At 72.9% G+C, this 56,056-nt stretch carries 58 protein-coding genes and 1 pseudogene (1 of these 59 running past the window's edge); 32 read left to right on the top strand and 27 right to left on the bottom strand.

Annotation, left to right across the window (positions count from 1 at the left end):
- From ACFWXO_RS22145 to ACFWXO_RS22135, 3 genes are all read left to right on the top strand, one after another.
- Positions 1-2,574: the 3' portion of a DNA polymerase III subunit alpha gene (locus ACFWXO_RS22145; RefSeq protein WP_380525493.1), read on the top strand. Its footprint begins 831 nt before the window's first position; 2,574 of the gene's 3,405 nt are visible here — the last part of the coding sequence; its start codon lies beyond the left edge, outside the window; it ends in the stop codon at positions 2,572-2,574.
- Positions 2,575-2,631: 57 nt separating this feature from the next.
- Positions 2,632-3,642: a hypothetical protein gene (locus ACFWXO_RS22140; RefSeq protein ID WP_380525492.1), complete on the top strand. Its 1,011-nt coding sequence runs from the start codon at positions 2,632-2,634 to the stop codon at positions 3,640-3,642.
- A 163-nt stretch (positions 3,643-3,805) separates the two neighbouring features.
- Positions 3,806-4,327 carry a hypothetical protein gene (locus ACFWXO_RS22135; protein ID WP_380525491.1) on the top strand — a complete coding sequence of 174 codons (522 nt, stop codon included), beginning with the start codon at positions 3,806-3,808 and terminating at the stop codon, positions 4,325-4,327.
- Between the two features lie 57 nt (positions 4,328-4,384).
- Here ACFWXO_RS22135 and ACFWXO_RS22130 read toward each other — a convergent pair whose 3' ends face one another.
- Positions 4,385-5,380 (bottom strand): hypothetical protein, encoded by a 996-nt coding sequence (locus ACFWXO_RS22130; RefSeq protein ID WP_380525490.1) that lies wholly within the window; start codon positions 5,378-5,380, stop codon positions 4,385-4,387.
- Complete coding sequence (locus ACFWXO_RS22125; RefSeq protein ID WP_380525489.1) at positions 5,377-5,502, bottom strand: hypothetical protein; 126 nt, start codon at positions 5,500-5,502, stop codon at positions 5,377-5,379. Before ACFWXO_RS22125 ends, ACFWXO_RS22130 begins: the two co-directional genes overlap by 4 nt.
- 203 nt (positions 5,503-5,705) lie before the next feature.
- Between ACFWXO_RS22125 and ACFWXO_RS22120 the strand changes: the two genes are divergently transcribed.
- From ACFWXO_RS22120 to ACFWXO_RS22110, 3 genes are all read left to right on the top strand, one after another.
- Positions 5,706-5,894 (top strand): hypothetical protein, encoded by a 189-nt coding sequence (locus ACFWXO_RS22120; RefSeq protein WP_380525488.1) that lies wholly within the window; start codon positions 5,706-5,708, stop codon positions 5,892-5,894.
- 179 nt (positions 5,895-6,073) lie between these two features.
- Positions 6,074-7,315, top strand: coding sequence for an endonuclease domain-containing protein (locus ACFWXO_RS22115; protein ID WP_380525487.1), 1,242 nt, complete (start codon positions 6,074-6,076; stop codon positions 7,313-7,315).
- A 167-nt stretch (positions 7,316-7,482) separates the two neighbouring features.
- Positions 7,483-9,711, top strand: coding sequence for a hypothetical protein (locus ACFWXO_RS22110; protein WP_380525486.1), 2,229 nt, complete (start codon positions 7,483-7,485; stop codon positions 9,709-9,711).
- A gap of 397 nt (positions 9,712-10,108) precedes the next feature.
- Here ACFWXO_RS22110 and ACFWXO_RS22105 read toward each other — a convergent pair whose 3' ends face one another.
- A complete protein-coding gene (locus ACFWXO_RS22105; RefSeq protein ID WP_380525485.1) occupies positions 10,109-10,762 on the bottom strand; it encodes a hypothetical protein in 654 nt (217 codons plus the stop codon).
- A gap of 130 nt (positions 10,763-10,892) precedes the next feature.
- On the opposite strand from ACFWXO_RS22105, the gene ACFWXO_RS22100 reads away from it, so the two are divergent.
- Together ACFWXO_RS22100 and ACFWXO_RS22095 are read left to right on the top strand one after the other, a co-directional pair.
- Entirely contained in the window at positions 10,893-11,543 is a 651-nt protein-coding gene (locus ACFWXO_RS22100) for a hypothetical protein (protein WP_380525484.1), read from the top strand.
- 194 nt (positions 11,544-11,737) lie between these two features.
- Positions 11,738-12,058, top strand: a complete 321-nt coding sequence (locus ACFWXO_RS22095; RefSeq protein ID WP_380525483.1) for a hypothetical protein — start codon at positions 11,738-11,740, stop codon at positions 12,056-12,058.
- 7 nt (positions 12,059-12,065) lie between these two features.
- Here ACFWXO_RS22095 and ACFWXO_RS22090 read toward each other — a convergent pair whose 3' ends face one another.
- The 3 genes from ACFWXO_RS22090 to ACFWXO_RS22080 all read right to left on the bottom strand — a co-directional run bounded on the left by ACFWXO_RS22090 (position 12,066) and on the right by ACFWXO_RS22080 (position 15,357).
- Positions 12,066-12,599, bottom strand: a complete 534-nt coding sequence (locus ACFWXO_RS22090) for a hypothetical protein (protein WP_380525482.1) — start codon at positions 12,597-12,599, stop codon at positions 12,066-12,068.
- A 144-nt stretch (positions 12,600-12,743) separates the two neighbouring features.
- Positions 12,744-13,532, bottom strand: a complete 789-nt coding sequence (locus ACFWXO_RS22085) for a hypothetical protein (RefSeq protein ID WP_380525481.1) — start codon at positions 13,530-13,532, stop codon at positions 12,744-12,746.
- Positions 13,533-13,869: 337 nt separating this feature from the next.
- Positions 13,870-15,357 (bottom strand): hypothetical protein, encoded by a 1,488-nt coding sequence (locus ACFWXO_RS22080; RefSeq protein ID WP_380525480.1) that lies wholly within the window; start codon positions 15,355-15,357, stop codon positions 13,870-13,872.
- A gap of 416 nt (positions 15,358-15,773) precedes the next feature.
- Here ACFWXO_RS22080 and ACFWXO_RS22075 point away from each other — a divergent pair, with 416 nt between their 5' ends.
- Complete coding sequence (locus ACFWXO_RS22075) at positions 15,774-16,790, top strand: type II CAAX prenyl endopeptidase Rce1 family protein (protein WP_380525479.1); 1,017 nt, start codon at positions 15,774-15,776, stop codon at positions 16,788-16,790.
- A gap of 168 nt (positions 16,791-16,958) precedes the next feature.
- Here ACFWXO_RS22075 and ACFWXO_RS22070 read toward each other — a convergent pair whose 3' ends face one another.
- Both ACFWXO_RS22070 and ACFWXO_RS22065 read right to left on the bottom strand, forming a co-directional pair.
- Complete coding sequence (locus ACFWXO_RS22070) at positions 16,959-17,165, bottom strand: hypothetical protein (RefSeq protein WP_380525478.1); 207 nt, start codon at positions 17,163-17,165, stop codon at positions 16,959-16,961.
- Positions 17,166-17,464: 299 nt separating this feature from the next.
- Complete coding sequence (locus ACFWXO_RS22065; protein WP_380525477.1) at positions 17,465-17,812, bottom strand: hypothetical protein; 348 nt, start codon at positions 17,810-17,812, stop codon at positions 17,465-17,467.
- 285 nt (positions 17,813-18,097) lie between these two features.
- Here ACFWXO_RS22065 and ACFWXO_RS22060 point away from each other — a divergent pair, with 285 nt between their 5' ends.
- On the top strand, positions 18,098-18,682 hold the full coding sequence (locus tag ACFWXO_RS22060; RefSeq protein ID WP_380525476.1) for a hypothetical protein: 585 nt from the start codon (positions 18,098-18,100) through the stop codon (positions 18,680-18,682).
- Between the two features lie 297 nt (positions 18,683-18,979).
- On the opposite strand, the gene ACFWXO_RS22055 is transcribed toward ACFWXO_RS22060, so the two are convergent.
- Both ACFWXO_RS22055 and ACFWXO_RS22050 read right to left on the bottom strand, forming a co-directional pair.
- On the bottom strand, positions 18,980-19,321 hold the full coding sequence (locus ACFWXO_RS22055; RefSeq protein ID WP_380525475.1) for a hypothetical protein: 342 nt from the start codon (positions 19,319-19,321) through the stop codon (positions 18,980-18,982).
- A 207-nt stretch (positions 19,322-19,528) separates the two neighbouring features.
- On the bottom strand, positions 19,529-21,139 hold the full coding sequence (locus ACFWXO_RS22050) for a hypothetical protein (protein ID WP_380525474.1): 1,611 nt from the start codon (positions 21,137-21,139) through the stop codon (positions 19,529-19,531).
- A gap of 488 nt (positions 21,140-21,627) precedes the next feature.
- On the opposite strand from ACFWXO_RS22050, the pseudogene ACFWXO_RS22045 reads away from it, so the two are divergent.
- Positions 21,628-22,158: pseudogene (locus ACFWXO_RS22045) on the top strand (glycosyltransferase family 2 protein); the annotation flags it as partial.
- Between the two features lie 13 nt (positions 22,159-22,171).
- On the opposite strand, the gene ACFWXO_RS22040 reads toward ACFWXO_RS22045, so the two are convergent.
- The 9 genes from ACFWXO_RS22040 to ACFWXO_RS22000 form a co-directional block, all read right to left on the bottom strand.
- A complete protein-coding gene (locus ACFWXO_RS22040; RefSeq protein WP_380525473.1) occupies positions 22,172-22,303 on the bottom strand; it encodes a hypothetical protein in 132 nt (43 codons plus the stop codon).
- Between the two features lie 586 nt (positions 22,304-22,889).
- Positions 22,890-23,819 carry a non-homologous end-joining DNA ligase gene (gene ligD / locus ACFWXO_RS22035; RefSeq protein ID WP_380525472.1) on the bottom strand — a complete coding sequence of 310 codons (930 nt, stop codon included), beginning with the start codon at positions 23,817-23,819 and terminating at the stop codon, positions 22,890-22,892.
- Positions 23,820-23,915: 96 nt separating this feature from the next.
- Positions 23,916-24,116 carry a hypothetical protein gene (locus tag ACFWXO_RS22030; protein ID WP_380525471.1) on the bottom strand — a complete coding sequence of 67 codons (201 nt, stop codon included), beginning with the start codon at positions 24,114-24,116 and terminating at the stop codon, positions 23,916-23,918.
- Between the two features lie 504 nt (positions 24,117-24,620).
- Positions 24,621-24,905, bottom strand: a complete 285-nt coding sequence (locus tag ACFWXO_RS22025) for a helix-turn-helix domain-containing protein (RefSeq protein ID WP_380525470.1) — start codon at positions 24,903-24,905, stop codon at positions 24,621-24,623.
- Positions 24,906-24,935: 30 nt separating this feature from the next.
- Complete coding sequence (locus ACFWXO_RS22020; RefSeq protein ID WP_380525469.1) at positions 24,936-25,442, bottom strand: NUDIX hydrolase; 507 nt, start codon at positions 25,440-25,442, stop codon at positions 24,936-24,938.
- Positions 25,439-26,296, bottom strand: a complete 858-nt coding sequence (locus tag ACFWXO_RS22015) for a sugar phosphate nucleotidyltransferase (protein WP_380525468.1) — start codon at positions 26,294-26,296, stop codon at positions 25,439-25,441. Before ACFWXO_RS22015 ends, ACFWXO_RS22020 begins: the two co-directional genes overlap by 4 nt.
- Before the next feature lie 588 nt (positions 26,297-26,884).
- Positions 26,885-27,220, bottom strand: coding sequence for a helix-turn-helix domain-containing protein (locus ACFWXO_RS22010; RefSeq protein WP_380525467.1), 336 nt, complete (start codon positions 27,218-27,220; stop codon positions 26,885-26,887).
- 119 nt (positions 27,221-27,339) lie between these two features.
- On the bottom strand, positions 27,340-28,179 hold the full coding sequence (locus ACFWXO_RS22005; RefSeq protein WP_380525466.1) for a sugar phosphate nucleotidyltransferase: 840 nt from the start codon (positions 28,177-28,179) through the stop codon (positions 27,340-27,342).
- A 67-nt stretch (positions 28,180-28,246) separates the two neighbouring features.
- A complete protein-coding gene (locus tag ACFWXO_RS22000; protein ID WP_380525465.1) occupies positions 28,247-28,948 on the bottom strand; it encodes a PIG-L deacetylase family protein in 702 nt (233 codons plus the stop codon).
- A gap of 312 nt (positions 28,949-29,260) precedes the next feature.
- Here ACFWXO_RS22000 and ACFWXO_RS21995 point away from each other — a divergent pair, with 312 nt between their 5' ends.
- The 4 genes from ACFWXO_RS21995 to ACFWXO_RS21980 all read left to right on the top strand — a co-directional run bounded on the left by ACFWXO_RS21995 (position 29,261) and on the right by ACFWXO_RS21980 (position 32,088).
- Positions 29,261-29,995, top strand: coding sequence for an NUDIX domain-containing protein (locus tag ACFWXO_RS21995; RefSeq protein WP_380525464.1), 735 nt, complete (start codon positions 29,261-29,263; stop codon positions 29,993-29,995).
- 243 nt (positions 29,996-30,238) lie between these two features.
- The gene (locus ACFWXO_RS21990) at positions 30,239-30,754 is read left to right on the top strand and encodes a hypothetical protein (protein ID WP_380525463.1); all 516 of its coding nucleotides are present in this window, start codon (positions 30,239-30,241) and stop codon (positions 30,752-30,754) included.
- Between the two features lie 522 nt (positions 30,755-31,276).
- Positions 31,277-31,774 carry a hypothetical protein gene (locus ACFWXO_RS21985; protein ID WP_380525462.1) on the top strand — a complete coding sequence of 166 codons (498 nt, stop codon included), beginning with the start codon at positions 31,277-31,279 and terminating at the stop codon, positions 31,772-31,774.
- 179 nt (positions 31,775-31,953) lie between these two features.
- Positions 31,954-32,088: a hypothetical protein gene (locus ACFWXO_RS21980; protein WP_380525461.1), complete on the top strand. Its 135-nt coding sequence runs from the start codon at positions 31,954-31,956 to the stop codon at positions 32,086-32,088.
- Positions 32,089-32,649: 561 nt separating this feature from the next.
- Here the strand turns inward: ACFWXO_RS21980 and ACFWXO_RS21975 are convergent.
- From ACFWXO_RS21975 to ACFWXO_RS21965, 3 genes are all read right to left on the bottom strand, one after another.
- A complete protein-coding gene (locus ACFWXO_RS21975) occupies positions 32,650-33,531 on the bottom strand; it encodes a glycosyltransferase family 2 protein (protein ID WP_380525460.1) in 882 nt (293 codons plus the stop codon).
- A gap of 158 nt (positions 33,532-33,689) precedes the next feature.
- Positions 33,690-34,508 (bottom strand): phosphotransferase family protein, encoded by an 819-nt coding sequence (locus tag ACFWXO_RS21970; protein ID WP_380525459.1) that lies wholly within the window; start codon positions 34,506-34,508, stop codon positions 33,690-33,692.
- Positions 34,509-34,578: 70 nt separating this feature from the next.
- Entirely contained in the window at positions 34,579-35,922 is a 1,344-nt protein-coding gene (locus ACFWXO_RS21965) for an XRE family transcriptional regulator (RefSeq protein ID WP_380525458.1), read from the bottom strand.
- Positions 35,923-36,190: 268 nt separating this feature from the next.
- On the opposite strand from ACFWXO_RS21965, the gene ACFWXO_RS21960 reads away from it, so the two are divergent.
- The 17 genes from ACFWXO_RS21960 to ACFWXO_RS21880 all read left to right on the top strand — a co-directional run bounded on the left by ACFWXO_RS21960 (position 36,191) and on the right by ACFWXO_RS21880 (position 50,808).
- Complete coding sequence (locus ACFWXO_RS21960) at positions 36,191-36,745, top strand: hypothetical protein (protein WP_380525457.1); 555 nt, start codon at positions 36,191-36,193, stop codon at positions 36,743-36,745.
- Complete coding sequence (locus tag ACFWXO_RS21955) at positions 36,742-37,269, top strand: deoxycytidine deaminase (protein ID WP_380525456.1); 528 nt, start codon at positions 36,742-36,744, stop codon at positions 37,267-37,269. Before ACFWXO_RS21960 ends, ACFWXO_RS21955 begins: the two co-directional genes overlap by 4 nt.
- Positions 37,270-37,301: 32 nt before the next feature.
- A complete protein-coding gene (locus tag ACFWXO_RS21950) occupies positions 37,302-37,847 on the top strand; it encodes a dCTP deaminase (protein WP_380525455.1) in 546 nt (181 codons plus the stop codon).
- Positions 37,844-38,308: a hypothetical protein gene (locus ACFWXO_RS21945; RefSeq protein ID WP_380525454.1), complete on the top strand. Its 465-nt coding sequence runs from the start codon at positions 37,844-37,846 to the stop codon at positions 38,306-38,308. The genes ACFWXO_RS21950 and ACFWXO_RS21945 overlap by 4 nt, the downstream gene beginning before the upstream one ends.
- Positions 38,309-38,350: 42 nt before the next feature.
- Positions 38,351-39,250 (top strand): class I SAM-dependent methyltransferase, encoded by a 900-nt coding sequence (locus tag ACFWXO_RS21940; protein WP_380525453.1) that lies wholly within the window; start codon positions 38,351-38,353, stop codon positions 39,248-39,250.
- Positions 39,251-39,283: 33 nt separating this feature from the next.
- Positions 39,284-40,366, top strand: coding sequence for an NAD-dependent epimerase/dehydratase family protein (locus tag ACFWXO_RS21935; protein WP_380525452.1), 1,083 nt, complete (start codon positions 39,284-39,286; stop codon positions 40,364-40,366).
- A 37-nt stretch (positions 40,367-40,403) separates the two neighbouring features.
- Positions 40,404-41,450: a Gfo/Idh/MocA family protein gene (locus ACFWXO_RS21930; RefSeq protein WP_380525451.1), complete on the top strand. Its 1,047-nt coding sequence runs from the start codon at positions 40,404-40,406 to the stop codon at positions 41,448-41,450.
- On the top strand, positions 41,432-43,039 hold the full coding sequence (locus ACFWXO_RS21925) for a glycosyltransferase family 4 protein (RefSeq protein ID WP_380525450.1): 1,608 nt from the start codon (positions 41,432-41,434) through the stop codon (positions 43,037-43,039). The genes ACFWXO_RS21930 and ACFWXO_RS21925 overlap by 19 nt, the downstream gene beginning before the upstream one ends.
- Positions 43,036-43,647: an HAD family hydrolase gene (locus tag ACFWXO_RS21920; protein WP_380525449.1), complete on the top strand. Its 612-nt coding sequence runs from the start codon at positions 43,036-43,038 to the stop codon at positions 43,645-43,647. The genes ACFWXO_RS21925 and ACFWXO_RS21920 overlap by 4 nt, the downstream gene beginning before the upstream one ends.
- A 90-nt stretch (positions 43,648-43,737) precedes the next feature.
- The gene (locus ACFWXO_RS21915; protein WP_380525448.1) at positions 43,738-44,196 is read left to right on the top strand and encodes an RpiB/LacA/LacB family sugar-phosphate isomerase; all 459 of its coding nucleotides are present in this window, start codon (positions 43,738-43,740) and stop codon (positions 44,194-44,196) included.
- 47 nt (positions 44,197-44,243) lie between these two features.
- Positions 44,244-45,446 carry a DegT/DnrJ/EryC1/StrS family aminotransferase gene (locus ACFWXO_RS21910; RefSeq protein ID WP_380525447.1) on the top strand — a complete coding sequence of 401 codons (1,203 nt, stop codon included), beginning with the start codon at positions 44,244-44,246 and terminating at the stop codon, positions 45,444-45,446.
- An 83-nt stretch (positions 45,447-45,529) separates the two neighbouring features.
- Entirely contained in the window at positions 45,530-47,314 is a 1,785-nt protein-coding gene (locus tag ACFWXO_RS21905) for a B12-binding domain-containing radical SAM protein (RefSeq protein ID WP_380525446.1), read from the top strand.
- Entirely contained in the window at positions 47,311-48,162 is an 852-nt protein-coding gene (locus ACFWXO_RS21900; RefSeq protein ID WP_380525445.1) for a nucleoside phosphorylase, read from the top strand. The genes ACFWXO_RS21905 and ACFWXO_RS21900 overlap by 4 nt, the downstream gene beginning before the upstream one ends.
- 47 nt (positions 48,163-48,209) lie before the next feature.
- Positions 48,210-48,947, top strand: coding sequence for a hypothetical protein (locus tag ACFWXO_RS21895; RefSeq protein ID WP_380525444.1), 738 nt, complete (start codon positions 48,210-48,212; stop codon positions 48,945-48,947).
- 139 nt (positions 48,948-49,086) lie between these two features.
- Entirely contained in the window at positions 49,087-49,404 is a 318-nt protein-coding gene (locus ACFWXO_RS21890; RefSeq protein WP_380525443.1) for a hypothetical protein, read from the top strand.
- A gap of 222 nt (positions 49,405-49,626) precedes the next feature.
- Entirely contained in the window at positions 49,627-50,130 is a 504-nt protein-coding gene (locus ACFWXO_RS21885; protein ID WP_380525442.1) for a hypothetical protein, read from the top strand.
- 162 nt (positions 50,131-50,292) lie between these two features.
- A complete protein-coding gene (locus ACFWXO_RS21880) occupies positions 50,293-50,808 on the top strand; it encodes a hypothetical protein (protein ID WP_380525441.1) in 516 nt (171 codons plus the stop codon).
- Between the two features lie 300 nt (positions 50,809-51,108).
- On the opposite strand, the gene ACFWXO_RS21875 is transcribed toward ACFWXO_RS21880, so the two are convergent.
- Genes ACFWXO_RS21875 through ACFWXO_RS21855 form a run of 5 tightly spaced genes read right to left on the bottom strand, consistent with a single transcriptional unit; the run spans position 51,109 to position 55,934 of the window.
- On the bottom strand, positions 51,109-52,047 hold the full coding sequence (locus tag ACFWXO_RS21875; protein WP_380525440.1) for a hypothetical protein: 939 nt from the start codon (positions 52,045-52,047) through the stop codon (positions 51,109-51,111).
- 38 nt (positions 52,048-52,085) lie between these two features.
- Positions 52,086-53,321, bottom strand: a complete 1,236-nt coding sequence (locus ACFWXO_RS21870) for a hypothetical protein (protein ID WP_380525439.1) — start codon at positions 53,319-53,321, stop codon at positions 52,086-52,088.
- Between the two features lie 17 nt (positions 53,322-53,338).
- A complete protein-coding gene (locus tag ACFWXO_RS21865; protein ID WP_380525438.1) occupies positions 53,339-54,379 on the bottom strand; it encodes a hypothetical protein in 1,041 nt (346 codons plus the stop codon).
- Positions 54,376-54,990 (bottom strand): helix-turn-helix transcriptional regulator, encoded by a 615-nt coding sequence (locus ACFWXO_RS21860; protein WP_380525437.1) that lies wholly within the window; start codon positions 54,988-54,990, stop codon positions 54,376-54,378. Before ACFWXO_RS21860 ends, ACFWXO_RS21865 begins: the two co-directional genes overlap by 4 nt.
- A complete protein-coding gene (locus tag ACFWXO_RS21855; protein WP_380525436.1) occupies positions 54,987-55,934 on the bottom strand; it encodes a hypothetical protein in 948 nt (315 codons plus the stop codon). Before ACFWXO_RS21855 ends, ACFWXO_RS21860 begins: the two co-directional genes overlap by 4 nt.
- Positions 55,935-56,056 lie beyond the last annotated feature (122 nt).

The following is a 56,056-nucleotide window of genomic DNA, read 5'->3' as shown; positions in this document are numbered from 1 at the left end:
CGCGGGGGTGCGGCGCACCTGCTGGCGTCGACGGAGCGGACGGCGGCGGAGCTGCGGGTCGACCCGGGCAGTGACCTGGGGATCGGGCGGGTCCACTTCCCGGAGGAGGACCGGATCGGGATCGGGCCGGGGACGGCCGGGCGGGTGTTGCGGGAGCGGGCCGGCGCCGCGATGGTTCGGCTCGGCTACGACCGCGACCGGGCGGCGGTCGAGCGGCTGGAGGACGAGCTGCGGGTGTTCTCCACCCTGGGCTGGTCGAGCTACGTGTTGACCGTGGCGCAGGTGGTCGAGGACATCAAGGGGCTGGGGATCCGGGTGGCGGCGCGCGGCTCCGGCGCCGGGTCGCTGGTGGTGCACCTGCTGGGGATCGCGGTGGCAAACCCGCTGGAGCACGGTCTGATCATGGAGCGCTTCCTGAACCTGCGGCGCAAGAGCCTGCCGGACATCGACATCGACGTGGAGTCCGCGCGCCGGATCGAGTGCTACCGGGCCGTGCTGTCCAGGTTCGGGCCGGAGCGGGTGGCGACGGTCAGCATGCCGGAGACCTACCGTGCCCGGTGGGCTCTGAGGGACACTGCGCTCGCTCTCGGGGTCGAACCGGCGGAGGCGGACCAGCTGGCCAAGTCGTTCCCGCACGTCGCGGCGCGGAACATCCGCTCCGCGCTGGCCGAGCTTCCGGAGCTGCGCTCGGTGGCGGCCGACGCTGAGCGGTACGGGCAGCTCTTCGACCTGGCTGAGCAGCTCGACGGGCTCCCGCGCGGGATCGCCATGCACCCGTGCGGAGTGCTGCTGTCCGACTCCAGCCTGCTGGCCCGCACGCCGGTGATGCCGACCGCCGGGGAGCAGCTGCCGATGTCGGTGTTCGACAAGCACGATGTGGAGGATCTTGGGCTTCTAAAATTGGACATCTTGGGCGTAAGAGCACAAAGTGCCATGGCGTACGCGATCGGGGAGATCGAGCGCACCACCGGCAGGAAGCTGGACCTGGACGACCGCGAGCAGGTGCCGCTGGACGACCCGGACTCGTACGCCATGCTCCGCAACGGCGACGGCCTGTCGGTCTTCCAGCTCGAAAGCGGAGGGCAGCGGGATCTGGCAGGCAGGCTCCAACCGGCCACCTTCCACGACCTGATCTGCCAGATCAGCCTGTTCCGGCCCGGCCCGGTGCAGGCCGACATGATCAAACCGTTCATCCTCGCCCGGCACGGCAAGCGGCCCCCGCAGTACCCGCACCCGGACCTGGTCCCCGTGCTCAAGGACACCTACGGCGTGGTGATCTTCAACGAGCAGGTGGCCGGCATCGTCGCCGTCATGACGCGTACCGACCTGTCGATGGGCGAGGAGGCCCGGCGCGCCCTCGGCAACCCGGAGCGGCTGCCCGCGCTGGAGGCCTGGTTCCGCGCCCGCGCCGCCGAGGCCGGCTACGACCGCGACGTGATCGAGCGCGTCCTCGACATCCTCCGCGCCATGGGCGCCTACGGCTTCGCGAAATCGCACGCCTGCGCGTTTGCGCTGGCCACGCTGCAATCGGCCTACTTGAAGGCCCACCATCCGGCTGAGTACGCCTGCGGCGTTCTTGAAGCGGACCCCGGCATGTACCCCAAGCGCCTGGTGCTGGCCGACGCCCGCCGCCGCGGCGTCGCCGTGCTGCCGCTCGACGTGCAGCGCTCCGACACCGTCTACCGCACCGAGCTCCTGCCGGACGGGCGCACCGGCATCCGGATCTCCCTCGCCGACATCCACGGCATCACCGCCGAGCAGGCCCGCCGGATCGCCGACGGCCGCCCCTTCACCGACCTGGCCGACTTCTGGGACCGCGCCCGCCCCTCCCAGCCGATCGCCCAGAACCTCGCCCGGACCGGCGCCCTCGACGCGCTCGCCCCCGGCGCCACCCGCCGCGAGCTCCTGCTCCTGGTCGACGAGCTCCACCGCACCCACCGCGCCAGTGCGATGCCCACCCAGCTCGCCCTCGCCGCCGCCGACCCCGGGCAGGCACCGGCCACCGGCCTCGGCGAGATGGACCCGGCCCAGCAGCTCCAGGCCGAGCTGGACGTCCTCGGCATGGACACCAGCCGCCACCTGATGAGCGACCTCCACCCCCTGCTGGCCGAGCTCGGCGCCACCCCCTCCACCGGCCTCGACCAGTTCCGCACCGGCCAGACCGTCCTCGTGGCCGGCGCCAAGGTCGCCAACCAAACACCCCCCACCCGCTCCGGCCGCCGCACGATTTTCGCGACCCTCGACGACGGCACCGGCATCGTCGACCTCGCCTTCTTCGACGACACCCACGAGCGGTGCGCCCACACGGTGTTCCACAGCTGGCTGCTCCTCGTCCGCGGCACCGTCCAGCGCAGAGGCCGCTCGGTGAGCATCGTCGGCACCCACGCCTGGAACCTGCGCGACGTCGCCGAGGCCCACCGCGACGGCGGCACCCCCGCCGTCCGCACCCTGCTCGCCGACCCCGCCGCAACCGACGAAGAGGAGGGCAGGCACGGCGACGCCCGCCGGCCCGGGCGCAGCGGTCCGGGCGGCGCCGGGCGGATGTGGCACGCCTCGGCCGGATCGGCGGGCTGAGCCATGCCCGTACCCAGCTCAACCGCAGGCGACGCGTACCGCCCGGCCGGGGGCCGGATGAACGAGCGGCAGATCCTCCACCTGCGCCTCGCCCAGCCGACCTTCGAGGTGTACACCGAGCTGTTCGACGTCCTCGCCCAGATCACGCCGGTCGTGCAGGCCCTGCCGCCCAACGCCGCCGTCCTCGACATCACCGGCGCGCTGCGCTACTTCGGGCGTAGCCCGGCGGGGCTCGCGGACCTGGTGCAGACCCGGCTCGCCGCGACCCTCGGCCTGCTGGCCGCCGTCGGCGGAGCTCGTACGCGGATGCTCGCCCAGCTGCTCGCCGACACCACCGAGCTCGGCGGGGTCCGAATTGTTGACGACCCCGGCGAGGCTCTGGTCTTCCTGCACGCCCAGCCGGTGCGGGGGCTGCCGGGAGTGGGCCCGGTGCTGGAGCGCGCGCTGGTGCGCTACGGCGTGGAGACCGTCGGGCAGCTCGCCGACCTGCCGGTGGCCACCGTCCAGCGGGTGGCCGGAGCCAGCACCGGGCGCCTGCTGCACGAACGGGCCCACGGCGTCGACCACCGCACGATCGCCGCCGGCGGACCGCCCGCCGCGATCGCCGCGACCCGCCGGTTCGAGCGCGACGTCCTGGAACCGGACCTGATCCGCCGGGCCCTGCTCGACCTGGCGGGCGAGCTCGGTGCCCGCCTGCGCGCTTCCCGCCAGACCTGCCGCCAGGTCGAGCTCCAGGTCACCTACGCCGACCGCTCCCACACCGTCCGCCGCCGGACCCTGCGCGAGCCCACCCAGCACACCCCGGACGTACAGGCCGCCCTGTACGGGCTGTTCACCGCGCTCGGACTGGAACGGGCACGGGTGCGGGCCGTGACCGCCCGGGTCGCCGAACTCGCCCCGGCGGCGGCGGGCTGGACCCAGCTCACCCTCGACCCGCAGACGGAGAGCAGCCGCGCCCTGGAGCCGGTGCTCGACAAGGCGGCCAACCGGTTCGGCCACGCCGCGATCCAGCCTGCGGCGCTGTGGCGTCCGAGGTCAGAACCGCGCGGCCGCTCGGCCAGGCGCTGACAGCGCGCCGAAAGGCGAGTCGGCCCGACGGTGCCAGCCGTCCCGATATCCTGCTGGCGGGCCGCTCGGTGTGTCGGTCCCGGACCGCTGACGGCCGCGACCGGCAGCACCAACGTCCTGACGGTGCCCCGCATCAACGCCCGCCTCGCAGCAGACTGTCCCGGTGCCGTCCAGTGGCCCGGATCGCGGGCCGGCCACCAGCAAGGACACCCGATGGTCAAGAACCACGCCCGGAAGAACGCCGCCCGGGCTCGCGCGGCCGAGACCGGCGAGAGCCACCAGGCCGCCGTCGCCGCCGCCGTCCGCGAGCGGCCCTCCCCCCCTGCCACTGCCCCCGCCCCCCGAGGAGATCCTCGCCGAAGGACGGGCAACGATCGTCGCCGCGCTCGGCGACCTCGCCGACCAGACCACCCACCCGCAGCGGCGCCGCCTGTACCTGGAACTCCAGCGGGAGGTCGAGGCGTCCACGACGTTCGCCGACATGCGCAAAGCCCGCGGAACCTTCGCCTACCGCCAGGCCGACAGGCACTGGATGGAGCGCTGGAACGCGCTGTCGGAGAACCCGCCCGAGTCCTACGAGGAGCACCACCGCGGCATCAACCGGTGCTACTGGGCGCGGCGGGTGATGTACGAGTGGGTCTGGCCCGGCGAGTGGGACAAGCACCTCTACGGGAGCGGGTACTGACGGCACGCACAGTGCGAGGCGCCGGCCCCGTGATGGTGGCTGGCGCCTCGCGACTTGTCAGAACCGGCTGCGCCGTACGACGGGCCGCACGGGCGGGCCCGCCTCGGTGCCCCGCAGTGCGAAGGCGGCGGTGCGGGTGCGTTCCAGCCAGCTCGCGACCTGGCGCAGCGTGGCGGGGTCGAGGTGGCGGGTGAGGTCGCGGACGGCCTGGTGGTCGTCGTCGGTGAGCGCGTGGAGGCCAGCGCGGTCGAGGGCGGTGTAGAGAGGCTGGGCCGCGGTGCCCGCGAGGCGGCGGTGGGCGGTGTCGGTGGTCTGGCGGGACTGGTGGGCTGCCTCGCGGGCGCAGGCGGCGACGTCCTGGCGGTGGCGCTCACGGCGCAGCGCGTGCTGGAGAGCGGTGTCGTGGTCGGGGTCGTAGCGCTCGGCCCCGGTCTCGGCGGTGTGGTCGCGCACGCGCTGCCACTCGGCGCAGACGGTGGCCGCGGCGGCGTAGGCGGCCTCGTCTCCGACGTCGGCGTACCGGTCGGCGGCGCGCTCGTCCTCCCGGGCCCGGTGCAGGGCCTGCTGGAGGTTCTCCAGGGGCATCCCGGCCGCTCGGCGGCGGACCCGGCTACGGGCGTCGCCGAACAACCCGTCCTCCTGATCGTCGTCCTCGTCCGTGGCACGGTCGGGGTGGTGGGGGTGCTGGGCGAGGGCAGCGTGCAGCGTGGCGCCTGCCTCCCACGCCTCGGCGTGGACGACGGGCTCCGGCAGGCCACCGCCGGGGCGGGTGCCGAGGACGATCCGGCCCTCGACCAGGGCAACCCATCCGTCCATGCCGTCGACGTCGCGCTCGGTCCAGCCGCGGGCCAGGTCGGCGCCCTGGTGGAGGGTGCGGATGCCGTCGTGGCCGCTCCAGCGCAGCCACATCGCGCCGCGCACCAACGGGGAGTCCAGGATCGGGCGGCCCAGGTCCCGGTCGGCGGGCGCGGGCCGGCTGCTGTACGGGGCCAGCTCCAGCCGTCCAGGGGCGGCGGGGTCGGTGTCGGTGGTGTAGGTGGTGCCGGTGGTCACGGCCGTTCCTCCTCGACGCGCACGATCCGGTACAGGCCGTCGCCGTAGAGGCGGTCGTGGCCGCTCTCCAGCTTTGCTTCGCTCTGCACTATCGAGAAGAACGTGAGGTTGTCCGATGCCATGTCCGTTCCCCCTACCGTGAGCCCGATACGGGCACCACTGTAGGTGCTCTCAGGACCTGACAACCGCCACTCCCCGCGCTACACAACTCCGATGGTGTGTCGCGGTATCTGACACATTTGTCGCGGTATCTCACACTCGGGCCAGTTACTCCGTACAGGTGGTGCCAGGTTCGGGGCCAGTGTCCGGTGGCACAGCCCCTGAAATGACGACTCCCACCCGGCACCGCCGTCGCGGCCCATCCGGACCTCCCGCCACTGCTCCAGGCCGGGAGGTCCGGCCGCTCGGCAACCCGTGCTGCCGGGCCTGGTCGAACGAGCACATCTCCCCCGGCGGCCTGGTGGTGCGCACCACCTGGCACGAGCCGGCCTGCGCGACCTGGGGCCGACGGTGACCCTGCGGGACGTGGCCCCCGTGCGCCACGGGGACCAGGGTGGTGCGCCGCGACGTCCACCTCGGCAGGGTGTGGTGACTGGAGGAGCGGTCCGCACCGGCGGCCGCCGCGCGGGAGATCTTCCCGTTGGCTCCGGCCACCCCGCAGGGTGTGTCAGAAGGTGCTGGCACCCTGCCACCGTGCTGATACCCCTCGCCGCCGCCCAGGCGACTGCTGCGTCCGTCCTCACCGCGCCCCCGCTGCACTTCGCCGCCGCGGGGCTCCACTCCGCCTTCGTCCGTGACACCGGCCACCTGTACCTGGGCGCCACGGCGCTGCCCGGCGTGAAGCGCAGCGGGGTGTGGCACGTCGACCAGGCCCTCCTCGATGAGGCCCTGCGGCAGCTCGCAGCAGTGGCGGCGGAACCTGGCCGGCTCGTCCCGTTGGGACTGCCCTGGACGGACCTCAACCGGAACTCCCGCTTCGACAACAACTGGCGCCTGGCCGTCCAGGGTGAACTCGTCGACCGCGCCGCACGTGCCCCCCGCCGCCCGTCCGCAGCCGACCTCCTCGACACCGGACTCGACCCCGCGGTGCACCGCCTGGCAGTCAAGGAGCTCAGCCGACTGCTCGGAGGTGTCCGGGAGCCCGACAGCCGTGACCCGCTTGTGGTGGCCGGAGTGGTCGTGATGGACGTGGTGCGCCGCCGGGCCGGCCGGTGGAGCATCCCTGAGGGGTGGGCGGACGTCCTTGACCGGTGGCGCACCGAGCACCTGGCGCTGCTCGCCCGTGCGCAGCGGTGCGCTGGGTGCGGCGCGGTGGAAGACCTGTCCTGGCCGACCGCGGCGGCCCGGGCCCGGCAGAACCGCGACTGGCGGTCGTCCGGCGCGGACGGCTGGATCACCCAGTGCCCGGCCTGCGCGGAGGGCGAGCACCGCTTGTACGGCGGTTCGATGCGGGGCGTGCGCTACACCAGCGAGCGGCGGCGGGCGACGCGCGCCGACAACTACCTCTGCGTGGTGTGCGGCCTGCGGCAGGCCGCCGTCTGGGACCACTGCCACGAACCGGCCCACGACTATGTGCGCGGGCCAGCGTGCGCGAGCTGCAACCAGGACGAACGCTCACAGAAGGGCATCTGGCGGACCTTCTGGAACCACGGCCCCGCGGTGCGGCACCTGCTGGAGTGCAACGGCTGCCGCAGCTCCGCCACCCTTCCTCCCCGGCACCTGGCCGCGCTGGCCGCCGCGCGGCTGCGGACCACCGCGCGGCACACCCGGTGCTCTGCCGAGCCCTCGGCTGTGATCGAGCAACTGCCGGAGGACGGCCTCCTTGCCCGGTTGCACTGCGCCGCCCACCCCGGCCGAGAAGTCCGCTGGGAGACAACCGTCGACGCGGCGACCGTCGCCGGGTGGGTCGCTGACCTGGCAGCCGAGCACTCCTGATCAAAGATCGTTGTACGGGGCGGGTACTGACAGGCCGTCGCCGGCCGGCTCTTCTACGGGCTCCCTCACGCCGCCCCACAGCTGGCTGCGCTTCCGTGCGCGGTGTGGGGGCATCCCCCAGGCCGGGATACTGGTCACCTTGCCACCCTGTCGCGAGCGAGGCCTTGATGTCAGCCCAGCACGACCCCTACAGCGCACTCACCGACGAGGCCGAGTTCTACGACCTCCCCGGCGAGAGCCTGGAGAAGATCCTGCCGCCGTTCGAGGCCGGCCTGCTGATGGCCGCCGGGCGCGCCCTGGCCGTCCTCACCTACCGCGACGCAGCCGCGCACGGAGACACCCCGTTCGACCGCCACGCACCCGGCGCGGACGGCACCGTCCTCGCTCTGCTGCCCCCGGCATGCGACACCCAAGGGCGCGCCTTCCGAGCGGGTGCAGCACGGGCGCTGTGGGACCTGGCCGACGACATCGCCGGAGGCCTTGCGCCGGTACCGCGCTGCGGGGCCGAGAGCTGGGCGCTGGAGGTCATGCTGGAAGCCGCCCCGGCACTCTTCGCGGCCAGCGACGACGAACTCGGCGCGCTGGGGGTCGCCGTGCCGCAGGCAGCCGAAGAGCGCTCCTACCGGCAGCCGTACTGGGAGGAGGCGTGGCAGCTGGTCGTCGACGACGCCAAGTACAGCATCCCCGAGGCCCGGTGCCCTGCCGACGGCGAGGACGCGGAGGAGGAAGAAGTTCCCGAGCCCGAGGGCGGCTGGGACGCACCGATCTACTGGTTCTCCCCGTACGGCATCGCCCACCCGCGCGGTGCCGACCGCGGGCACCCGGCCTGGGCGCAGGACCACCTGGACGGCGGCCTGCTTCTGGCCCCCGCGCCGCTGACCGTGAAGCGCGCGGCCGAACTGCTGCGGCTGGGCGAGGCCAAGCTGCGCCCGGAGGAGTCGGAGAAGGAGGACGAGCGGAGGCGGTACTTCGACCCGGAGGCGGACTGCGTGCTCACCCCGCTCGGCGCCCGGCTCCTGGCGGCCGCGGCCGACCAGCTCGCCGAGATGGGCTGGGAGGACCTGTTCGAGCACGGCGACCGCGTCTACGAGCGCTCCGAGGACGAGGACGACTGGCTGACCAACGAGTCGTTCCTGGCCTGCCTGCCGGCGGTGTGCGACGGCCACGGCGCAGCGTGGCGCATGGCCATGGTCCAGGCGGTCGAGAACCTGCGGGACGATCTGCGGGCCGGACGGGCGCCATCCGCGACGTGCACGGCGGAGGAGCTAGCGTTCCACCTGATCGTCGGTCAGGCGAGGGAACTGTTCGACTACCTCGACGACGAGGACTACGCCGCCGACTACGGCCTGCCCACCGCGGACCAGATCAGCATCCGGCACCGCGCGTTCGACCTGTACCTGGAGACCTACCTCCAGGACTGGGACGTGCTGATGCACTTCGACGAAGACCTCCAGCACGTCGCGGCCGATCCGGACCACCCGGCCAGCCAGCAGCTCGGAACCGGCGACCTGCGCCCGCGCGCGTGGTTCGTCCCCTTCAACAACGTCCGCCCCCGCCCGCCCCGCCCCCTGAGCCCGGAGATCCTGGAGCGGCTCGCCGCGGCAGACCCAACGGCCTTCTTCACCAGCACCGACATCTCCGCCGCAGCGGAAGCAGACCTCGACGCCGGGCTGCCGGACGGTCTGCGGCAGGAGTTCGAGACCTTCGTCGGCCTCGCCCAGCACCGGTTCTTCGACGAACCGTGCGCCATCGCGATGGCCGCATCGCTGGAGCGGCTGCTCACCGCCTTCTTCTCCACACCCTCCGTGGTGCCCGGGCGCATCTGGCCCATCAACTCCCGGGCGACGGCCCGCACCGCCGGCTGGCTCCTCGTCGACCACAACTTCCAACTGCGCGGGCAGACCAAGACCTGGCGCCTGAACTCCGACCGCACCGACCAAGACGCCCGGACCTGGGCCACCGACCTGCTCCTGGACTGCGCGAACTACATCCTGGCCAACTACCGCCGCCACCCGGCCGCCCTGCTGGGCGACCCCGAGAGCCCGCCTCCGCCCCCGCTCGACCCCGATCTCCCCGAGCTCCTGGAACAGCGGCTGAGCACGCTCAGCCGGGACTACACCGCCGCCGGAACCCTGCGTCACCGCATCGACCGGCTCAGCCTCACCCCGCAACAGCTCGCCCAGGCCGCTCTCCTGCCCGAACCCCTCGTCGCCTCCTGGCTCAACGGCGACGCGGCCCCCTCCCCCTCCCAACTCATGCGGTGCGCCCCGGTCCTACAGGTCTCCGAGGACGTCCTGCTCGATGCGCTCGCCGGCAAGCGCGCCACGGCGTACTGGCCGCTGCCGCAGCCGCCAGCGGACCGCCTCGGGCGTCCCGGCGCCCCCACGGACATCTGATTCCTCCTGCCGGAGGGTGGCGCGGCGGCTGCTCCCGGGGGACGGCCCCGGCTCCCCGGTGCAAAGAATCTTGAAAACGCCCGTGGGGTGTCCGGGGAGCAGCGACCTACAAGGGCGCGGTGGAAGCCCCTGCAACCGGGCGGCCGGGCGGGGCACCGGCCGGTATGACCTGAGGGAGTGGAAGCAGCCGGTGGCCGCCGGGTACCGGCTCCGCTCACGCTGCCCCGTTCACACAGTGAGGTCGACGGCAGGGACGGGCCGCACGCCGGCCAGGACGGCCGTGCCGTCGGTGGTCAGCTCCGCGCGCCCGTCCGGGCCGGAGGCGATCCAGCCGGAGGACGGCGATGGGAGAGCGGGGAGCCCGTACGGCGCTGATCGGGCCCGGCAGCGCGGCCCGTCACACCGCGGCGGTCTCCGGAGCCGGGGCGCTGTCGGGAAGCAAGGGGATGAACCCGCCCGGCAGGTCGAAGCCCTGTTCCCAGAACCAAATGTTCACCCGAGTACCTGCTTCGCCGAGGTGGTACTCCACCAGGGAAGCGGACACGCAATCCTGACGTTCCTTGATCTCCTGGCACTCCTTGCTCAGGAACCGGCTGGCCCAGGGCTGGCACCGCGCCTCCTCCGACAGCGAGACCTGCAAGGCGTCCAACGCCCGGAGTTGGTCCTCCAGCAGCACCAGGTGATGGCCAACCAGGGCGTGCACCGCCGCAGTGTCCTCCGGCTCGCCGCGCTGCCGGAGTTCCTCGACCTTCGGCGGCGGCATGGTCAGCCGGTCCCTGGCGTCGATGTAGGCAGCCACGGCCTGGCGGTACTTGGCGGGCACCTCGCGGAGTTCGCCGAACTCCGGTGCCCAGGAGGACTGGAAGAGGTCGACGTGCCAGCCTACGGTCGAGCCCCTCAACCGGTATTCGGGGTCGCCGATGCCGACCGTGTAGACGTCCGGGCCGACGCGACACCAGTGTCCGTCGTTCCCGAAGACCTCAGCAAGGGCTTCGTTGACCTCCGCCAAGTCGTCCCCCCAGGAGTGGACGAATTCCTGGGAGGCGGTCACGATCGGGCGCCCCTCGAAGGCAGGGCCTGGAAGAAGCGGGATGTCGGTCATGGTCTGGTCATCGGCCTACGGCATAGCGAGCTTGAACGTCACCGCGCTCCGGGGCCGACTGTCGGACGCTCCCCCTAGGATGAGGCAAGCGCCGTCCAGGCGGCACGCCTCCGCTGCCCAGCGGAGGAGTTGGCACGCCCACGGCACCGGTGGGCCCAGAGCCCGGTACAGCGTCACCACGGACTCCGACGGCGCCGAGGTGGCCAACAGCCATCTCGCGGAGGCCACTGCTCACGGGGTGCCCGAGAGCCGCCGCCCAGCCGGCCACACCCACCTGATCCGCGACAACTCCACGGTGTGGCTGACCCACCGAGGAGGCCGCCAGCTCACCGTCCTCGGGGACACCGCCCTCGCGCAGTTCGCGGTCTCCACCGACGGCCGGCAGCTCGCCGCCTGGCGCAGCGCCCGGGCCGAGGAGGACCGGAGGACGGCCGAGCTCACCGCCGTGCTGTACACCTCCTGGGGCCGAGCCCTGGTGGCCGAGCGTGAACAGCTGACCGGCCGGGTGGCCGGGCTGTGCGACGCGGACGACGCCCAGCGCGCCGCGGCCCACGCCGATCCCGGCGGCGATCCCGGCCACTACTACCGCCACCTCCAGCCCGCGAACGAGCAGGCCATCGAGGCCGCGCGCAGCGCGGTCGAGGCCTTCGACGCCGACCACCCCGAGATCGTGGCGGCGCTGGCCGACAAGGGGGACGCCGACGTACTCCGCTTCCTGGACAGCGACTGACTCCCCGTCTCACCGGCACCGTCGGCCGCTGCCGTGCCCCGCATCGGTCAGGTCCCGGGACGGCCGACGGGGTCCGACAGCGGTCGCCGGTGGTAGATCTGGGCTGTCCGGGTGATCTTGGCGAACCGGGGCGCAGTCCGCCGGGTTGGGCAGGGCACCTGCCGCCCGTCTGGCAGCAGACCCTGGGAGGGACAATGCGTCACCTGAGCCGTACCGCCGTCGCCGCGACCGTCGTTCTGGCCGTCCTATTCGGCACCAGCGTGGCCGCGCAGGCGGCCGCCAGCCGCCGCGAGATGACCCGTAACGTGGACGGGTGCTTCGCGTACTCGTACGACCCGGGTTGGTGGTCGACCACGGTCTACTACCACAACCGCTGCGACGACGCCCATTGGATCAAGATCGTCTGGAAGTGGAGCGGCCTCAAGGCGTCCCGGATCCACGTCGAGGGCGACGGCAAGGGCCACGAGGAGCGGCGCAGCGAGCCGGCCGAGGTCTACGACGACGGTCGCGCCTGACCGCTGCTCAGCCGGCTACGGCCGGGCGGAACGTCGGCTGATCAGGGTCGGCCCAGTCGACTTCGCGGACACTGTCGCGTGCCCAGGCCCGCCAACCGTGGATGCTCACGTCGAAGTACCCGGTGAGGGCGACCGTGAGCACCTTCGACGGACGGCGCTGGTCGTCCCGCTCCAGGACGGCGGTCACCGGCAGGCCGTCGATCACGGCGTGCCCGGCGTGGACGACCTGGGTCATCCAGCCCGCCGGGGTGTCCATCTGGAAGTAGGGCGGGTCGCCCGACTCGCTCTTCCACGTGAAGATGACGCCCGGCTCAGACCATGCCTTGCCGGTCACGACCAGCGCGGTGGGCACCGGCGGGACGGCGCTCGGATCGTGGCCGGGGAGGGCTGAGCCCCGCCAGGACTTGGCGTACACCTCCACGAGACCGTCCTCGCGCATCCCGGCCAGGCAGGCTTCGAACAGCCTGGTGATCCTGGCGGTCACGGCCTCACCGATGGCCTGGCGTGCCTGGCCGGCCGTCATGACTACCGCTCGCCCCACCGCGGCCTCCTTCCCGTCCCCGGCGTCCGGCCGGCTCCGTGCTCACCGTAGCGAGCCGGCCGAAGCCGCCGCGGGGGATCACCCGAACGAGCGGCGCGCACCGACAGGCCGGGCGCGGTGGCCTGCCCGGCCCGGGCCTGGCGGTCAGGGCCTGGTCCGCCGGGCGGCCTGCCACTGGGCGCAGAGGGCGTCCAGCTCCTTCCGCAGGGCGGCCAGGCGCTGCTCGGGAATGCCCCAGCAGGTCCCGAAAACCAGATAGGGGCTGGTGAGGAAGGGCACGAAGCCGACCTTCGCCCAGGTCTCCTCCAGGCGCTTGCTGGCGTGCTTGAACTGGTCGAAGGTCAGGTCGTCGGTCGTAATCGGGGCGGGGTGGAGAAGGACGGCGCCGCAGCCGCCGTTGAGGCGGTCGATCGCCTCGGCGGCCAGGATCGGCCCGAGGCCGAAGCCGCGCCACGGCCCGGTGAGCTCGGCGTGGTCGAGGACCAGGAGGTCGCTGCCGCCGATGACCATGTCGGCCAGGTCGGTGAACTCCTTGCTGTAGTCGTTCCTCTCCTCGTTGAAGATCGCTTCGGCGATTTCGTAGAGGCCTTGGGTCTCCTCTTCCATCGCCCAGAATGGGTTCATGCCGGCGCCCCAGCGGATCCGGTAGAAGACGAACTCACCGACCAGGAGCCGATGCGGGCAGCCGTCGTCGTCCGCGGTGGCGGCGCTGGCCTGCTGCACGCCCGCCCGGCGGTCGACGCAGGCAGCGCATGCCGGGGTGGGCTCCAGGCCGAAGTGCTCCCCGATCCGGGCGCTGACGGTCCAGCGCTCGATCGTGCGGTCGTGGGCATGGCTGCGCAGCGGCGTTTCCAGCTGGTAGGTCAGGCCGATGGCGGAGGGGCTGGCGGGCAGCTCGGTGATGGGTCGCCGGGCGGCCGCGGTGGTGGTCACGCCGTCGAGCGTAGTGAGCGCGGTGACGGCCCGGCGGGGATTCCGCCTGGTCTGCGACTGTGCCGCCCGTCCGGGTGATTTATCCCTTGCGTACACGTACGCGGAGAAAGGTGTATTTGCTCAACTGTTGCCGATCTGCGCGCCGCAGCCCGTTCGCCGGGCCTCAATCGGCTGTCCCCGATCCGATGACACCGCCGACCCAGCGGCGCAGCAGGCCCAGCGTCGTCTCGCCGCGCAACCGACGCTCCGTCACCCCGATCTGGCCGGTGCGGTGACGGAGCCCGGCCCCGCTTGACGGGGACTGCCCTGTTGTCGGCCTTTGCCCGACAACAGGGCTTTAGAGCATGTCCGCGGCCGCGTTCTCCGAGGCCGGCTCGCCCGGGTAGCCATCGCGGAGAACCTGGTCGACCTCGTCGGCCAGGGCCCTCGGGTCCTGCCAGGACGCCTTGGCCTCCTGCGTGTCCCACGGATAGGTCCCGTCCCCGGAGCAGCCCGTGCGCGCCGTGTTGGCGGACGTGCCGCCCGGCAGCAGCCAGAAGCTGTCGCCTGCCCGGCGCTCGGCGGCCCAGGCGGACGCCGCCTCGGACAAGACGACCTGGACGCCGGTGGCCTCCTCGGCCCCGATGGTCCAGCCCCTGGCCCGGAGCTGCGCGGCGACGAGGGCGTAGTTGTCCCCGGCCTCGAAGTGCGGACCTTCGGCGACGGCCGGGTACGGCGGCTTCCAGGGTCCGCCGCGCTGCTGCATGAGGGCACGCTCGCTGTCCGACAGGCCGTACCACCGGCGCCGGGCCTCGCGTCGCCCGGCGTCGGTGAGCCGCAGGTGCGCCCGGGCATCGTAGGCCTTGCCGTTGACGAGGCCTTCGATCATCGCTGTCCCTGACCCGTTGACCAGGTCGAACCAGAAGTAGCCGTCCTCCTTGCGAACCAGCCGCCAACCTTCGGGCCACGTCGCCGGCACCAGCCCCCACATGTCTGCGGTGGCCGCCTCCTGGACCTCGACGCCCAGCAGGCGGAGGGTCTGGGTGGTCTCGCCCTGCCCGGTGATCCTCTTCGGGAGCAGGTGGGCATCCATGAACTGCTGGAATGCCTGCTCTTGCCTATTTTTCAGGTCCGACACCGTGTCGCCTTCGGGGTCGTAGACGGCCAGAGGCGCGAACACCGCTGAATTCCTGTTGGCTCGGCCCCTGACCCGGCTGTTCCGGACATGGAATACGCCGCCGACCGCCAGAAACGACCACAGAATAATGCCCCAAGTCGCGATGATTCCGGCCAAAAGCAGCAGAAACGCGAGGATGCCCGCGGCGACTCGTACGGGGAAGAGCAGGTGCCCGTCCGCCACCACGCCCAGGCCGAGGCCGAGGCCCGCGATGCTGGCCGCGTCGGCTGCCAGCGTTGCCGTCAGAGCGGTGACCGCCAGCCCCAGCATCGACTCGGTGTTGAACAGCGGTCGGCGCAGCTCCAGCGCGGTCCAGTGGCCCCAGCGGCAACGGCGGCAGGTGCAGCGGCGCCGACCGCCCAGATGGGGGTCGTCGGCGCCGAAGACGGCGGCGGTGGACAGATATACCGCAAAGGCGGCAAGAACAAGCGCGAAGAGCGCGGGGAGAATCGGATAGAGATCGGAAACCCTCAGCACAAGTCCGAAAGCACCCTTTCCCGGCAGAGCTTCGGCATGCCATTCAGAGAGGGCGAATGCGACGGTACTGCTGAGAGCCGCCAGCAGCACTACGCCGGTTCCGACTACAAGAGACTGACTGACCGATACCGGAACAAAAAGGTCGCGGCGCCAGGCAAACGAGACCCAGCGATTACGCTCATCGGTGACCACAGCGCTCCCTCGGATTTCGGCTGCGCCCAGCATGCCAGGCGTCCCACTACCGACTCAACGCGGCCGCGACTGCCGGACCGGCAGCCAGCACCGCTCGCCGGGCCGCTGGTCGAACACTCAGATGACTCGCGACGGGACCATGGCCCGAGCCGCGCCCGAGCGCGAGTCAGCGGCGCTGCCGTCGTCCGCCAGCGCAGTGACCGTGCGCCGGGCCGACCTGCTGGTGGTTAAGCGGGAGCCGCGAGGCCCGACGTTCGAGCGGGCACGCAACACCTCCCACCCTGGCGGTCGCCCGGCGCTGCTACGCTGCCCGGACCGCCGCTCGCTGCCTGATGTGCCTTCACCGACCAACCACCGCCGACAGCAGCGGCCCAGGGACGGCCTGCTGCGGGCACGGCGATCCGGAGGGGGTGGGCATGCCGTTCGTGCAAAGGCTGCTGGGGGCACTGCCCGACCGCGAGCCGCTCCCCCGACCTCGCGCGGGGCAGACGGGACGAGCGATCGCCTGGTCCTTCGCCGGCCCCTTCGCCCTCTCCTACATGGCGATCACCATCGGGGCGGCCTGGCCCGGAGCACAAGCAGCCGCCTCCGGCGCCGCCCCGAGCCAGGGCACCAGTACCGCCGCCGCCATGCTCTGGGCATCCACCCTGTGGCTGTGGCTGTCCCTGCCCGCGTGGCTGACAGTGGGCATCGCGGAACGGGCGCCATCGGTAGGACTTCCCCGGTTGTCCGCGCGGCAGCTGCTGTCCGCCTCCTGCTCGGTGTTCTGCCTGGCGGAGGCCCCGACGTTCATCGTGCAGGTCCTGTTCGAACTCGCCCGAACCCACTCCCCCGCCCTCGCCTCATACTCCGGCGGCAGCGGGGGAAGCACGCTCCTGGGCGAGTCGGTCTCCTCCGTGGCGGCCGGCATCAGCGAGGAGATCGTCGTCCTGGTCCTGCCCCTCCTGGCGGCCTGGCGGATCGGCGAGGTAGTCACGGACGCCCGGCTGCGCCGCTTCGGCCTGGCCGGGCTCGTCGTCGTCCTGACGGCGGCGCGGCTGTCCTACCACCTGGAGTACGGCCTGGCCGCGATCCCCCTCGTGCCGTGGGCGGTCGTCAGCGTGCTGCTGTACCGCCGCTCGCGCGCGGTGCTGCCCCTAATGGCCGCTCACGCGGGCTTCGACATCGTGCTGGCCTTGGTCAACCGGGTCGCTGCCCGAGACGGCTTCGCCGCGTCGGTGGCGGCGTTCGCCGCTGTGACCGCGGTCGCGCTCACCACCGCGCTGGGGCTGTCCGGTCGAGGCAGCCGGAGCGTCGCCCCGGCCCCAGGCCTTGCGTCCCGAGCGGGTTCACCAGAACGACGTTCACGGCCGGACCCCGCTGCTGCCCGACCCGAACCAGCTCGCGAAGTACGTCGTCGCTCGGGTGCTGGGCCAGCAGCCCCTCGGCGTTGATCGTCAGAGCTACCCGGGCTTCCGGGTAGCTCTGACGCCGAGCTTCCGCGCCTCAATCTCCCCCGGCCACCCGAGCTTCGGCAACGTGCTGCCGAAGCTCACGAAGGCCCTTGCCGGACGGCGCGCCGCCGGGTGCCCGACGGCCGACTTCGGGCACCCGGCCTGCCGTCAGTCCGCCGTCTCCGTCCGCTCCTCCAGGAGCCCGTCGATCAGCTTGCTCGCGGCCACCTTGGAGAGGTTGCTGATCTGGCCGACACCGCGCTCGCGCTGGGTGAGCCAGGGCTTGGCCCAGCTGCCCAGCCACTCGTCACCGATGCCGGTTTCGCGGATCAGCAGCCGCAGGTACCCCAGCTGCTTGCTGGTGATGTTGTCCATGAACGCGCGCTCCTCAGGGATTTGGGCAGCGAGACGGCACGCCCGTCTCGCGATGGTGCCCGGTGCCCACGGCCCGGGAGTGGCCCCTCATCCGCCGACGGTGGCGATGGTGCGATGGTGCCCCGGTTCGTGCCGGGGAGAAGTCCGTCCGAGGGGTGCTGGACGGCGCGAGGTCCAGCACCCGCACAGCGTAGACCGGCCCACCGACAACGCCGCCCGAACCCGCGCAACGGGCAGGCCCGAGGCCGCGACGATCTCGCGGACGGACCCGGTACGGACACCACCTCGGGAGTCCCCGTCTACCCGGCCGCACCGGGCGAAGCCGGAATCGCCCGGCGGACGAGAGCCACCGTGCCCTCCGGACTGAGCCGACGCCCGTGGTATCCGACGGCTGCACTGATCATGATCAGGAGGTGCATGATCGCCGTCCGGCGCAGCTCGGTCGTGTTCGCGGCCCACACCTCGCCAGCGGCACCCCGGCCCCGCACCTGGTAGGCGAGCTTGAGCATCAGGACCAGGGCGACATCGAGATCGGGTTGGGCGGTTCGAGCGGTGAGACGCAGCCGGTCGGCGGCCTTGTCCGCCGGCAGCCCGTAGGCGGGCCGCGCGGCAAGCGGAGCGAGCAGCAGGCAGGCGTCCTTCCACATCGCCTCGTCCCCTTGCGCCTCCAGCTGGGCGATCAGCCAGTGGCCCGCCTCCGGGCGGGCATCGAGACGGCGTCCCCTACCGCCATGTCGACGAGGTCCTAGAGGCGGAGGCTGGTGCTGCTCATCCTGGGACCGTACCTCGGCCTGGCTGTTCGGCGACCGCTCTCGACGGCGGCCTGGATCGCTCTGGCCCGGCCGGTTGTCGCTGCCGCTCCATAGAATCCGGTTACCGGCCGGCTGGTGGCGGGTACGTCCTGGGCTCTCCAGGTATTCGAGGGAGATCACGTGGTCCTGCCGGGACTTGCCATCACCTTGGGGTGGCTCTTCGTCGTCTCCTGCGTTGCTGTTGCCGTGGCACGGGCCCGCGGTGGTCGGATGTGGGAGTTCTCCCCCAGCCCGGTCGAGAAGATCATGTGGGTCGCGGTCGTCCTCGTGACCGGGTGGATGCTCCCCTACATCTACGCCAACGCGGGCATCACCAGGGGCACCGTGTCGTGGTGGCTGGGACTCTGCCACGCGGCCCTGGTACTCGTCGGCCTCCTGACGATCGGGCGCCTCATGTCCCGGGTCCAACGGGGCATGCGGTCGGACGCTCTGCTCACCGAGTTCATCACCGAGGTCATGCCGGTGGTGGTCACCGCTCAGCGGCGCTCCGGGACGCAGGGGGCTCCGCTTGTCGAGGCGGCCCGAGATGCCCTGCGGGAGGGCCAGGGCCGCAGAGCACTGCGCGACCTTGTCGAGGTACGGGTGCTGGTTGAGGACGCGAACCTTGCTGAGCACGCGGGGTGGGCGAAGGTCAGCGAGCAGATCGCTTACTGGGAGAGGTGCTACCTCCAGCGGCATCCGGACCGAGAAGGCGGCCGTCGGTAGGAGGTCCCGAGGTCTGATCCGGGCCCTGAGCCGAAGTGCCTGGCAGACTGGCGATCATGACTGAACGTCGCCCGCTGTGGCAGCCCTTCTCCGATCCCGCGGCAGGACTCCCGGAGAGGGACGAAGATCGGGACCGCCAGCTCGCACCGGTGGACTGCTCTCCGTTCCAGGAGGCAACGCCCGTTCCTCCGCGTCCTGTGCCGGTTCCCGGAACCCGCCGACCGCTCGGTCCCGGCGGCCGGCAGTTCTCCGCCCCTGTCCCGCCCGGAACCACGTCCGACGGATCGTCGCCCGCAGTCAGGCGCAGTGCGGCGCCCAGTTCGCGACGTAGCGGGTGACGACCTGCGGTAGGAAGTCCGCGTAGTACCCGGGTTCGGTGGCGTCCGCCCCGGAGTGGATGACCGGGGGTTGGTCTAACTCGGCAGTGGTGCCGCGCTCAGCCCCGGCCTCCACTATGGCCTTGTGGTGCTCGTGTGCCAAGCTGGCTGGGATCGGCGGCGGCAGGAAATGCCCGCCGACGTTGCCGAACTCGCCCCGCGTGACGCACCACACCGTCATGTCCTCGGGGGCGGCGGGCACCCCGACCTCCTCCACCAGTTCCTGGGCCGCATGCCGTGGCAACGCCCCGGGGTCGAGCACCCCCGTTCCTCGGACGACAGCAGCGCGCAGGGCGCGAAGGGCTCAACAGCGGAGTCGGTTACTGGATCATCGTGTTGGACCTGGCGCCTCCTTCCGGGGAGGGCAGTTGAGGGAACGGCGCCACGAGTTGCTGGGATGTTCGTACCCGTTCGGAAGGCCGGTGTGCCAGACAGGGCGGAGTGCGTGATCGAGGGGCAACCGGGCGGGTCAGTTGGTCATGGTGTTGGTGAGGTGGGCCCCGATGTACCCGACGACCAGTTGGGCGGGGATCCTCTGGGTCTTGGCGTCAAGGAAGTGGATCCGTGGGGCGCGACCGCCGTTGTCGAGTTTCAGGTGGGGTTTCATCTGCGCCCATCCGGACGGATCGACGTCTCTGGGCACGGGGAAGCGCCGCTCCTCGCCCCAGCGGCCCATTGTCGTGCGCGATTCGTTCATGCCGAGTTGTTTGTGTGACCATCCCGCGGTGCCGGGGATGCCTGCCGAGCAGAATTGGTAGAAATTGCCCCGGAAGTCGCTGCTGAGCGCGTACGAGTTGAGAGCGCGCAGACCGTTCCACGCTTTTGCTGCCCAGACTCGGGCCCGTTCGGACTCGTCCAGGGCTAGGGCCTTGGCCTGATCCGCCGTGACGAGAACGCCGGGGAGCTCGCTCAGGCGGCCCCAGAGCTCCTCGAAGGACTGCGGCACTCCTGCCTGCTCCTCGACGACCACTGCGTCCTCGTGGCGGCCGACGGTGCGAAGGCGGGCCCGCAGGAGCTCGACCTCCGAGTGAAGGCGGGCGACGTCGTCCAGTGCCCGAAGGCCGTCCTCGACGTCGCGCAGCCCGGTGGCGGTTGCGTCCTCCAGCTGCTCCTGGAGAGCCGCGATCGTCCGGGTGGCCAGGTCGGCGTTGCGGCTCGCCTCGCGGAGGTCCACGTCGGCTTGGGCCAGCAGCTCGGTGAGCAGCCCGATTTCCGCCCTGAGGGACGCGTTGTCGATTGCGCTTCGATCGGCGGTCAGGGCGGCTCGCCGGTCGGCTTGGTGGGCCACCGAGACGTCGGGGAAGGCCAAGTGCTGCAGAGGCGCCGGAAGGACGGTGTCGCTGGCGGCCTGCTGGGCGCGCTTGGCGATGCCGCGCCACGAGGTGTCACCGGGGTCGCTCATGCGGGCGTAGGAGATGAAGCGGTGGCGGGCGGCGTCCGGCACCCAGGCGGGGTCGACCCCGGGCAGGAAGGTTCGCACCGCCCCGCAGGACACCCGATGGTGCTCCCCTACATGCTCGCGGAACGCTTTGACGGAGGCGACGTCGCGCAGCAGGTACAGCGAGGCGGCACCCGCGCAGTTCGGCATGGTCTCGCGCATCCGGCTCGACCAGAGACTGTCCGGGCGCAGCGGTCGGGCGGCGACGATGACCGGCAGCTGCCGGTCGGGGTCGCACAGGACGTGCAGGAGCGGTTCTATGTCGGTGCCGACTTCCTGGGCGTGAAGGGTGAGTCGGGCGAGCCCGTCATGTGGGCGTAGGGCGGTAACGAGCTCGCGGACCAGTCGAGGGCGCCCGGGGACCACGGTGTGTCCGGGGTTGGCGAAGGCCTCCAGGAGAACGGAGACCGCCGAGGATGTGTGGTCCGGTGCGGTGGCGGTGACGGTGGTGCGCCACGTGGCGTTGCCCTGCTCCTCGCGGAGCTGGAGCCTGATCGACTGCTCGGTGCCGGCGCTGTCGTAGATGACCTGGGTGGTGAGGGTTGCGCTCTGGGTCAAGCGGTGGTGCCCGGAAGCCGTGGGGGCCATGCCGTACTTGGTGGTCAGCCACTCGGCGGTGATCCGCCGGACCGTGGGGAGCACGAGCTGTGGGGTGGGAAGGGCGAATGCGCAGCGTAGTGTTCTCGATACAGAAGTCAACTTCGCTTCCCGGCAGGGGCTATGGGCGCGTGCCCAAGGCATGCTAGGCGAGTGGGGCCGGTCCGGGAGCGGTGGTTCACTCGAATAGGGGAAATGCACGGAAGTGTTCGCCCGGTCTTGAATCCGCACCGTACGGGGGTCTACTTCCCGGGGCGGCCGAGCTGGCGGACGTTCCAGCCCGCGTAACGCCAGCGGTCGGGGTCGACGGTGGTGCACAGTCGACCAGCACGGGAGTGGTTGCCCAGGACACTACCGGGTGTGGCAGGGGCTGTGGGACCGGTCCGGGGTCAGCTAGCTCGCAGCGCCGGGGCGTGGCGCGGACCGTATCCGGCGTGGAGGGGGTTCGGCCCGGCGGCGTTGTCGCCCTCGCAGGCACCCTCGACTCCCTGAGGTGGCCCGTGCGGACCGGGTAGCCGGCCCTGCCTCACACGGTGGGCGGCCGTCCCGCTCGGGTCAGACGCCACACGGTTCGCCAGCTCATCGACCGACGGTCGCCATGGCCGTCTCGCAGGCCTTCGGCCAGGCCACGGAACCAAGGTGCCCATGCGTTCTCGGTCTCCATGCTCGAACGCATCGGCGATTGGGCCGGCGAATTCTTCTTCGGACACGAGGAGAGCGACCTCGCGTGGCGGGCCCTGGACGACGGCTGGGGCATCCTCTACGAACCCGAGCTGGTCCTCCAGCACCCCGCGACCTCCGCGGCCCGCCACGCCAACTTCTACCGCTTCACCGCCCGCAACCGCGTCTGGCTCACCCGCCGCCGACTCCCCCTGCTCCTGATCCCGGTGTCCCTGGGCTTGCGGGCCTTGCTCACCATGGCCCGCATCCGGTCCGTCAGCGGGGCGAAGGCGTGGTGGGGCGGCTTCTTCGAGGGCTGGCGCACTTCATGCGGGCCCCGCCAACCGATGAGTTGGCGAACGGTGTGGCGGATGACCCGTCTCGGACGGCCCCCGTTGATCTGACAGGCGGCGCCGGTCAGCGCAGCGGTCGAAGGTGCCGTTCGGCGGCCGGAGGCTGTTCCTCCAGGAACTGAGCCTGGAACTCGGACATGCGCCGCTCCAGCGAGCGGTTGTTGTCGCGGGCGGCTGCGAGTCCCCCGTGATCCACCGGGCCGGCAGTCTTCCGGAAGGGACCGCTCAGTGAACGGGCCGCGCCGCTGGTTCGGGCTCCACCACTGGCAGATGTGCCCGGCCACGGCACCCGCAAGCCCCGGCTGGAGCTCTCGTGATCCCGTCGCCACCAGCGTGCTCAGCAACTCGATGAGCGCAGTCGTGCACGCAGAACGCGAGGTCCGGCACGTCCGCTGCACTCAGTCCGCGGTCCTGTGGCGCGCAGCCACAAGTGCCAGGGGGTGGAGTCCTGACCGAACGTCGGCGGCCGGCACGGGGGTCCCATGCCGGCCGCCGACGTTCGGTTCCTGTACCTCAGGCCGTCGGTCGGCCGTTCCAACCAGAGTCGGCTCCGCCCCAGGAGGAGTCGACGTCGACGGTGAGGCCCCACGTGGAGTCCGCCGCCCGGCAGCCCCAGATCGTGTCCGGCACCGCACCCCACACCGAGTCCCTGCGTCCACGAGTAACCACGACGACAACCTCCCAGGTAGAGCATGATCGGGGCGCACCACTCTAGGCACGCCCGCCTCTCACGTCACTACCTGCGTGCTGCCGGTTCCGCAGGACTCGCCACGGCGGCGTGGTCAGCCCCGCAGGCCCCTCCACACCGGCTGGCGCAGCTGGCCGCGCTCGGTGATCTCCAGGAACTCGACCTCGGCGTGCAGCTCGGGGCGTACGAACCTCACTTCGGTGCCGGGCGGCAGCTCCAGGGCCCGGCCACCGGCGGTGAACGGCGACGCGGGGGCGGCGAGGCGGCGCAGCGTGGCCGCGAGGGCGCGCCGCTCGGCCCCGGTGAAGCCGGTGCCGACCGAGCCGACGTACTGCAGGCGGCCGGGTGTGGCTTCGGCGCCGGCCAGGACGGCCCGCAGGGTGTCGCCGTGGGGGCCGCCGGGCAGCCAGCCGCCGATCACGACGTCGGCGGTGCGCAGGTGCTTGAGCTTGATCCAGTCGCGCGAGCGTGTGCCGGGGGCGTAGAGCGAGTCGGTGCGCTTGGCGAGGACGCCCTCCAGCTGGTGTTCGCGGGTCCATCCGTAGGCGGCGGCGACGGAGTCCCACGTCGGTGGGACTCGTAGGCCCGGGCGGTCCAGCTCCAGGTTCTCCAGGAGTTCGCGCCGGCGCGCGTACGGCTCGTTGAGCAGCGGGCGGTCGCCGAGGTGTAGGAGGTCGAAGGCGATGTACAGGGCGGGTGCGGCGGCGGCGCCGGCCAGGACGGTGGCCGGGCGGGTGCGGTGGATGCGGCTCTGCAGGGCGGCGAAGGAGGGGGCGCCGCCGCGCATGACCACGATCTCGCCGTCCAGGATCAGCGGGCCGCGGACCTCGGTGAGCGCGGCGGCGAGCTCGGGGAAGCGGGCGGTGAAGTCGGTGCCGCGGCGGCCGAGCAGCCGCACCGGGGCGGCCTCGGGGATGTAGGCGACGGCCCGGGCGCCGTCCCACTTGGCCTCGCCCGTCCACCCGGGCCCGGACGGCAGTGTGCCGGCCGTCGCCAGCATCGGCTCGACGTGCGGCAACCTCACCTGTGCGGATCCTCGGGGGCCCATGTCCTCCAGGGTGCGGCCGACCGGCCCGGGCGGCCTCCGGGTGCTGGGAGGGTTGGCCGCGCCGAACACGGGCTACCCGCGGTCGTCCGCCGGTGTGCCTGGCGCGATTCCGAGGAAGTAGGCGATGGCCTCCGGTGCCTGCTCGGCCATGGCCTGTCGCTCCTCGGCCGTCGGGCGCTCGCGGTCGAAGCACCGCAGCGAGCAGGCCAGCCAGGGGTTCCAGGGCGCCGACCGGCCGCAGACCGGGCAGACCATCGTCGCCGCCTTGGCCATGGCGCACCTCCACCGCCGAGCTGTCCCTTTCTCCACCGTAGGCCGTTCGAGGGGTGTGTGCAGCTGACGTTTGGCCACTCGAACGTTTGCTCTAAGGCGGCCCGCCCGGCTGACCGCGTGGCGGCGCCCTCCGGCCACCACCGACTGGATCGCCCACGTCCGCTGGGGCCCGAACGGGCCGGGATCGGGCGAGGAGGCCTGGGCCTGATTTGACCGGCCGCCGTGTCGGACGGCCGCGTGGTGGCGCCGCCGGCCCGAGCGGGTAGGCGGAGTCGTCCGCATGGTCACGGCCGTGAACACCGCCACCGCTGTGACCCGCAGGAGCGTGGCTGTCAGCGTCGACGGGTCGTCGGAGACCCCGGCGCCGGCCACCCGGGTGTTACCCCCGCCGCCGGTGGGCCGGATCGGCCCTGCATGCGCGTCAGCGCCGCGGCCACGGCCTCCACCTGCTCGGCCGACACCGCTTGGCCACGCAGGGGGCGTCGGGCAGGTGCGACATGCTCACTACCGGAGCGGTCGCGGACAGATCCGCTTCCAGTGGCGCCGGAGCGAGGTCTGGCACCCACTCCTCCAGCAGCGTGAGGGCGCGCCACTCCTGTTCGTGCTCGCCGTCGGTCGGTGCTTGGCCAGGGGTCGGCGGCCGGACTCCCAGCTCTGCACGGTGCCGAGGTCGCGGCCGACGTCTTCGGCGAAGGCGGTCTGGGTGCGCGGGATGCTCTCGCGCAGGAGGCGCAGCAGGTAGCTGGAGACGACTCCGACTTCCGCGCGGCTGCGTTCCCGTGGTGCCATCCGCGTCCCCCTGGGTGTGGTCGGTGCGGGTCAGCGCCAGCTGTACGTCCGGTCGTGCATGGGCGGCAGCTGGACGGGGACGGTGGTGTCGGTGGCGAGCCCGGCGAGGGCGGGCCCGGCTGCGGGGTACAGGTGCAGGTCCGCGGCCTCGGCGAGCGGGATCCAGACCACGCGGGTGGTGTCCTCGGCGTCCTGCTCGGTGGCGGCGACGTGGTCGCGGATCGAGTCTGGGGCGTCGAGGACGTAGATGAGGTGCAGGCGCCGGAACAGGGTGTCGGTGCCTGGCCGGGTGTTGGCCTGGTCCTGGACCCAGCGCAGGGCCGGCGGGGCGGCCATGCCAGCGACGTCGAGGTCGAGCTCTTCCTTGAGCTCGCGCAGCAGCGCGGACAGGATTTCCTCGTCGGCGCCGACGATTCCCCCCGGGAGGGAGAACTGGTCGCCGTCGGCACGGCGGCGGTGGATGAGGCAGACCTCGCCGCGGTTGACGATGGCGACGCAGGTGCGGATCGGGACGGCGGGGGTGCCGGGGCTGGTCACGCGGTCACCCCCGGGATGCTCAGGCCCTGGACGCGGGCGGCGGCCACGCTGGCGGCGAGCAGCCCGGCGGGGCTGCCGCAGTCGTGGTACTGGCCGGTGACGGGGTGGATGAGCAACTCGTGGTCGCGGGCGAAGGCCGCGATGGCGTCGGTGGCCTGGTACTCGCCGCTCGGCGCGGGGAGCAGCTTCTCGAAGTAGCGGATCGCCTCGCCGGGCAGCAGGACACGGCTGATGTTGATGAAGGCCGTGGGCCGCTCGTAGACGGTCGGCTTCTCCAGCAGGGTGTCGAGGATCCGCACCGCGTTGCCGGGCCCGGTTCGTGGGTTGAGGATGCCGTACCGGCTGGCCTGGGTGCCGGGGACGGTGGCGGCGGCGATCGCGCCCGGGGCGTGGGCGGCGGTGCGGGCGGTGGCGAGGTCGGCGAGGTCGGAGCCGCCGTCGGTGCGCAGGAGGAGGTCGTCGCCGGAGACGAGGAGGACGTCGTCGTCGCCGATGAAGTCGGCGGCCAGGATCGTGGGGATCGCGGTGCCGTAGCGCTCGTCGCGGGGCTGCTCGATGAAGGTGAAGTCCGCTTGGCGGTGGATGTCGGCGACGGAGTTGTACTTGTCCTGCCAGCCGCGGTCCGCGCAGTATGCCTCCAGCTCGCCGTCGTGGCTGAGGTAGTGGCGGATCTGGCGTCCGGCTTCCCCGGGGGCGGTGACGATGGCGATCTCCCGCGCTCCGGCCGCGAGGCAGTCGGCCACCGCGTAGGCGATCACGGGCCGGTCGAGGACCGGCATCATCGCCTTCGTGATGGTCTTGCCGATGGGGAAGAACCTGGTGCCCATGCCGGCGGCGGCGATGACGGCCCTCACGCGCTGAACCTCTTCCGTCGGTGCTCGGTAGACGTGCCAGTCTACGCACCCTTTGCACCGATTTCGTGAGTTCGCTGGTGGGCGCAGCTGAATGCTGGCGTGTCGTCAACTCGGCGGGACGCCAGTCCGATTGGCACTGGCGTCCCCTGGCGGGTGGTGCGGCGGGTCAGCGTGGGGCGGGAACGATCACCACGTCGGTGGGCGTGCTGGCGGCCGCCCGGGCGAGGGAGCCGGCCGCTTGGCGAACGGTGTGGCGGATGACCCGTCTCGGACGGCCCCCGTTGATCTGACAGGCGGCGCCGGTCAGCGCAGCGGTCGAAGGTGCCGTTCGGCGGCCGGAGGCTGTTCCTCCAGGAACTGGGCCTGGAACTCGGACATGCGCCGCTCCAGCGAGCGGTTGTTGTCGCGGGCGGCTGCGAGTCCCCCGTGATCCGCCGGGCCAGCGGTCTTCCGGAAGGGACCGGTCAGTGAACAGGCCGCGCTGCTGGCAGGGCGTACGAACCTCACTTCGGTGTCGGGCGGCAGCCTCAGGGCCCGGCCACCGGCGGATCGTCGCCGCCTTGGCCATGGCACACCTCCACCGCCGAGCTACCCCTTCCTCCACCGTAGGGTCTCCAGCAGCCGGTACGTCTCCTCGGCCATCCCCAGGAGGGCGGCCGTCTCGGCGCGGCTGTGGCCGGTGAGCACGCGCAGGTGGACCAGGCGCTCCCGCCCGATGGTGCGCAGGTCGGCCGGGGCGACGCCGACGGCGGCCGCCAGGAGCGCCAGCACCTCCGGCTTCGGCACACGCGTCCCGGCGAGGAACAGGCTCACCGCCCGCTCGGTCACCCCCACCGCACGGGCGATCCACGCGACCGAAGCGCCGGCGGCGGCGCGGGCGGCCCGCAGCTTCACCGCGTCGAAGCCGTACGGCGTGAAGCTCACCCCGGTCTCCTACCCGGCACCGGACCAGGAATTCCGTTCAGGGTGAACGGACCTCCACCCCGCTGCCCCGCGGAGCAAGCGGCCCCGTGTGCGGTAGCTGGCGGGGCCGCTGCTCTGTTTCAGGCCGCGCCCGAGATGACGGTGTTGGCCGCGTGCAGGCCTGCGGGGCTTCCGCAGTCGTAGAAGGCCCCCAGGACCGGGTGGACCAGCAGGTCGTGGTCGTGGGCGAAGGCGGTGATGGCGTCGGTGGCCCGCAGTTCTCCGTCATCCGCGGGCTGGACAGCGGCGAAGTAGGGCAGGGCGGTTGCCGGGAGCAGGGTCCTGCTGATGTTGATGTGCGCGGTGCCGTGCTCGCGGTCGCCGGGGTTCCAGGCCCGCACCGAGTCCATCAGGGGGTGTTCGCCGGCGTGGGGGCGGTGCTGGATCACTCCGTAGCGCAGCGGGTGGTCGGAGGGTTGGACGGCGACGGCGATCGCGCCTGTGGTGTGGGCGCCTCGGCGGGCGTTGACGAGGTCTGCCAGGTCCGATCCCTGGTCCAGGCGCAGGAGGAGGTCGTCGCCGGAGGCGAGGAGGAAGTCGTCGTCGCGGATCCACTCGGCGGCGCACAGCGGGGGCAGGGCGGTGCCGTAGTGGCCGGTGCCGCGCGGCTGCTCGATGACGGTGATGTCGGCCGCGAGCGGGCGGGCGATCGGTTCGTACTTGTGCTGCCAGCCGCGGGCGGCGAAGTAGCGCTCCATCTCCGGGTCGGGGGTGAGGAAGTGGCGGACCTGGCGGGTGCACTCGCCGGGTGCGGTGACGACGGCGATCCGCTCGGCGCCGGCGGCGATGCAGTCGGCGATGGTGTAGGACAGCAGGGGTCGGTTCCAGACGGGCAGCATGCACTTGGGGATCGTCTTGCCGATGGGGAAGAAGCGGCTGCCGACGCCGGCAGCGGCGATGACGGCGGTGAGTCCGGGCATGGTCCACCTCTCGTGAGGCCGAATGGGGCGGATGGTCGTGCGCTGGTCCTCGGGGGCGGGGCGGAGTTCAGCGGGCCGGCGGGTCCAGCAGGAGCAGGGACGGCGCGAGTTCTTCGAAGTAGCGCCTGCGGTCGGCCCGGGCGGGTAGGAGGGACCAGTTCGGTCCGGTGGCACGCCAGCGGGTGTAGTCCTCGGTGAGGTAGTGCCGGCCTGCCTGGGAGGCGTGGTTCTGCAGGGCCTTGACCTTGTCGTCGATGTAGGGGGTGATGTCGACGAGGACGGTGGTGGTGAAGCCGTGGTGGGGGGCGTGCGGCTTGCCGTGCAGGATCGTGGTGCATGTCGGTACTCGGGCGGCGGCGTTCAGTGCGGCGCGGGCGACGGCCCGGTGGTCCTGGTGGTCGTTGCCGTCGTGGGGTGCGTGGGTGAGCAGCACGGTGCAGTGCAGGCGGGCGAGGGCCGTCTCGATGGCGGTGACGAGCGTGCGGTCGGCTTCCAGGGCGCCGTCCTCGAAGCCCAGGCACTCGACGGTGATGCGGGTGTCCTGGTAGCAGGCCCGTAGTTCTGCCAGCCGCTGGACGGTGGTCAGGGTGATTCCGGCGGCTTGGTCGGCGACGGACACGCCGTTGGCTCCGTGGGTGGCGACGATGACGGTGACGGTCGCGCCTGTGTCGCTCCAGGCGCGCAGCGTGCCGTAGAACATCAGCAGGTCGTCATCCGGATGGGCGACGACGGCCGCCACGCGGGCGCTGCCGGTCAGGGTGATCGACATGGTCACTTCCCTCTTGAGTCGCCGGAGGGCTCGTCGTGCCGGGCGGTGTACGGCTCTGGCGGCCGGGTGCCATCACACCGCCCGGTCCGGGTGGAGCGGGAGGGCCGACGCGGGGGCCGACGGACGGCGCGGGGGCCCACGCGGCGCCGGCCCGCCCCGGTGCCCGGCGAGGTGGTCCGGGGCGGTGGGGACCGGTGGGACGCAGGTCGCCGCACGAGGCGGGCCCGCCGCGGCGGGCGGGCAACCTAGCAGAGGGTGCGACGGTTGCGCAGACGATGCTGGGAGGGCCCCCCGGTCTGCCACGATGGCCGGGTGAGCAACGTTGAGTTCCTCGACGCCAGGACCCTGCGCCTGGAGCAGACGGCCGTTCCCCCGTTGTCGCCGGAGGAACTGGCGGCTATGGACCGCTTCTGGGACGAGGCGGTCGCCCGGCAGCCGGCGCTGTTCGACGGCCCGGCGGTGGCCTGCGTCGGAGTCGAGACACAGGCGGACGGCGCTCTGCTGCTGTCGTGGGCGGCGGCGACCTACCGCTACCGCGCGCTGCGCCGGGTCGAGGGCTGCTCCTGGTTCCCCGCTTCGATCTTCGTCACCGTGCTGCAGCCGGTGGAGGACGGCGGGCTGATCGTTGGCCGGAGCTCCGACCTCACCGCGTCTGCGGGACGGTGGGGGCTGCCCGGGGGTTCGGCGGAGCCGCCGGCCGACGGCGAGCGTCTCGACGTGGCGGCGTTGCGGCGGCACGCCGCGCGGGAGTTGCTGGAGGAGATCGGTGTCGGCTGCGATCCCGAGGACATGACGGCCTGGGGCGTGACCCGCGGCGAGCACGGCAACGTCGGCGTGCACTTCCTGGCGCCGAAGGTCCCGGCCGCCCTGGCGCTCAAGCACCACGAGGCGCTGGCGCACGAGGAGCGCGTCCGCGGTGTCGGTCCCGAGCTGGACCGGCTCGCGGTCGTGCGCAGCGTGCAGGACGTGAGCGACCTCGGGCACGCCGCGGACTTCCTGCCGCTGGTCGTCTCCCGCTACGTCGGCGGCGAACCCACCGGAGCCTGACCGCCCCGCCTCCCGGGCGGCCGGGTCCGGAAGCGCGTCGGCCCCGCCGTCGGTCCGTCGGCCCCCTCGTGAGCCCTGCCGCGGGCGGTGGCCGCCGGGCTGTGATGGTCACCGGTGCAGAACTGCTGCACCAGGACCTCACACCTGGGGGACTCCATGTCCGTACGCTCCCGAGGCCCTGCCGCTCCGCCGCCCGGTGCCCCGCGCCGCCCGGCCGGCGGAAGGTCGGCCAACCGGCCGCCGATGCCGCCGGACCTGCCCGATCTCGGTGCCGCCCTCGCCGCGCACGGCGTCCTCACCGGCCAGGGGCCGGGCGGTGAGGTGGCGCCGTGGATCGAGCAGGAAGCCCTCGCCCTGTGGCAGGCCGAGCGCGCCGCCGTCCCCGTGACCTCGCTGACCGCCCGCCGTCCGGATGTGGACCTGGTGGACGCCTACCGGATCCAGCGGGCCGGGGCCGCGCTGCGGATCGTCACCGGGCCCGCCGTACCCTTCCGCCCCGGCCTCCACCTGCCCGAACGCCTGCTGACCCTGCGCATCGGCGGCGCCCCGGCCGCCTCGGGGACGGGCCGCGAGGTCCTCGGCGACCCGCTCGCGGCCGTGGCGTGGCTGGCCCGGCGCCTGGCCGCGTTCGGCACCGGACTCAAGGCGGGCGACATCGTGCGGTCCGGCTCCGTGCACCAGGCCGTCCCGCTGCGCCCCGGCATGCTCGTCGAAGCCGGCTGCGCCGTCCTGCCTCCGGTGAGCGCCCGCGCCCTCTGAGCGCCGCCCCGCTCGGCACCGCCCGTCGGGGCGGCCGCCGTCCTGCACAGAGCACCCCTGACGGGAGGACTTCGCCATGAACCAACCGGGAGAGCGGCCCAGGGCCGCCGTCCCCGATCTTCGGCCCGGGCGACGGCGGGCCGCAACGAGGAGAATCCGGTGTGGAAGCAGCCCGCGGCAACCGGCTGGCGCCGCGCCACCCCGGTGCCGTCACCCGTGCGGGTGATGAGGTGGGGGTTCGCTGGCGGCGGCAGCCCGCGCTGTGGGGTAGTGGGCGGGTGCGTATCAGGAGGACGGCGACCGGCCGTCGGGGCCATCGTGCTCACCTTGCTGACGGCTTCGCCCGCCCCCGCCACCGAGCACCGCCGGTGCACGGTGCCCACCGGACGGCCGCGGTCGTGGACGCCGGGGTGCCGAGGCGTCAGGCGGCGCTGGTGCTGCTGGCCGACGCCGTCACCGGGGTGCCCGAGCATCTGCGTTCGGCCTCTCCCTCGCCTGACAGGACGAACGAAAGGCGCCCTCGTGGACGTCGCACTCACCGGCCGGCTCCTGGCCACCCTCTCGGTGCTGGCCGTCGCGTGCGGCGCGGCAGCCGCCCAGCCCGAAGGCCCCCGCGGCCAAGCCTTGGCCGACCTCCAACAGGCCGTCTACCAAGCCGGCCTCGGCCCCACCACCTGGCACGCGGACATGGTCGGGTCGAGCCCCGGCGACGCCGTGCTGACCGTCGAGGTGATCGGCAGCCTGGACGACGCCCGCCGCGACCTCGACCGGCGCTTCCCCGGCCAGACCCGGGTCGTGCGCGGCCACATCACCTCCGACCTCGTCTACCGGCGCGACCACGACTACCAGCTCGAAGGCGAACTCCAGGCCCTCCGGCAGCCCGGCTTCCAGGTCTTCCACACCGACCTCGCACCCGACGGCCGTACCACCGTCGGCGTCGTCGGCGACCTCGCCGCCGCCCGCGCCTTCATCGACGCCCACTACCCCGGCCGCGTCACCGTCCACGGCAACACCCGCTGACCGCGCCGACCGGCTACGCTCCCCGGGAAGGCCGCACGCGGCCCGCCACCCCGGGCACCAGCCGGACCCCGACGGCCGGTACGGCACCGCGACGGCAGCCACAGCGGACCGTCCCGAGCACGAAGGCGTCGCGGACGGCCACCAACCGCAGCGGCGCAATCCGCTCCTTCGCCCGGGAGATGTCCAAGGTCTACGGGTGTTTCCTGAACTCCGAGTACTACCACGACCGGCGCCACTGGGTGATCCGCTGGGACGACGGACCCACCGAGGCCACCATGAAGAAGGCCATCGAGCGGCAGCTGCCTGATCAATAGCACGTCGTCCACACCGACCGGGATCTCTGCGCGGAGGCGGCCGTCCTCGGCGCGATCCGCCTCTACGCCCCCGGGGAGTCCGCCCGCTGGCGAAGCGTCGACACCTGGACCACCGCCCACCGCCTCCAGGATGTCGCCGACCCGCTGCGGACGGCGAGCGCCCGGGTCTGGCGATGGTCGAACGGGTCCTGGAGGAGTCCGAGCAGGACAACCGGTGGGGACGCCACCGGGCCGTCTACGCCGCGCTGGAGCTGCTACATGAACGGCGGGGCAACAGCTGGCTCCTCGCACCCCCCGCCAACGACCGTCAGCCGTCGGCAGAGACCCCTCGACGGCCGCGCTCGCGCTGTCCCCGAACGAGCTGCTGACCGCCCGCTACGCCCGCGGCGAGCATGGCACGCCCGGGCCGAGCCCATGCCCGTCGCGGAGGTGGCGCCGACGGGTCCTGGAGCGTCGTCGGCCAGGCCCTGGGCGGGATCACTAAGCAGTCCGCCGCGAAGACGTACCAGGTGCTCACCGACCCTGAGGTGGCCCGTGCAGACCGGGTAGTCGGCCCCTGCCTCATACGATGGGCGGCCGTCCCGCTCGGGTCAGACGCCACACGGTTCGCCAGCTCATCGGCCGACGGTCGCCGTGGCCGCCTCGCAGGCCTTCGGCCAGGCCGCGGAACCACACGCCCAGGTTCCCGGAGGACCGAAAGCGCCAGGTGCTGAGGAGCACCCAGGTGGTCAGGTAGACCGGGATGAGTGGGATCGGCAGGAGGCGGTAGGCGACCCAGACCCGGTTTCGCGCGACCATCCGGTAGTAGGGCTTGTGGCGGGCGGGGTTGGTGGCCGGGTGGTGGACCTGGAGATCGGCCGCGTACCAGCCGGTCCGGCCCAGGTCCCACAGGTGCCAGGACAGGTCGATTCCTTCGTGGAAGAGGAAGAAGTGCCCTGGCCAGCCGCCCACGGCTTCGAAGTCGGACCGGCGGACGAGGACGATGCCCTCGGCCATCACGGTGACCGCCCCCGGCCGGGCCGCGTCCTTGGATCGCAGGCGCGGGACCCATCGGCCGAGCGTGGTGTTGCTGGCGGGATCGACGATCCGCGGCTGGACGTAGGCGGCGTCGGGGTGGCGGTCGAACTCGGCCGCGAGTCGCGCCACGGTGTCGTGGTCCGGTAGCACCGCATCGTTGTCGAAGAAGAGGATGAACTCGCCTGCGTGGATGCCCCCCAAGGCCTCGGCACCGACGTTGCGACCGCCGGGGATGCCCAGGTTCTCGGGCAGCGACACGGCTTTCACGCCGGCGGGCACGTAGTCGGGCTCGCACCCGTTGCCGACGATCACCACGCGAAGGTCCACGCCGTGCTGGGCCAGCAGCGACGACATGGCGATCTCCAGCTCGGCGGACCTGTCGTTCATGGTCAGCAGCACCGCATCGACGGTCGGCTTGGTGATCATGCCTGCTCCGGAACCTCGTGACACTGGGCACCGCCACGATAGTCGAGCGTGGGGATGTGCCTCCAACTCCCGCGATCCACTTGCCTGTTCGATGGGGCGCCGCCCTTTGCTGGGCGCGCCGCGGCGCCCGGCCGTGCCGGGTGTTGAGGCCGGTGCGGTCAGGCGAGCCGGTCGAGGACGCGTACGGCTTGGCGCAGGTGTGTTCCGGGCGGGTTGCGGTGTGCGGCGTCCTGCCCGGGCAGCAGCATCAGCAGCCAGATCAGGGCGAGCAGGCGGCGGAACTGGGTGAGCCGGGCCTGCTGTTCCGGCCGGAGGTGGAGGAGTCCCGGCAGGGCCTCGGTGCCGCTGTCGATGTCGACCCAGGCGGACGGGTGCTCCAGGAGCTCGGCCAGTTCGAAGGCGGGGTCGGCCGTGCCGCTGTCCTCGAAGTCGACCACGTGGACCGTGCCCGTGTCCTGGTCCCACAGGTAGTTGGCGAGGTTGCCGTCGGCGGTGCCGAGGACGAGGTCGTGTCGGGGTGGTGTGGGCAGGGCGAAGCCGTCCAGCCACCGGCGGCCGGCTGCCAGGGCCCGCTGGACGTCTCGGTCCTCCGCGCCCGGTCCCCCGGCTGTCATGGCCCGCAGCCGTGCGAGGGCTCCGGGGGCGTCCCATGCTGCGGGTTGCAGCCGTGCCAGCTCGTCGTGGGGGACGGCGCTGTGCAGGGTGGTGATCGCCTCCGCGAGGGCGTGGAGCTGGTCGGCGGTCAGAACGGACCCGCGCAGGGGATGCCCTGGCAGGCGGCTCATGACGATGGAGGGTGTGGCGCCGCCGAGGTCGGCGGTGAGGGGCGCCGGTGCCAGGCCGGGGGCGAAGTCGCTCAGCAGGCGTAGCGCCCGCCATTCCCGGTCTGGTTCGTCCCGTTTGCAGTTCCGGTAGGTCTTGGTGACCGATTCCTCGTGGAGCTCGACGGCGTGAGTGGTGGCGCGCAGGACGTTCACGTGGTCGGCTCTTCCGGGCTCGGTCAGTCGCCGGCGCCGGTTCGGCGTCGGCCTGGTGCCGAGTGTGCCATCAGCCGCGCAGGTCTGCGATGCGCTCCCGTAGGGCGTGGACTGCGGGGACGGCGCTGTGCAGGCGCATGTCGCGGGCGAGGTCGCGCAGGGGTTCGGTGGTGCGGTGGGAGCTGATCTCGTCGGTGATGTCGAGGGCCTGGTTCGCGGTGGCGCACGCCTGTTCCAGGTGGCCCTGTTGCCGTTGGGCGTCGGCTTGGCGCACGAGGTAGACCGAGCGGGTGCGCTGCGCATCGCCTTCGAAGGCGAGGGCGGAGGCGGCGAAGGTGGCCTCCGCCTCGGCGGGGCGACCCATGGTGAGTTGGGTGGAGGCCCGAGCGCCCTGCAGTTCGTGCAGGTCGAACCAGTAGGCCCATGGAGGTTCGTCCTCGTCCGCACCCTGCTGCGCGGCCTCGGCCAGGAGCGCTTCGGCCAGGTCGAGGTCCTCCCAGCAGTTGTCGTCGCCCAGATGGGATCGGGCGCGGGCGCGGCGGGAGCGGACGAGCGCCTGTACACGGGGGGCGGCTTTGCCGTGGACCGAGGCCATGGCGGTGGAGGCCATGGCCTCGGCGTCGACCCGGCGGTCGCAGTTGTAGGCGGCCGCGGCCCAGAAGGTCAGGATGTGGGCCCCGAGGTCGCGGTCGCCCGCGGCGTGGGCGCACCGGAGCGCGGTGGTGAACGTGTAGTCGTCGCAGCGGCCGTGGACGTCGAAGCCGGCCCAGGCTCTGATGCGGGACAGGTCCGCCGCGGCGGCGTAGAGGCGCTGGCCGTGGGCGAGGGTGTGGCTGCGGTTGCTGAGGAGCTCGACCACCATCCGTAGGGCGACACCGGCGTCGGTGACGAGGGTGCCGCCGCCGTCCTCGTCGTCGGTGCGTCGCAGTTCGCGGACGCGCCGCTCGATGGCGGCCACCCCGCTCTCTCCGACGCGGCGTCCGGCAAGGATCTGTTCGGCGGCCGCGGGGTCGGCGGTGAGCCACTGCAGGAGCGCCGCCGTGACGGCGGCGGAGCTGGTGATGAAGGTGCGGCGGTGCATGTCGTCCTCTTTCCCGATGGTCTCGGTGAGCGCGCACAGGGCCCCGCCGGCCGTCCACGGGAAGACGGGCGGCTCCTGGAGCGGGTCGGCGTCCAGCCAGGCCGGCCAGGGCCTGCGGTCGACGAGGGCCGGGTCGATCCCGAACAGGCGGGCCAGAACCCGCTGGGTCTCGGGATCGGGCGTGCGGCCCTCCTCCCACCGCAGGACGCCGTCCGGGCCGGTCCACCGCTGCGTGCCGAGCTCACCACTGAGGGTGCGGACCTGTCTGGCCAGGTCGGGACGTTCCAGGTTGCGCACCCGTCGTGCTCGGACCAGAGGGTGTTCCTGCTGCACATCGCCTCCTGTGTGATGAGACGTCAGAACGCACGCACACCTGCGACGGTAGCGGCCTCGGCGCCGGTTCGAAAGGGCTGCGAGCAGTGCTCGGTCAGTGCTCGCTCCCGCACGGACGGGGCACCGCCTTTCGCCCTTTCGCCGGTGGTGCGGGCGGGTGCAGGGTGGTGGTCGCACCGAGCGTCCCGGGGAGCCGATCCCGGTCGATCCGCTCGTGCTCCACCGCCCGCCAGGCCATGGCCTGGTTCCCCCTTCCCGGAGGTCCCGTATGCGACTGGCTCTCCACGGTCTCCCCGGCGCCGGCAAGAGCACGTTCAGCCGGCTGCTGGCCGAGGAGTTCGCCCTGGCCGGCACGCCCTGCCTTGTGCTGAGGCTCGCGGAGCCGCTCTACCAGCTCCAGGCACTCGTCCACCGCGTCGCAGGCCGGCCGATGGCCGACCCCGCCGTCCAGGACGGCGCGCTGCTCAACGACCTGGCCGCTCACCTGCGCCGGATCAACCCGGACTCGCTGACCGGCGACTTCGCCCACCGGGTCGAACAGGCCCGCCAGCGGCACCCCGGCGCGGTGCTCCTGTGCGACGACATGCGCGCCGCGGACACCGCAGCCCTCGTGGCCCTGGACTTCCGGCTGGTGCACGTCACCGCGCCCGACGCCCTGCGCCGGGAGCGCAAGGCGCGGCGCGGGGACCTGAGCGCCGGACGTGAGGACCACCCCAGTGAGGCCCCGGTCACCGTGTCGAGCGAGCACGAGGTCCGCAACGGCGCCGGCCTGGAGGAGCTGCGCGGGGCCGCGCGCCTGCTGGTGGGGCAGGTGGCCGGGTGATCCTCACCGGGCCGGAGATCGTGCGGCGGCGGGCCTTGGGGGAGATCACCCTGGAGCCGTTCGAGCCCCGCTTCGTCAACCCCTGCTCCTACAACTACCGGCTCGCTCCCGTGCTGCGCGTACACGAGAGCGCGGTGGTGGACGTCGAGGGCGCGCACGCGTTGAGCGAGTTCACGATCCCCGAGGAGGGGATCGTGCTGGAGCCCGGCCGGCTCTACCTCGGGACGACCGTCGAGGAGATCGGTGCGGCCGCGTTGGTGCCGTGCCTGATCGGGCGCTCGTCGCTGGGCCGGCTCGGGGTGTGGGTCCAGCTCGCCGCCGACCTGGGCAACACCGGCGCCCGCCACCACTGGACCCTGGAAATCGTGTGCGCGCAGCCCATCCGGATCTACGCGGACATGGTGATCGGCCAGGTGTCCTTCTGGACCACGGCCGGCCAGTACATGCCCTACAACGGCCACTTCGGCCGCCTCGACCAGGCCACCGCCCCGCCGCCTGGCCTGCTCTCTCCCCTCGCCGTCTGAACGGCCGCCATCCACCGACGGGAGGCATTCCCATGTCGATCCTCACCGGGCCCGAGATCGTCCGGGTCCGCGAGTCGGGCGTGGTCGTCCTCGACCCGTTCCATCCCCGCCACGTCAACCCGAACAGCTACAACCTGACGCTGGGTCCGACCCTGCGCACCTACACCGCCCCGGTGCTGGACGTGCGTCAGGAGAACGAGACCGTCGAGTTCGCGATCCCCCAGGAGGGGATCGTGCTTGAACCGGGCCGCATCTACCTCGGGTCCAGCGTCGAGGTGCTCGGCAGCGACCGGTGCGCGCCGATCGTCAAGGCCCGCTCCGGCATCGCCCGCCTCGGCCTGTTCGTTCACGTCACCGCCGACCTCATCGACATCGGCTCGATGGGCCAGACCACCTTCCAGCTGTACGCCGTCCAGCCGGTGCGCCTGTACGCCGGCACGGTGCTGGCCCAGGTGACCTTCTGGGAGTCGGTCGGCGAGATCCTGCCGTACAACGGCAAGTACATGCACTCGCGCGGCCCCCAGCCCTCCCAGATCCACCGCGACCACCACGGGCCGACCTTGACGGCGGCGCGGTGACGGGCCGGGTCCCGGACCCCGCCGGCCGGTGCGTCGACGCCACCGCCGCCCGCCTGGTGGCCGCCGCGTTCGCCGCCATCCGCGACGTCTACGTGCCCGAGCGCCACCAGATCGCCGCCGCGGTCCTGACCGGCGACGACCGCGTGCACCTGGGCGTGCACCTGGACGCCATGGTCGGCCGCGCCGCGGCGTGCGCCGAGTCCGGCGCCCTGTCCGCCGCCCGCCTGGCCACCAGCGCGCCGCCGGTCGCGATCGCCGCGGTGCGCTACCCCAAGCCCACCGAGCCCGCCCTGGCCCGGATCGTGCCGCCGTGCGGGCTCTGCCGCGAACTGCTGATCGACCACGGCGGACCCGATCTGCAGGTCGTCGTCGACGCCGACGGCCAGGGCCGGCTGGTGGCCGCCTCCGGCCTGCTGGTCCACAAGTACGTCGGCACCAAGTGGACCCGCACCACCCCCTGACCCCACCGCTGATGTGCCTCAACCCGATCGAGAGGGCTCCCCGTGGACTTCCGTACCCCCGGCGTCGACGCACTCGCCGCGCGCGTCATCCCCGACCAGCACTTCGTGCTCTCCGCCGACGACGCGCGCGACGTCTACTTCGCCGACACCCGCATGCTGGACGCCAAGCAGCTCGCCCACAACCGCTACCGCACCAACCCCCGCTCCCTGACCGACCACCTGATCGAGGCCCTGTGCCTGCGCGGCACCGAAGAACTCCTCGACCTCGGCTGCGGCAACGGCTTCGTCCTGGAGCACATCCGCCCCCACCTGGCCTCGGGCCACATCGTCGGCCTCGACATCGCCCCCGGGGTCCTGGACGCCGCCCGCCACCGCCTGGCCGGCGTCGCCACCCCCTGCGACTGGCTGGAGGGCAGCGCGGACGACCTCTCCGCCTTCGCCGACAGCAGCTTCGACCGGGTCACGGCCATCTACATGGCCCACTACGTGCCCGACCTGCCGCGCTGCTTCACCGAGGTGCGGCGCGTGCTGCGCCCCGGCGGCCGGTTCCTGCTGTGCACCGACCGCCCGGACTCCATGGTCGAGATGTGGGACGTCCACTACACGGCGATGCGCGAGATGAACGCCCCCGAGCACCTCTTCCGCGCGACGCCCAAGGCCCGCATCTCCTTGACCAACGGCGCCGAGCAGCTGGCCCCGCACTTCACGTCGGTGGAAACACGCACGTGGCAGGACCAGCTGCAGTTCGCCGACCCCGAGCCGTTCCTGGCCTTCTACCGCGGTCAGAACCACTGCTGCGCCAGCTCCAAGCCCGGCCAGGACCTGCCGGCCGAGTTCTTCACCGAGCTGGAGGAACGGGTGCGCGGCAAGGTCCAGGCCGCCATCGACGAGGACGGCTACTTCGCCCTGACCAAGTACACCGGTGCCTTCATCTGCTCCTGACCGCTCACCCCTGCCCCGAAGGAGGACCCTTCCATGACCGACCCCACCGACCTCGCCGCACTGGCCGGCGCCCGCGTCCTGATCACCGGCGGCGCGGGGCTGATCGGCACCGCCCTGCGGAGCACCCTCGCCCGGGCCGGCGCCACCGTGCGGCTCCTGGACAACCTCAGCGCCTACGAGAGCGCCACCCTGGCCCTGCTCGGCACCGGCCCCCTGGACCCCGACCTCACCGTGGGCGACAGCGCCGACGGGGATCTGGTGCGCGCCCTGGTCGCCGACGCCGACTACGTCGTCCACGCCGCCGCCCACTCCACCGTCCAGGGCTGCGCCAACGATCCGGCCACCGCCTTCCGCTCCAACCTCGCGGCCACCGACACCGTGCTGCGCGCCGTCGCGGACACCCCCCAGGTGCGCCGCCTGGTGCTGCTGTCCACCGCGCAGGTCTACGGCAACGGCGACCCCGGGGCCGACCCCGGCCGGCCCCGGGTGTTCACCGAGGACGCCCCGGTGCGCCCCCTCAACCTGTACGCCAGCGCCAAGACCTGGGCCGAGTTCCACACCCGCCAGCTGCTCGCCCCGGCCGGACGCGAGTTCACCGTGCTGCGGCCGTTCAGCGTCTACGGACCCGGCCAGGTCCCCAAGCCCGGCGCCCCGTCATGGGTGATCGCCCAGTTCAGCATGTACGCCGCCCTTGGACAGCAGCTGCCGCTCAACAACGGCGGCCGCCAGGTGCGCGACTTCCTCTACCTGGACGACGCCGCCCACGGCATCGCCCACTCCCTGTTGGCCCCCGGCGCGGCCGGCCAGACCCTCAATCTCGGCACCGGCGTCACGACCTCGGTGCGCCAGGTCGCCGAGCTGGTGTGCTGGCACTACCCGGCGGCCGAGATCGTCGACACCCCTCGCCCGGCCCAGGACCCGCTCGGCGCCCGCGCCGACACCACACGCATGTGCCAGGCGCTGAGCTGGCGGCCCGCCGTGAGCGTCGACCAGGGCCTGACCCGCTACGTGGACTGGATCAAGCGCACCCCGGAGGCGATCCCCCACTGGCTGCGCGCCGAGACCACCGAAGGCCGCATCGCCGCCTGGAACCCCGCCGCGCCCGCCCGCGCCTGACCCGCCGTTCACCCGCCCACCCCTCGGAGCTGCCACCGTGAAACCTCTGCGAGCCGCCGTCATCGGCCTGGGCTGGGCGGGTGAGGTCCATGCGCGGGCCCTGGCCCAGATGCCCGGTGTCGACCTGGTCGCCCTGGCCGACCCGGACCCCTCCCGCCGCGCCGCCTTCCCCGGGCACCGCACCACCGCCAACGCCGACGAGCTGCTGTGCCTCGACCTCGACTACTGCGTCGTGGCCACCCCCACCGCCACCCACGAGGAGATCGCCACCCAGCTCGCCACGGCCAGCATCGCCGCCCTGGTCGAGAAGCCCCTCGCCCCCGACGCCGCCGCGGCCTGGCGCATCGCCGACGCCTTCCAGCGCACCGGCGTCCTCGCGGCCGCCGGCCACACCGAGCGCCACAACGCCGCCAACGCCGAACTCGCCCGCCGCCTCCACCGCGGCGACCACGGCACCCTCTGGCAGGTCAGCACCCGCCGCCAGGGTCCCTACCCCGGCCGGATCCGCGACGTCGGCGTCGCCCGGGACCTGGCCGTGCACGACCTCGACCTGCTGGCGTGGTTCACCGGCCAGCCCATCGCCACCATCACGGCCACCACCGCCACCATCGTCGGCCCCTTCGAGGACACCGCCACCGCCACCGCCCTCCTGCGCGACGGCACACTCGGCCATCTCCACGCCGACTGGCTCACCCCCTACAAGCGGCGCAGCGTGGAGGTCCACACCGAGGACGGCGTGCTGGTCGCCGACGCGGTCGCGGGCACCCTCACCCTCCACCCGAACACGGCCGAGCACCGGCGCGAGGCCTTCGTCGGCATCACGCCGGGCAGCGCCCGGCCCATCCCGCTGCCCCGGGTCGAGGCGCCGTTCACCGTGGAGAACCGGCTGATGCTCCAGGCGCTGCAGGGCGGCCCCATCCAGGACCTGGTCTCCCTGGCCGCCGCCGCGACGGCGGTGGCGGCCACCGACACCCTGCTGACGGCGGCCGCCGCCGGCCGGGCCACCACCGTCCGCCGTCGCAACGGATCCGGCACCCGCCCGCCCACCGCCGACGGGAGCAATCCGTGCCGCGCAGAGGCCTGAGGATCGACACGGCCGTCCAGTTCTTTCCCCGCGGCGGCTCCGCCCACGTCGTGAACTACCTCAACCGGGAACTCGCCGCACGGGGCTGCGCCACCACGGTGATGTGCGGCTCGCTGGGGCAGCCGGGCCAGTTCAGCCATGCCCCGACGTTCTACGCCGGGCTGCGGATCGTCCCCTACGACTACAACCCGGCCGCCCGGGCCTACCGGGAGGGGCGCCCGTCCATGGACGGGCAGGCCGCCCCATTCCACCCCTCCTTCGAGGACCGCGGCCCCGCCGCACCCGACCGGCAGGCCACCGCGGTCGGCCCCGCCACCTTCACCCACCTGATCGGCGCCTGGCACCGCCAGCTCGCCCTCCACCGCAGCCGCCGGCCCGACGTCCTGCACCTGCACCACCTCAGCCACCTCCAGGAGGCCGCCCGCCGCGCCTACCCCGCCACGCCCCGGCTGACCACCCTGCACGGCACTGACCTGAAACTCCTGGAACAGGCCCACGCCCACCTCGACCTCGCCCGCCGGGCCGGCACCACCCCCGAACACCTCGCCGCCCTCGCCCGCGCGCCCGAGGGCGAGGGCACGCTCGACCGCCTCGCCCGCAGCGGGGACCTCACGGCGCAGGAAGCCGCCCGGCTCGCCACCACCGACTGGACGCTGTGGTCCCACACCCGCTCCTGGACCCGCGCCATGGAGCACTGGGTACGCCACTGCGGCACCCTCGTCACCGTCTCCGCCAGCGACCGCCGCCAGGCCGCCGCCCTCCTGCCCGTGGCCGAGGAGCAGATCACCGTCGTCCCCAACGGCGCCGACCTGACCCGCTTCACCCCCCGTCTCCTCACCCACGACCAGCGCGTGCAGCACCTGACCACCTGGCTCGTCGACAACCCGCAGGGCTGGGCACCCGGCCAGGACCCCGGCACCGTGCGCTACACCCACGCCGACATCCAACGCCTCGTCACCCCCGAGGGCCGGCTGCGCCCGATCGTGCTCTGGGTCGGCCGCTACCAGCGGGTCAAACGGCTCGGCCTGCTCTTGGACGCTTTCGCCCGCGTTCTGCCCGCCTTAGACCCCCGCCCGGCCCTCGTGCTCTGGGGCGGGGCACCGGGCGAGTGCGAGGGCGAGCACCCGCTGGACGCGGCCCGGCGCCTGGGCATCGAAGCGGACGTCTACCTGGTCGGCTGGCGCGGCCACGACGAACTGCCCACCGGCCTGGCCCTGGCCGACGTCATGGCCGCCCCGGCCGTCAACGAATCGTTCGGCATGGTCTACGTCGAATCCATGGCCGCCGGCACCCCGCCGATCGCCACCCACACCGGCGGCCCCGCCGACTTCATCGCCTCCGACGGCCCCTTCGCCAACGGCTGGACCGTAGTCCCCGACGACGTCGACGACCTCGCCCGCGTCCTGCGCCACGCCCTCACCGACCACGCCGAGCGCCGCCGCCGCGGCGCCAACGCCGCCGCCCTCGCCCGCGCCTCCTACGGCTGGCCCATGATCACCGACCGCTACGCGCAGCTGTACGACGCCCTGCGCCCCGGCCCCGCCCCAGCGGGAACCGGCGAGCCCACCACACCGAAGGACCGCCCGTGACAACCGACATCACCGCCGTGCTGTGCGACATGAACGGCCTGTTCCGGCACTGGCGCAACACCGGCGCCCGCCGGGCCGAACAGCTCGCCGGCCTTGCCCCCGGCACCATCGCGCACTACGCCTACGACCACCCCGCCTACCGCCTGGCCAGGGTCGGCGTCCTCACCGACCAGCAGTGGGCCGACGACGTCGCCGAGCGCCTGGGCACCGACCACGGACCCCGCGCCCGCCAGGCCCTCGCCGCCTGGCGGGCCGACCGCGGCGAAGGCGACCCGCAGATGATCGCCCTGCTGGGCAAGCTGCGCCGCCGCGCGCCGGTAGGGGTGCTGTCGAACTGCACCGACGCGCTGCACGCGGACCTCAAGCAGCACGGCATCGAGTTCGACTTCGTCTTCGCCTCCGCCGACCTCGGGGTGGACAAGCCCTCCCCGCTGGCCTACCGCCTGGCCGCCGAGCGCATGGGCGTTGCCCCGCAGCAGCTGGCCTACTTCGACGACGAGCCGACGTTCGTCACGGCCGCCGCCGCGGCCGGTCTCCACGCCACCCGCTTCCGTGGTGCCGAGCACTTCGCCGCCCACCTGGCATCGCTCGGACTGCCCGTCGCCTGACCGCCCGGCGGCCCCCGGTCCGGCCCGCTCCCCGCCGCGGCGCCCCTGTTCGCAAGCCCGGCGAACAGCTGCCTCGAAAGGACGCCCGACATGCCCGCCCCCCTGCGTATCGCCCTCGGCTCCGACCCCGCCGGCTCCGCCTACCGCCGCTGCCTGGCCGCCGACCTCACCGCCAACCGGCTCGTCGGCGAGGTCATCACCCTCGGCGGCGACACCCCCCAGCCGTACCCGCTCGTCGCGTTCGCAGGCGCCCAGCTCGTGGCCTCCGGAGCAGCCGACCGCGCCCTGCTGGTGTGCCACACCGGGGCCGGCATGGCGATCGCCGCGAACAAGGTCCGCGGTGTACGGGCCGCCACCTGCCGCACCGCCTACGAGGTGGCCCACGCCGTCACCTACAACAACGCGCAGGTGCTGTGCCTGGGCCAGGGCCTCATGCCCCTGGGGCAGGCCCTGCTCCTGACCCGGTTCTGGCTCACCCAGCACTTCGACCCGGCCAGCCGGGCCGCCGAGAAGGTGGCGCTGATCACCGCCTCCGAGCAGCACCCGTAACCGGGCCCCCACCACACCTGTCGTCGAACCCGCCCTTGGAGACCGTCATGCCCGTCGACACCCTGACCGTCCCGCGCACCTCGGCCCCGCTGCGGTGGCCGGTCGAACCGCAGACCGGCGGTTGGTACACCGACGCCGAGAAGCAGGCCCTGCTCCGCGTCGTCGAGGCCTCGCTCGACTGGCGCCACGGCTGGCGCGGCCCCGAGGAAGAGATCTTCGAGGCCGCGTTCGCCCGACGCACCTCGGCCGCCCACGCGGTCGCGTTCAACGCCGGCGGCACCGCCCTGGAGATGGTCCTGCACAGCCTGGAGCTGACCGACGGCGACGAGGTCGTCTCCTGCGCCGTCAACTTCGTCGGCCCGCACCTGGCGGTGATCCACCAGGGCGGCCGGCTCGTCCTGGCCGAGCCCGACCCGCTGACCCTGAACCTCGACCCCGCCGACGTGGAACGGGTGCTCAGCCCGCGGACCCGGGCCATCCTGGTCACCCACTGGAACGGGGCGACCGCCGACATCCAGGCCTTCCTCGACCTGGCCGCCCGCAACCCCCACCCCCAGTACGGCCCGCCGGTCGTGATCGTGGACGCCGCCCGGGCCTGCGGCGCCACCACCCCGGCCGGCCTGCCGGTCGGCAAGGAGGGCTGGGCCACCGTCTTCTCCTTCGAGCGGAAGAAGCTCATGACCACGCTCGGCCAGGGCGGCATGGTCACCACCGACGACGAGCAGCTCGCGGAGCAGCTGCGCCGCCTGCGCGCCTACGGCGGCACCGGGCACTGGGGTACCAAGCAGATGCTCACCGGCGCCCAGGCCGCCGTGGGCCTGGTGCAGCTGGAGCGTCTGGACGAGATGCTCGACGCGCGGATCGGCCGGGCGCACCGGCGCAGCGAGCGCCTGGCGGGCATCGGGGAGCTGACCCTGCCGCCGACCCTCCACCGGCGCGAGCACGTCTACTACCGCTACAACCTGCTCGTCCCCGACGCGTGGGCAGGCGAGGGCCGCTACGCGCTGATGGACCGCCTCGCCGAACAGTTCGGGGTCGGCAGCATGATCAACGACCGGCCGACCTACCTCAGCCACGCCCTCATCCGCTCCCGCACCGAGGGCCAGCACTGCCCGCGCGCCGAGCAGCTGACCGGCCGGCTGCTGTGCCCCATCCTCCACCCGCTGATCACCGAGTCCGAGGAGGAGGAGATCTGCGAGGCGATCCGCCGCTCCACCGAGTACCTCGTCGTCGCCCGGCCCGGCACCTGACCTTCCCGACCAACCCCGGCCCGGCACGGCGGCCGGCACCCGGATTACCACCCCACCCACCCCTGCAGACGACGAGGTGCACCATGTCCGAACTCGCAACCGAGATCGACGCCATCCGCCGGCGCGAGATCCACCTCACCGGGCCCTACCCGGCCCCCGACCCGGACGGTCTGCGCGTCGTCCTGCTCTCCCCCTACGGCCACGCCTACTCCCTGCTCGCCACCGGCATGCAGGCCCTCTACGAGAAGATCAACCGCGACGCCCGCGTCCCCGCCCACGCCGAACGCGCCCACGTCTACGACTGCCTGACCCGCGACGGGAACCGCCTGAGCACCCCCGACGGCGAACCGCTGCGCACCATCGAGAACCCGGCCCCCGTCGCCGACGCGGACCTCCTCGGGATCGGCGTCACCAACGCCGGAGCGCTGCACACGGTCCTGGGCCTGCTCGACCTGGCCGGCATCCCGCGCCGCTGCGCCGACCGCTCCCAGGGCCGCCACCCCCTGCTGATCGGCGGCTCCGGCGGCCTGGCCAACCCCGAGCCCCTGGCCGACTACCTGGACATCGTCGCGCTCGGCGACGCCGAGGAATCCCTGGCCGCGCTGATCCGGCTGCTCCACGGACACCGCGGCGCCCCGCGCGAACAGGTCCTCACCAAGGCCGCCCAGATCCCCGGCCTGTACGTCCCCCAGCTGTACGAGGCCGACCTGCTCCCCGGCGGCGGCCTCACCCGCATCCGCCCCCGCACCCCGGCCGCACCGGCGAGCGTGCGGGCGCAGCACCTGCCCGTCCACGCCCTGGGCCGCGCCCACTTCGCCTCGACGATCAGCGACGGGACCTGCTCGGTCCTCGTCCCCACCTTCGGCTGCAAGCACTCCTGCCGCTTCTGCACCCTGGGCACCCCCGACTTCCGGCAGGCCCCACTGGCCACCCTGATCGAAGCCGTCGACACGCTGGAGGAGCGGGGCATCCGGCAGATCATCATCAGCTCGCCGACGTTCACCCAGTTCCGGCACCGCGGGAAACTGCTGGACCGGATCCGCCAGTACGCCGACCGCTCACCCGAACCCGTCACCACCATCATCGGCAGCGTCCGCGCCGACGAGGTCTCCGGCGACTACCTCGACCAGGTCGCCAGCCTCGGCGACTTCGGGCACCTGTTCACCGAGCTGAACCTCGCCCCGAGCCGCGGGATCCTGACCATCGCGCCGGAGTCCGCCGCACCCGATCTGGTCCGCATCCTCGGCAAGACCATGGACGCCGCTCGCGTCAACCGGGCCATCGACCTGTGCCACGAACGCCCCGAGTTCACCACCGTGATGCTGTACTTCATCGTCGGCATCCCCGGCGAGACGCAGGCAGACCGCCTGGCCATCGCGGACTACGCCCTCGACATCCACCAGCGCCTGGGCCGCACCGACGGCCAGGTCATCGTCAAGGTGCAGCAGTTCATGCCCAAGCCGACGACCCCCAGCCAGCGCCTGGAGATGGCCGACCCCGACCTGGTGGAGGGCTGGAACGACGCGATCCGCGAACGCCTGCGCAGCCTGGCCGGCACCGAACTGTACGAGCGCAGCTTCCGGGTCCAATGGGGCGAGACCAGCCGCCTGCTGCTGGAGGCGGTCTGCCTGCGCGGGGACCGCCGCGTCGGTCACGTCCTCGAAGACCTCCACGACGCCGACGTCGACCTCAGCCGCATCACCCGACCCCAGCTGAGCGCCGCCCTCGCCGCCCACGGGCTCGACTTCTCCCAGCACCTGCGGGACATGGCCGGCGAGGTCCTGCCCTGGGACATCGTCAACACGGTCGACCCGGCCGCCGAACAGGACCTGGCCGAACGCCTCACCGAGCGCGCGGCCACCCGATGAGCAGCCCGGCACCGACCGCCTTCCCCGCCCTCCCCGGCAAGCACGCCCTCCCCTCGCTGACGGACCCCGCCGAGCACGCCGCCTACATCCGCTCACGACACCCCGGTGCCGACCTCTCCCCCTACCTCGGGACCGTCCTCCTCTACCAGGACCGCCTGCTGCGGCAGGCCGCTCGCGACGTAGCGCTGCGCCCCCTCGGCAGGTGGGTCTCGGGGGAACTCCACGCCCTTGGCAACGGGGTCGTGCTCTGCTCGGGGTTCGGCCGGGGCGCGCCTGCCGCAGCACTCGTGGTCGAACAGCTGATCGCGCTGGGGATCGGCAGCATCATCACCGTCGGCACCGCCGCCGCACTGCACCCGGAGCTGGCTCCCGGCAGCATCGTGGTCTGCGAGCGCGCCCTGCGCGACGAGGGCCTGTCCCACCACTACCGTCCACCGAGCCGCTTCGCCGAACCCGACCGCCCCCTGACCGATCGCCTCGCCGCTGCGCTGGCCGGCACGCAGGCGGTCCGGATCGGAGGGACATGGACAACGGACGCCCTGTACCGGGAGACCGAAGCCGAGGTGTCCCGGTACGCGACCGAGGGCCTGCTGACCGCGGACATGGAGGCCGCCGCCGTCCTGACGGTCGCCGAGTACCGCTCGGCGTCGGCGGCCGCTGCCTTCGCGGTGGCCGACTCCCTCGCCCAGCGCACACCTCGCCGACACCTTCCGTCCACCGACGACGCACTCGCCGTCCTACTCCACGCCGCGATCCGCACCTTCACGCAGGCGCCGCCGAGCGAGCACGCAAGCGATCTCGTCCGACCCGCCGACCCCGGGCCGGACAAGAACCGCGCTACCGGCTGAACCGCATCGCGCAGCGCACCGCCACCGCCTCCGACAAGGGGAATCCCATGCCCACGCCCCCGAACCGCGCCGTGTCCCGACAGCCCCGCATCCTGGTCGACGGACTCGACATGTCCGGCAAAACGACCCTGGTCGACACGCTCCTCGAACAGCTCGGCGCCGCCGAAGTCCCGGCGATACGGCACCGCGGCATGCTCGCCCCGCACCACCCCCTGGCGAAGGCCCTCGAACACCTCCCCCTGGAACACCAGTACCGGTCCAGCGGCATCACAGCCGCCTACCTCCTCGCCTTCGCGCTGGACGCCGCACTGGAGCGCTTCGACCCGCCACATCGCGGGAACGCGGTCCTGGTCCAGGAGGGCTACGTCGACCGGACGATCGCCGTGGGCCTGGCCGGCGGCCCCTTCCTTCCCGCAGCCCTCAGCCTGTGGGCCGCACCGCACTTCCCAGTGTTCGACGTCGCCGTATACCTCCACGCCCCCGTCGCCGTACGCCGGGACCGGCTTCGCCGACGGGCCCAGCCCGATGCCGGCGATCAGCACAGTGTCGACGACGAGGGCTTCGCCGATCGATTCACCTCGGCGATGCTCCACTTCCTGGGCCGCCGTCACCGCAAACTCCTGGTCTTCGACTCCTCCCAATGCCGTCCGGAGGAGATGGCACGCCAGGTCCTGGAAGCCGCCGCTCTGCCCACGACAGTCCCCTCCCCGCCCGCAGACTCGGCCTGCTCACCGCCGAGCCCGGACCGAGCCAACTCCTCGACACCACCAAGACCCTCCCGGTGACCTCCTCCGACATGGCCGCCCGCCATGGACGCATGGGAACCCCGGAGCGCTGCTCCGCCGACAGCGCAGAATCCACGAAGGCCCGCCCCGGTACGCTCGGCAGTGACCGGGCGGGCAGCAGCTCGTTGACCAGTAGGTGATGAGCGACGAGCACGCCCGGATCGACGCGGCGACCTGCGCCGCGACCACGGCGGCGAGCACCCTGGTGGACGTGGTGATGGCTGCCGGGACCCTGCCGCCGGCTGCGGCCATCGCGATCCTGGAGACAGTCGGCACCCTCATCGCCGCCCTCCAGGAGCAGGGCGGACCCGCCCTGACGCTGCTCCGGCCGACCCACCAGGCCCTGGGCGAGGTACGACAGCTGCTGATCGCCGACGTGGACGGTGAGCGCGACCGGCGGCCTGCCTCCCGGTCTCTGGCCCGGGTCCTCGACCACATCGCCGCCAAGTACCAGTAGACCATCCCTCCACGTCGATCACACCGCCGAGGAGTCCGGTGGACCATCCTCAGACCGACATGTCGCGGATGCCGTGAGGAAGGTGCTGGCTGCTCACGTCCAGCTCGGCGACGAGGCGCTGGCCCTGTAGAGGCCGAAGAGGTCACGGTCTCCGAAGGCCGTCTCGGCACGGTGCGCAGGATGCGGGACGGCCTCGCCACTGTGGCCGGGATGCTGATCTAGGTGGCCGACCGCCTGCTCGTCCTCCACGGCGGCACCGTCCTGGGCATCGACGGCTCCACCAGTTGGTCAGCCGACGGTCAGCGGGTAACCCAACTGCCGACGTTCGCCACGCAACAGACGCAGCTCCTGGAGGCCCGGCAGGTCATGAGCTACCTGCCGGAGAACCTGGACAGGGCCTTCGCGGCCACCAGGCGGCGGCCGACCCTCCTCGTACGGGAGCCCGCCCGGACCAGTGCCGCGCTGCTGAGTCTGCGGGACGGCATCCTCGCCGTCGGCGAGGAATTGGGCCTGCGCGACCTCGCCGACTCGGCCAGGGAATGCCAGCAGGCCGCGCAGCACCTGGAGCAGCTGCGGGCTCGCATCTGTCCGGCGGCCACCCTCCTCCACCCCGCGCCCGAACCCGCCCGTCCCCTGCCCTCGGTCGAGCTGGTAGTGACCGACGGCGCAGGGCACGAGACCCGTCCGCCGCCCACGCAGCCCACTTCTTCACCGACGCTTATCTGAGCCCCCAGGCCGCCCGCAGGGAAGCGACCCAGGAACCGTCCCCCCGCCGACCAGCGAGAGGAACCCACTCCGTGAGTACCGCGGCATCGCCCGTGGGTGTGGCTCGACTCCGGACCAGCTTCCGCCAGGCCCGTCGCTGCGGCCACGCTGTACGGTCGGCTGATGGATCCTGCCGACCTCCCCCGTCCGAATGAGGCCGCCCCCGGGCCGGCCAGAGTGCTCCCCCAGGGCGCCGTCGTCGAGGGCCTCGTGGACACCGCGCTGGACGCCACTGTGCGTACCGGCGAGGCTGGGGTCGTGCGGCGCCTGATCGCCGAGCTCGGGGCGCTCGGCGGCGACTCGCGATGGGAGGCGGCGTCGCTCCTTCTCGGACTTCTGGCGACTCGGCCGGTCTACGGGCTCGGGGAACAGCAAGGTGTCGAGCGCCTGCGAGCGGTGGCTCGGGCAGCAGAGCCTGTCACCGCGTTGGTGCTGTCGCTCCAGGCCGTCCATCGTGCCGAGGGCGCCAGCGCCGCCCGTGAGACCTGGGAGCAGGCCCCTGAGGCGCTTCGGAAGCTCGCCTTGGCCCAGTTGTTCATCTCGGTCGCCTGCACGATCGGCACGGGCGATGGGCGGCTCGACCCGAAGCGCACGGTGCGGCTCATCCGCGCGGTCGTCATTGATGCTCCCGCCGCCTGAGGGCCACACGAACGGAAAGTCCCGCGGCGCACCGGGGGCGGGGCGGGGCGTCGGGCCGACGACGTCCTGGACGGCGGCGTGGGCCCACTCGGTGTCCAGGTGGGGGTAGCGGGCGATCTCCTGGCAGCGGGCGCGGTGCTCGGCGGAGAGCTGGACGGCGCGGGAGCGGGCGGCTGCGGGCGTGGATTCCGTCGACGCTGACCAGATCGGTCATCAGGTCTCGTCCCCTCGACGCAGTGGCGGTCGTACGGGCCGGCTGTGCGCCCGCCCGGGCCGACCGGCCCGGGCGGGCGGGGCCGTTCAGTGCGTCGTGGCCACCGACTGACAGTCGGCGCACTCTTCTGCGGCGGTGAGCAGCTGGGGCACCGTCAGGGTCTCGGTGCGGTGGCACAGCGCGTGGCGGACGGGCCATGGGCCGTCGGGTGTGTCGGGCTGGGAGAGTGGTTGGAGGCGGTGCGCCCGGATCATGGTGTCGACGCGGCGCAGGAGCATGCCCGGGGTGGGGGGTTTGGTGCGTGTGCGGCGGGCGGCGGCGTGTGCTTCGGTGGCGCAGTGGCGGCAGCGGCTGCCGCCCAGGAGGCCGTTGGGGGTGGGGGCGACCTGGGAGCCGCAGCTGGTGCACAGGCAGCGTTGGGGGATGCGGGTGAGCTGGTAGGACTCCAGGGGGATGAGTCCGGCCTGGAGGGCGCGTTCGTTCGCGGCCTGCCAGCCCAGGCCTGCCTGGCTGCCGGTGGGGATGTCGGCCAGGGCCCGGCAGGCGCGGCAGGGGTCGTCGGGGGTGAGGTCGGCGGCGGCTGCGGCGGTGGTGATGACGACGTTGCCGCAGGTGTCGTGGCGTGCTCGCCAGGGGTAGTGCCAGTAGCCGGGGTAGGGCTCGATCTGCTGGTAGCCGGCCGGGGCGAGGACGGTGGCGGACCGGGCGGCCGCGTCGGTGGCGGCGGCGCTGGTGCACTGCGGGCAGGCGGCCACGGTGTGCAGGTTCCTGAGGGCGAGGACGAGTTCGTGTCCGCAGTCGCGGCGGCATCGCATGGGGGTGTTGCTGTCGATGTGGGGCTGGAGGATGGTGAGTCCTCGGGCCTTGAAGTGGTTGGTGTACGTGGCGTCGAGGAGGATGTTCACCGGTCCTGGCCTGCCTCGGCGGTGCGGGCGGCGGCCAGGGTCGGTGCAGACAGCCGCCTGGCCGTAGGCGAAGCGGCCGGGTGGGAAGAGCGGGTCGGTGTCGAAGTGGAACGGGGGCATGCCGGTCGGTCCGATCGGTCGTGGCGGGTTGGTGGCGGTCAGCGGCTGGGCGGCTGGCGCTCGATGACGCCGGCCGCGGCGAGGTCCCCGTACAGGGCGTGGTGTTCCCGGTCGGTCATGGGGCGTTCGGTGTCCGGCGGGAGGAGGCCGTCGGCGGCGTGCGCGGTGGAGGTGCGGGGGCCGCAGAGCGTGAGGGTGGTGGTGTCGGGCCGCATCAGCGTCCGGTGTGCGAGGGCGGTGCCCAGGGTGTAGGAGCTGCCGGGCAGTTCGGTGGTGGTGACGGCCGGGCGCAGCTGGTCGGCGGTGAAGGGGCCGGTGTTCCAGCCGTCGGTGCGGGTGTGGACGGTGTGGAGGTAGCCGCCGGTGAGGACGCGGGCGCCGTGGGGGTGGGCGTGGTGGCGCGGCGGGAGGTGGTGGTCGGGGCGGTGGTTGGTGTTGAGGCGCAGTTCGAAGCCGTGCTCGGGGCGCAGGCACAGGACGACGCGGTCCAGGAGCGGGGTGGTGCGGCTGGCGTCGTAGCGCTGGTAGTCGTAGACGGCGGTGGTGACCAGGTAGGAGAGGGAGGTCCGGTTGACGGCGAGGTAGTGGAGGACGTCCTGCTGGGCGTGGATCTTGGGCAGGTCGGCGCCGATCAGGCCGGGGATGTCCTCGGGCCGGGTGAAGGGCCAGTGGGGGAGGCCGTCCAAGCGGCGGGCAAGGCGGGCCCGGGCTCCCTTCACGGCGACCTCGTAGTCGGCCTCGTCGAGCGGGCGGGCGTGCGGAACGTTGAGGCGGTGGTGGGTCAGGACGAGCTGGACGCCGTCGGCGGGGCCGGTGAGTTCGACCGTGGCGCCCGCGTGGAGGACGGCCAGCTGGCCGGGGTTGAGGGTGCGCAGGTACTGGGGCCGGCGCTGGTCGACGTCGTCCTGGTGGCGGAACAGGGCCAGGTCCAGGGTGCCGGTGAGGGGCAGCAGGATGCTGGTGTGGTCGGCGGGCCTCGGCGGGGTGGGGGTGCCGTCGGGCAGGCGCAGGTAGAGGGCGGGCTGGCCCTTGGCGGCGTCGGCCAGGAGCAGCAGGGTGTGTCCGGGGGTGGTGTGGGAGCCGGCGGCCAGGGCGGCGGTGTGGGGGGCGGTGTGGTCGAGGAGGTGCAGGAGTTGGCCGGTGGCGGGGGTGAGCCAGCCGTCGGTGATCAGCCGCTCGGGGACGGCGATGCCGGCGGGGTCCTGGGTGAGCAGTTCGGTGGCGGGGGGCAGGAGGAGTTCGGTCGTGGTGCCGCCCGGCAGGGTGAAGAGCATGTGGGGCCTCGTCTCGTTCAGTGGTGTGTGGTCGGTGGCCGGTGCCAGGCCCGGTCCTGCGGGGGGATGGGCGCTCGCACGGGAACGGGCTGGGCGCGGGTGGCCTGTTCGTTGGCGGCGGCCAGCTGGACCCAGCCGGTCACGAGCCGGTCGCGGGCGGCCTCCAGTTCCTCGAAGCCCTGCTCCAGTCTGTTCTGGCCGTGCTGGAGCAGGCGGGCGTCGTCCCGGGTCCGGGCGACGTCGTCGGCGGCGGCGGCCAGCTCGCGGCGGATCTCGCGCAGTTCGCCGCCGACGGTCCCGGCGTCGGTCTCGGTCTGCCGGAGCGCCTCTCGGGCCTGCCGGGCGGCGGTGCGGCAGGCTTCCAGCTCGGCCTGGCCGGCGGTGAGCTCGGCCACGATGCGGGCGAGTTCGGCGCGCCCGCGCCGGAGGTCGCCGCGAAGGGCGGCCGCCTGGGTGACCTGGTCGGCCCACCGCAGCGCCGCGTCCCGGGCGGCCTGCCGCTCGTGCTCGGGCTGCGCGCGGGTCCGGCGCGCCTGCTCGCACGCCGGGTTCGGGCAGGGGTGGTGGTGTTCCAGCGCGCCGATCGCGTGCAGCATGGCGAGGGCCGCGGCCAGGCGCCGCACGCCGAGCCGCTGGTAGACGGCGTACTGCAGCCGACGGGCCGCCTCCAGCCTGATGCCGGCCGCGTCCGCCGCGTCGGCGACGGCCTGGCCCTCGCCGAGCAGGACGAACAGACGCAGCTGCGGGGCCGTCGGTGATCCCGGGGGCCGGTCGGGCACCAGCGGCGGGACGAGTCCGGCGCGGGCCCCGGCCAGGACGAGCTGGCCGTTGGTGCGGGCACCGGTCAGTTTCCGCATCCGCGCCAGTTCCCGGGCCACCACGGGGTGCCCGCAGCCCAGGCTGTGGCCGATCCCGCGGATGTCGTGGCCGACCGCGGTGAGCAGCAGGACGCTGTGCTGGCGGCAGGTGAGGGCGATCCGTTCCCCGCAGGTCGGACACGGGTCGCCTTCGACCCTCTCGTACGGATCGGGCGCCGTGCTCTCCTGGGTGGTGGTCACGAGGGGCTCCCGGTCGGGCAGCGGGGGCAGAACGGGGCGGCGTGCAGCAGCTGCGCGGCGTGGAGGCGGTAGACGGCCGCGGGGCTGCCGGAGGTGCCCAGGGTCCGGCGGGTGCGGGCGAGGGAGTGGGTGACGCTGCCCTCGCGGATGCCGAGCCGTTCGGCGATCTCCGAGACGGCGCGGCCGTCGGCCTGGCTCTGGACGATCTCCAGGTCCCGGCCGGGCAGCGGGTGGGTCAGGCGGGTCGGCTGCGGGAGGAGCAGGCCGCTCCGGCAGGCGTGGTCGACCGCCTGCGGCCAGGTCTCGGCCCCCAGGGCCTGCGCCAGATTCCCCAGCTCGGCCAGGGCGCTGGAGACGCTGGCGTAGGTGCGGCGCGCGATCTGGTCGGTCGACAGGTCGGCGGCCAGCCACGTCAGCAGGCTCGCCTCGGACGAGCTGAGGGTGACCGTCGTACAGCAGACCCGGCAGAGTGTGCCGACGGTGCGGGCCGCCGGCGGGCTGAACACCGGGCCGGGAACCGGGTTGGTGTTGGGCCGGTGGACCCAGGCCGGCGGGTAGCCGGGGCGCAGCGGGACGAGGCCGACGGTGTCGGAGGTCTCGGGGGTCGTCATCGCTGCCCCCAGTTCCATGGGAGCTGGTGGGCGCCGCGCAGGCATGCGATCTGGTGGGCGGCCCGCTGGCGGGCGGTGCCGTAGAGGTGGGATCGGCGCACGGTCTCCATCACGGCGGTCAGGACGACGACGTCCCGGACGGTCTGGTAGTCCGGCCAGGCGCCGATCTGGTCGTAGGGCACGAGGTCGGGCCGGGCCCGGGAGGTGTAGGCCGACGTGTACGCGTGGAGGTCGACGGGGTGTCCGCGCAGCAGCTCGGTGCGCCAGCGGGCGGCGACGAGGTCCCACTCGCGGCGGCCGAGCCGCAGCGGGCGTCGCAGGAGCAGCCGCGGGCAGCGGCCGTCGTCGTAGCAGGCCGCCGTACGGGTGTCGCCGAGGATGACGGTGGGCGGGGTCGGCCACACGATGCGCTCCCACTCCTCGCGCAGCCGGGCGGCGTGTTCGCGCAGGAACCACTGGCCGGCCTCGTCCACGTCGGCGTCGGCCAGCGCGTCCAGCAGGCCGTCGAACGGGTCGTGGGGCTCCAGCCACAGCGCCGACTTGGGGTGGATGCTGTGGACGGCGGCGGTCACCCACGCGCTCACTGCGGGGTCGCCGTGGCGCCGCCCAGGCTGGTGCCAGAAGGTCACGGCCCGCGCGCCGTGGGTACGGACGTGGCGGTAGTGCGGGCGGACGACGGGCACCGGCTGCTGCTCCAGCAGCTGGGCGCCGCGCAGCAGGGCCCAGGCCTCGTCCAGGCTGGTGTGCACCATGGCGACCGCGTCCGAGGCGGGCAGCGACCACCGGTGGAGGTCCGGGTGCTCGCTGACCAGCTCGGCCCCGTCGGCGGTGTCGCCGGTGTCCACGCAGGCCTGGGTCACGGCCGAGTAGGAGGCCGTGATCCGTTGACGGCGGGCCACCTTGGCGGCCTTGAGCAGGATGCTGGTGGTCGGTCCGACGCTCACGGGGTTTCTCGGGTACGAAGTCGGTGGACAAGGTGGTGGTGGTGGTCCGGGACGGCGCCTCCCACCGGTAGCCGGCCCGGACCCCCCGGCCCCGGGCGGGGGGGCCCGGGCCGGAACGGACA

Source organism: Kitasatospora sp. NPDC059088, assembly GCF_042738155.1.
Taxonomy (GTDB): domain Bacteria; phylum Actinomycetota; class Actinomycetes; order Streptomycetales; family Streptomycetaceae; genus Kitasatospora.
The sequence above is the reverse complement of the archived record's forward strand: the minus strand, read 5'-3'. Positions and strand labels throughout refer to the sequence as shown.

Bases quoted from the DNA above. Each gene is read 5' to 3' on its own strand.
- ACFWXO_RS22140 (WP_380525492.1), top strand. From the start codon at position 2,632: ATGAACGAGCGGCAGATCCTCCACCTGCGCCTCGCCCAGCCGACCTTC.
- ACFWXO_RS22125 (WP_380525489.1), bottom strand. From the start codon at position 5,502: ATGGCATCGGACAACCTCACGTTCTTCTCGATAGTGCAGAGCGAAGCA.
- ACFWXO_RS22120 (WP_380525488.1), top strand. From the start codon at position 5,706: ATGACGACTCCCACCCGGCACCGCCGTCGCGGCCCATCCGGACCTCCC.
- ACFWXO_RS22110 (WP_380525486.1), top strand. From the start codon at position 7,483: ATGTCAGCCCAGCACGACCCCTACAGCGCACTCACCGACGAGGCCGAG.
- ACFWXO_RS22100 (WP_380525484.1), top strand. From the start codon at position 10,893: ATGAGGCAAGCGCCGTCCAGGCGGCACGCCTCCGCTGCCCAGCGGAGG.
- ACFWXO_RS22095 (WP_380525483.1), top strand. From the start codon at position 11,738: ATGCGTCACCTGAGCCGTACCGCCGTCGCCGCGACCGTCGTTCTGGCC.
- ACFWXO_RS22075 (WP_380525479.1), top strand. From the start codon at position 15,774: ATGCCGTTCGTGCAAAGGCTGCTGGGGGCACTGCCCGACCGCGAGCCG.
- ACFWXO_RS22070 (WP_380525478.1), bottom strand. From the start codon at position 17,165: ATGGACAACATCACCAGCAAGCAGCTGGGGTACCTGCGGCTGCTGATC.
- ACFWXO_RS22065 (WP_380525477.1), bottom strand. From the start codon at position 17,812: ATGTGGAAGGACGCCTGCCTGCTGCTCGCTCCGCTTGCCGCGCGGCCC.
- ACFWXO_RS22030 (WP_380525471.1), bottom strand. From the start codon at position 24,116: ATGGCCAAGGCGGCGACGATGGTCTGCCCGGTCTGCGGCCGGTCGGCG.
- ACFWXO_RS22025 (WP_380525470.1), bottom strand. From the start codon at position 24,905: ATGGCACCACGGGAACGCAGCCGCGCGGAAGTCGGAGTCGTCTCCAGC.
- ACFWXO_RS22005 (WP_380525466.1), bottom strand. From the start codon at position 28,179: ATGCCCGGACTCACCGCCGTCATCGCCGCTGCCGGCGTCGGCAGCCGC.
- ACFWXO_RS22000 (WP_380525465.1), bottom strand. From the start codon at position 28,948: ATGTCGATCACCCTGACCGGCAGCGCCCGCGTGGCGGCCGTCGTCGCC.
- ACFWXO_RS21990 (WP_380525463.1), top strand. From the start codon at position 30,239: ATGCCGCCGGACCTGCCCGATCTCGGTGCCGCCCTCGCCGCGCACGGC.
- ACFWXO_RS21980 (WP_380525461.1), top strand. From the start codon at position 31,954: ATGTCCAAGGTCTACGGGTGTTTCCTGAACTCCGAGTACTACCACGAC.
- ACFWXO_RS21975 (WP_380525460.1), bottom strand. From the start codon at position 33,531: ATGATCACCAAGCCGACCGTCGATGCGGTGCTGCTGACCATGAACGAC.
- ACFWXO_RS21960 (WP_380525457.1), top strand. From the start codon at position 36,191: ATGCGACTGGCTCTCCACGGTCTCCCCGGCGCCGGCAAGAGCACGTTC.
- ACFWXO_RS21950 (WP_380525455.1), top strand. From the start codon at position 37,302: ATGTCGATCCTCACCGGGCCCGAGATCGTCCGGGTCCGCGAGTCGGGC.
- ACFWXO_RS21935 (WP_380525452.1), top strand. From the start codon at position 39,284: ATGACCGACCCCACCGACCTCGCCGCACTGGCCGGCGCCCGCGTCCTG.
- ACFWXO_RS21915 (WP_380525448.1), top strand. From the start codon at position 43,738: ATGCCCGCCCCCCTGCGTATCGCCCTCGGCTCCGACCCCGCCGGCTCC.
- ACFWXO_RS21910 (WP_380525447.1), top strand. From the start codon at position 44,244: ATGCCCGTCGACACCCTGACCGTCCCGCGCACCTCGGCCCCGCTGCGG.
- ACFWXO_RS21905 (WP_380525446.1), top strand. From the start codon at position 45,530: ATGTCCGAACTCGCAACCGAGATCGACGCCATCCGCCGGCGCGAGATC.
- ACFWXO_RS21900 (WP_380525445.1), top strand. From the start codon at position 47,311: ATGAGCAGCCCGGCACCGACCGCCTTCCCCGCCCTCCCCGGCAAGCAC.
- ACFWXO_RS21895 (WP_380525444.1), top strand. From the start codon at position 48,210: ATGCCCACGCCCCCGAACCGCGCCGTGTCCCGACAGCCCCGCATCCTG.
- ACFWXO_RS21890 (WP_380525443.1), top strand. From the start codon at position 49,087: ATGAGCGACGAGCACGCCCGGATCGACGCGGCGACCTGCGCCGCGACC.
- ACFWXO_RS21880 (WP_380525441.1), top strand. From the start codon at position 50,293: ATGGATCCTGCCGACCTCCCCCGTCCGAATGAGGCCGCCCCCGGGCCG.
- ACFWXO_RS21875 (WP_380525440.1), bottom strand. From the start codon at position 52,047: ATGCCCCCGTTCCACTTCGACACCGACCCGCTCTTCCCACCCGGCCGC.
- ACFWXO_RS21870 (WP_380525439.1), bottom strand. From the start codon at position 53,321: ATGCTCTTCACCCTGCCGGGCGGCACCACGACCGAACTCCTCCTGCCC.
- ACFWXO_RS21860 (WP_380525437.1), bottom strand. From the start codon at position 54,990: ATGACGACCCCCGAGACCTCCGACACCGTCGGCCTCGTCCCGCTGCGC.